This window comes from Halomonas cibimaris, from assembly GCF_039537045.1.
GTDB lineage: Bacteria > Pseudomonadota > Gammaproteobacteria > Pseudomonadales > Halomonadaceae > Vreelandella > Vreelandella cibimaris.
This window is the reverse complement of the sequence record NZ_BAAAZT010000072.1, coordinates 1-56,166: the sequence shown is the minus strand read 5'-3', so window position 1 is coordinate 56,166 and position 56,166 is coordinate 1. Positions and strand designations below refer to the sequence as shown.

The window sequence follows — 56,166 nt, the reverse complement described above, 5'->3', positions numbered from 1 at the left end:
AACCCGCTATCCAGGCGCAGCACGCGATCCTGGTGCGCTGCCAGCGCGGTATCGTGAGTGACGATAACGAAGGCACAGGCGCTTTCCCGGGCCAGCTCGTCCATCAGAGCCAAAATGGTGGAGGCGGTGGTCTGATCCAGATTGCCGGTGGGCTCATCCATCAGCACAAGGCCGGGGTCGGTCACCAGCGCCCGGGCAATCGCCACGCGCTGGCGCTCGCCGCCGGAAAGCTCGCCGGGCTTATGGTCGGCACGTTCAGCCATGCCCACCCGTTCCAGCAGGGCTCTTGCCCGCTTTTCGGCGTCGCGCTTGCGCTGGCCGCGAATGATCAGCGGAAGCGCTGCGTTTTCCAGCGCGGTAAACTCGGCCAGCAGGTGGTGAAACTGGTAGACAAAGCCGATGTAGCAGTTGCGAAAACGCCCTAGCGCCGCCTCGCCCAGCCCGGAAAGCGGCTCGCCGGCTATGATGATCTGCCCTCGGCTGGGGCGGTCAAGACCGCCCAGCAGGTTTAACAGCGTGGTCTTGCCCGAGCCGGAGCTGCCGACAATCGCTACGCGCTCGCCGGCATGCACGCTAAGCGAGAGCCCGTCGAGCACCGTGAGATCTTCCGGGCCTTCGCTGTAGATCCGGGTCACGTCGCAACACTCCAGCATGACCCGGTTTGCGGCGTTCGGCGCGGCCGCCTGTGCGGTTTTGGTCGTCGTCATGGCGGTATCCTCACTCATAGCGCAGCACGTCGGCGGGCTGCACCCGGGCCGCCCGCCAGGCGGGGTACAGCGTGGACAAAAACGTCAGGCCAAACGCCGCTCCCACGATGTTGAGCACGTCGCCGCCGCGCAGCTGCGAGGGCAGCTCGCTGATAAAGTAAACGCCGGCATCCAGAAAGTGGATGCCAAACACGCTCTCCACCCAGCCGATCAGATCCGACACCGTCAGCGCCAGCAGCACCCCGGCGGCGACTCCGATGGCAATGCCGATCACGCCGATGGTCAAACCCTGCACGATGAAAATGCCCATGATCGAGCGCGGCGTGGCGCCGATGGTGCGCAAAATGGCGATATCGGCACGCTTGTCGGTGACCACCATGACCAGCGTGGACACGATATTGAACGCCGCCACAGCGACGATCACCGTCAGCAGCAGGCCGATCATGCGCTTTTCCATCTGAATGGCCTGAAACAGGTTGCCCTGGGTCAAGGTCCAGTCGCGGCCGCGATATCCCGGCCCCAGCTCGTTGATAATGGTCTGGGTTTCGCGGCTGGCGGCAAAAAGGTCATCGAGCTCCAGGCGCAGCCCGCCTACCGTATCGCCCGTACGGGCCAGGGTTTGCATGTCGGCAAGATTGGCATACGCCAGCCGCGCGTCCAGCTCGGCGCCGACGCTGAAAATGCCGCTGACGGTAAAGCGCTTCAGGCGCGGAAACACCCCGGCCGGGGTAATCGAGGCTTCAGGGACCAAAAGCGTTACCCGGTCGCCCACGCCGACGCCCAGGTTGCGCGCCAGCGCCGAGCCCAGCACCACGTTCCAGGTGCCGGGCTTAAGGTCATCGAGGCTGCCGCGTTCCATGTGCTCGTCGATAATCGAGACCTTGCCCTCCCAGCCGGGCTTGATGCCGGTCACCATGCCGCCCTGGTTGCGCCCGCCGACGGAAAACATGCCCTGCTGCTCAACGTAGGGCGCCGCACCGATAACCCGCTCGCGCTGGGTAAGCCGCTCGGCCAGCCCCTCCCAGTCCTTGAGACCGTCGGTGGCTTCGATCTTGGTATGCGGCACCATCCCCAGAATGCGCGTGCGCAGCTCATGGTCAAAGCCGTTCATCACCGACAGCACTAAAATCAGCACGGCCACGCCAAGCATCAGGCCCAGCATGGAGGTCAGTGAGATAAACGAAATGAAATGGTTGCGACGTTTGGCGCGCACGTAGCGCAATCCCACCAGAAAAGGCAAACGGTCAAGCATCACGTGCTCCTTGTCAGCAAGCGCTCGGGCAAAGCCGGCCCGACGACAGCGGTGCGCGCCGCCAGCGTAGCGGCCTAGCGCCAGAAATCACGGATTGAGGCGATGCCCTGCGCGCCGACAGCCCGGGCACGGTTGGCATGAAAGCGCGTCATGCCCCCCAGCGCAAAGACGGGCATACCGGCGTGCTCCACGCACTGCTGGAAGTCGTGCCAGCCCATCAGTACCGCGTCCGGGTGCGAGGGCGTAGGCGCCAGCGGCGAAAGCGTGACCAGATCACAGCCAAGCGCGCCGGCCTTTACCAGCTGCTCGGCGCTGTGCGTCGAAGCACCCAGCCATTTGTTGGCCGGTATGGGCCGCGTGTCCAGCTGCAGCAGCCGTTCGCTGGTCAAGTGAATGCCGTCGGCGTCGATGTCTTCAAGCAGCGCTGGGTCACCGTTGAGCAGCAGCCGGGCGCCGTACTCCCGGCATAGCGCCAGCGCCTGGCGAGCGCGTGCCAGGTACTGCGGGTGATCCAGCGTCTTGGCACGCAGCTGCACCAGGCGCACGCCGTCTTCGTGCAGCGCACGGGTCAAACGCTCGGCAAAGACGTCGTCGTCGGCTTCCTCGGCGGTAATCAGGTATTCGCTGGGCAGCATCACCGCGCGCAGAATCGGCAGGTTGGCCGCGGGGAAGGGATAGCCGGAAAGCTCTTCCATGGGCACCCAGCGTACGGCCTGGCCTTCGCGGCCAAACGGCTCGCCGGCAAAGTCGTGCACCTGCCAGACGTCCAGCAGGATACGCTTATCGGGGTATTCATGATGCACGCGAATCAGCGGCTGAGCCCGGGTAATTTCAACGCCCAGCTCTTCGTGCAGCTCGCGCTTGAGCCCTTCCAGGCCGGTTTCGTACGGGGCCAGCTTGCCCCCGGGAAACTCCCACAGACCGCCCTGGTCAAAGCCGGAGGGCCGGCGCGCTATCAAGACTTTCCGCTTGTCGGCGCTGATAATGGCCGCGGCAGCCACGTGAACCCGTCGTTTTACCATTGCTTTCATTGCGTCTTTTTCCACTGTTTTGCTGATCGGCCGGAAGCCGGCGCCCTCTTGCTGCGCTGATCACGGCCACGCTGGCCGTGATCAGCTACGATAGTCAGCGTTGATCGATACGTATTCGTGAGACAGATCAGAGGTCCACACCGTTGCCTGCGCATCCCCGCGTCCCAGATCAATGCGAATCGTGATGTCCTCACGCGCCATGACGGCACTGCCGGCGGCCTCGGTGTAGTCCGACGCGCGGCCGCCGCCTTCCACCAGGCGCACTTCGTCAAGGTCAATGGTGACGCGCTCGACGTCAAAATCGGCGACCGGCGCACGCCCTACCGCGGCGAGAATCCGCCCCCAGTTGGCGTCCGAGGCGTAAAGCGCGGTCTTGACCAGCGGCGAGTGCGCCACGGTAAAGGCCACGTCCAGCGCTTCCTGACGCGCGGTGGCGCCGACGACGTCAAGCGTGACGAACTTGGTCGCACCCTCGCCGTCGCGGATGATCGCCTGGGCAAGCGATACCAGCACCTGCTGAAGACCGGCGGCAAACGCTTGCACGTCGGCGTCGCGGGTGATCGAGGCCCCGCACCCGGTGGCCGCCAGCAGGCAGGCATCGTTGGTGGAGGTATCGCTGTCTACGGTGATGCAGTTGAACGAATGCTCCACCGCCTCGCACAGCAGCCGGTCCAGCAGCGCCGGCGCGATCTCGGCGTCGGTGACCACAAAGCCGAGCATGGTCGCCATGTCCGGCCGAATCATGCCCGACCCTTTGGCAATCCCGTTGAGCGTCACGCGCTGAGCGCCAACCGGCACATCAACGCTTGCGCCTTTGATGCGCGTATCCGTCGTCACAATGCCCCGGGCCGCCTGCTCCCAGGCCGCCGCGTGGCAGGCGCGGGCGTCAAGCGCCGGGGCAATACCGGCAAGCAGCGCCTCCATGGGCAGCGGCTCGCCGATCACGCCGGTGGAAAACGGCAGCACCTCGTGGGGCTGAGCGCCGACGTGTTCGGCCAGTACCCGACAGCTTTCCCGGGCGTCGTGCATGCCTTGCTCGCCGGTGCCGGCATTGGCATTGCCGGTGTTGATCAGCCAGTAACGCGGCGCTTTTCCCTGCTCACGGCAGGCGGCCAGGTGCGCTTTGGCGACGTGTACCGGCGCGGCACAAAACGCGTTGCGGGTAAATACGCCGGCAACGCTTGCCGTTTCGGGCAGCTCGATGACGACCAGATCACGCTGGCCGGGCTTTTTGATACCGGCCGCGGCCGTACCCAGGCGCACGCCGTCAAGCGCCGGCATGGTCGGAAACGGTATATCTCCTACCGCCATAGAAGGAAGCCTCCTTTCTGCTGCCCGGGCGCATCCGCCAGGGCTCGTTGATCCAGAGCGCCTGCCGACAGGGCGGCAGCAACGCTTACACTCAGCTCAGCTTGCCGCAGCACTGCTTGTATTTTTTGCCTGAACCGCACGGACAGGCATCGTTGCGCCCTACCTTGGGGCCTTCCCGACGCACCGGGCGGCCGTCGGCGCCGGGGGCCTGCTCCCCCTGGGCGGCAGCCTCATCGGCGCCGTCGTCCGGCTCATCGTGGCGGCTGGCGGCGGTGGCCTGCTCGCGCTCCAGGGCCTCGCGGCGCTCTTGCTCCAGGGCGTCCACTTCTTCGGGCTGGCGCACCTGCACGTGGCTGAGAATCCGCGTGACGTCGGCCTTGATGTGGGTCAGCAGCTGCTGGAACAGCTCGAAGGCCTCGCGCTTGTATTCCTGCTTGGGGTTTTTCTGCGCATAGCCGCGCAGGTGGATGCCGCGACGCAGATGATCCATGGACTGCAGGTGCTCTTTCCAGCGGGTATCCAGCACCTGCAGCATGACCTGCTTTTCAAACCGCCGGATCAAGGTTTCGCCGGCGGCCTCCACCTTGGCCTCGTAGGCTTCACGGTGCATGGCCTGCAGCCGCTCGCGCAGCTTTTCCTCGCTTAGCCGCTGGTCTTGCTCGGCCCACTGCACGACGGGCGCTTCCAGGTTGAGCTCGGCTTTGAGATGGGCTTCCAGGCCGGGCAGGTCCCACTGCTCGGCCAGGGTCTGGGGCGGAACGAAGCTGCTGATCGCCTCTTCCATGACCTCTTCACGAATGCCCGCCACGGCATCGGCCACGTCTTCGGATTGGAGGATGTCGTTGCGCTGTTCGTAGATCACTCGACGCTGATCGTTGGCCACGTCGTCGTATTCCAGCAGCTGCTTGCGGATATCGAAGTTGCGCCCTTCTACCTTTTTCTGCGCGCGCTCCACGGCGTTGGAGACCATCTTGTGCTCGATGGCTTCGCCTTCTTCCAGACCCAGCGCCTTCATCATCCGCTTGACGCGCTCGGAGCCGAAAAGGCGCATCAGGCTGTCTTCCAAGGACAGGAAAAACCGCGTGGAGCCCGGGTCTCCCTGGCGCCCGGAGCGCCCGCGCAGCTGGTTGTCGATGCGCCGGGATTCGTGGCGTTCAGAGCCGATCACGTGCAGCCCGCCGGCCTCCAGCACCTGATCGTGGCGCTTGCGCCATTCCTCCTTGAGCGCGTCGATATCAGCCTGGGCGGGGTTTTCAAGCTTGGCAGCTTCGGCCTCCCAGTTGCCGCCCAGCACGATATCCGTGCCGCGGCCGGCCATGTTGGTGGCAATGGTAATCGCGCCGGGACGCCCCGCCTGGGCGATGATTTCCGCCTCGCTCTGGTGCTGCTTGGCGTTGAGCACGTTAAAGCGCATCCCCGCCTCGCGCATCAGCCGTGCGAGGTACTCAGAGGTATCGATGGAGGCCGTTCCCACCAGCACCGGGCGGCCGGCTTCGGTTTGCGCCTGTACGTCCTTGATGATCGCCCGGTATTTTTCCTCGGCGCTTTGGTAGACCAGGTCGTTGTAATCGGTACGCGCCTGGGGACGGTTGGTGGGGATCACGATGACGTCCAGGCCGTAAATCTGGCGAAACTCGAAGGCCTCGGTATCCGCCGTGCCGGTCATGCCGGCGAGTTTCTCGTAGAGGCGGAAATAGTTTTGAAAAGTCGTAGAGGCAAGCGTTTGGCTTTCGCGCTGAACGGTGACGCCTTCTTTTGCTTCCACGGCCTGGTGCAGCCCTTCCGACCAGCGCCGCCCGGGCATCGAGCGGCCGGTGTGCTCGTCGACGATGACGACCTGGTCTTCGGCGATGATGTAGTCCACATCGCGCTGATAAAGATGGCGGGCGCGCAGCGCTGAATGCATGTGCTGTAAAAGGCCCAGATTTTGCGCGGCATAGAGCGATTCGTCTTCGCCCAGCAGCTGCTCTGCGCGCATCAGCTGCTCTACCCGGTTGTGGCCCTGCTCGGTGAGCTCTACCTGCTTTTGCTTTTCGTCGAGCAGGAAATCCCCGGTTACCGTGGCGTCTTCGTCCTCCAGCTCTTCTCCCTGCTCAAGGTGGGTGGCCAGACGATCGACGATGCCGTAAAGCTCGGTGTTTTCGTCAACGGCGCCGGAGATGATCAGCGGGGTACGGGCCTCGTCAATGAGAATCGAGTCCACTTCGTCGACAATGGCGTAATGCAGTGGGCGCTGCACCTTCTCTTCCAGCGAGAACGCCATGTTGTCGCGCAGGTAGTCAAAGCCGAACTCGTTGTTGGTGCCGTAGGTGATATCGCAGGCATAGGCGTGGCGCTTTTCCTCGTTGGCCTGGCCGGAAAAAATGACCCCGACGGTCAGGCCCAGAAATTCATACAGCGGGCGCATCCAGTCGGCGTCGCGGCGGGCCAGGTAGTCGTTGACCGTGACTACGTGCACTCCCTTGGCCGGCAGGGCGTTGAGATAGACGGCCAGCGTGGCCACCAGCGTTTTGCCCTCGCCGGTTTTCATCTCGGCGATACGCCCGTCGTTGAGCGTCATGCCGCCGACCATCTGCACGTCGAAGTGGCGCATGCCCATAACGCGCTTGCTCGCCTCGCGTACCGCGGCAAACGCCTGGGGCAGCAGGCTATCCAGCGGCTCGCCGGCCTCCAGGCGCGCGCGCAGCTCGCCGGTTTTACCCTGCAGCTCGGCATCGCCAAGCGCTTCAAACTCGCTTTCCAGCGCGTTGATATGCTGCACGCTTTTACGCATGCGTTTGACTTCACGCTCGTTTTTGGAGCCGACAACTTTGCGCAGTACGTTACTGATCATGAACTTTCCATTATAGCGGCCGGAAACGCCGTCGAGCGCACCCGGTAAAACAGGAAAAATGCGCGGCTACCTGCCGCCAGGCGACGGCCACCGGGCTAGCCACGGCACAACAAAACGTTGAGCCGGCACACAGGCGGCCCGCGGCGCGACACCACGTCAAGCGCGGCCACCATTCCCGTTAAACGCAAAGGGCGCCAAGACAGGCCGTTACGCGCGGTAAACAAACGCCGCTGCCGGCGCCCCGGCGCTAAACGATAGCGCAGCTGACGACGCGAACAAACGCGCTGCAGGGTGGGCACCAGCGTATACGCATAGCGAACGGGGAGGCGCGCCGCCTGGCAGGCGGCGCTGAGGCCGACCGGAAGCAGGCAGCTGACCAGCAGCCCCGCCAGCCACCAGCGCGCGGCAGCCCCGCGGCGGCAGGGCCGCGGGGCAATCGCGGGAAGCATCGGCTGGGCAGGCATGCTGGGGTCGCGCTCCTTGGCGTGCTAGGCTTTGATGAATTGGCGCATCCACGCGAGGCAAGTGCATGAGTATAAAGGTTAAGCGTTCCCGCGCACAGCCCATCGGACAACTGCTGACGCCCCGCGGCAGTATCGGCCAGCTGATGCAGGCCTCGCGCCTGATCGAGCAGGCGCAGTCACGGCTGCGTGCGGCCCTGCCCGAGCCAATGCGCGAGCACGTTTTTGTCGGCGGTTTGCGCCAGGGCCGGCTGACGCTGATTTGCAATCGCGCGGCTCTGCTGACCTGGCTGCGTTTCGAGCAGCCGCGCCTGCTGACGTTGCTCCACGGCATCCCCGGCTTTGAGGGCGTCACCGGCCTGCATTTCAAGGTGCGCCCGGTGCGCCCGGTAAAGACGCCCCGCCGCTATCAGCGCAGCCTGCCCGCTTCCGCCGGCCGAGTGCTTAACGAGTGCGCCGAAGATACCCCTGACCCCAAGCTGAAAAACGCGCTGGAACGCCTGGCTGCCCATGCGCCTCGCGAGTGAAGCACCCGAGGCAACAGGCCGCCGACAAAAGCCGGCACCCGAACGGCAAAAAGCACTGCTGTGCACAGGAATCGTCCTGAACAACAGCAGTGCCTTGCCGAGCGCAGCACCCTACCAGCCGTCGCTACGCCATGGCCGGCGCCACGTAAGAAATGGGCGCCACGGCGCGTTCCTCTTCAAAAGTGACGATTTCGTACGCCTCCGGCCGGGCCAGAAGCTCACAGCAAAGCCGGTTGTTCAGCGCATGCCCTGACTTCACTCCGCGAAACTCGCCGATCAGGCTGTGGCCCAGCTGGTACAGATCGCCAATGGCGTCCAATACCTTGTGCTTGACAAACTCATCGTCGTAGCGCAGCCCGCCTTCGTTGACGATGCGATAGTCATCTACAACCACGGCGTTTTCCAGACTCCCCCCAAGCGCCAGATTATTGGCGCGCAGGCGTTCGATATCCCGCATAAAACCGAAGGTGCGCGCCCGGGACACGTCCTTGACAAAGGACGTGGTGGAGAAATCAATCATTGCCGTCTGTTTTTGCCGGTCAAATACCGGGTGATCAAAGTCGATGGAAAACGACACTTTAAAGCCTTCGTGGGGCAAAAATACGGCTTCCTTGTCGTCGTCGCCCACGCACACTCGCTGCTTGATACGGATAAATTTTTTCGCTGCGTTCTGTTCACAGATACCGGCGGATTGAATCAAAAACACAAAGGGGCTGGCGCTGCCGTCCATGATCGGCACTTCGGCGGTGCTCAAGTCAACATAGGCATTATCGATACCCAGCCCGGCAAACGCAGCCATCAAGTGTTCAACCGTTGCCACCTTGACACCTTCATAGCAAAGTGCGGTGCACAGCACGGTGTCTTCGACCAGGCCGGCCTTCGCCGGCACTTCCACCGCCGGCTGCAGATCGGTTCGCACAAAGACGATGCCGGTATCGGCCGGGGCCGGGCGCAGGGCCATATGGACTTTCTCACCAGAGTGCAGCCCCACTCCGGTAGCACGGATAACGTTTTGCAAGGTGCGCTGTTTGATCATGGGGTGCCGTCAATACTCGGGTAATTATAGTGGGTAGGGATATGCGCAACGTTCAGGCCTAGCGGGGCTTGCCGTCGCGGCGACTCGCTTATAAGTCGCCGAAAGATGTTGCGGCAGGTAAACCTACCTGCCGCCGGTCATCGTCGCGCAAGGAAAAAATCAGTCGGCCTGGCGGCGCAGAAACGCCGGGATATCCAGGTAGTCATCGGTTTCGGCGGCGCGGCGCTTCTCCGCCCGGGAGCGGCTTTCCGCCTCAGGCGCCTCGGCACGCGCGGCGGCCTGCTGCTGGCGCATCACCGTGGGCTGCTGAAGCTTGCGATAGTCCGCGCCGGCGTCGGCCTGCGCCACACGACGCGCCGGCTCGCGAGCGGCGGCCTTGGCCTGATTGCCGTCAAGGCCGGCTGCCACAACCGTGACGCGAAGCTCGTCAGACATTTCCATGTCAATGGAAGTTCCCACCACGATGGTGGCTTCCTGGGAGGCAAACTCCTGAACCGTGGCGCCGACGTCGTTGAACTCGCCGATGGAAAGGTCCGGGCCGGCGGTAATGTTGACCAGAATCCCCCGCGCGCCGTGCAGATCGATATCTTCCAGCAGCGGGCTGCGGATAGCTTTCTCGGCCGCCTCGCGCGCGCGATTTTCGCCGGTGGCCCCGCCGGTGCCCATCATCGCCATGCCCATTTCCGACATCACGGTGCGCACGTCGGCAAAGTCGACGTTGATAATGCCGGGGCTGGTGATCAGCTCGGCAATGCCCTGTACGGCCCCCAGCAGCACATCGTTGGCCGCGCTGAAGGCGGTCAGCAGCGTCGCACTCTTGCCCAGCACCGAAAGCAGTTTTTCGTTGGGTATGGTAATCAGCGAGTCAACGTGCTCGGAGAGCTCTTTCATGCCTTCTTCGGCGGCGCGCGAGCGCTTGGGGCCTTCAAAGGGGAACGGCCGCGTCACCACCGCGACGGTGAGAATGCCCAGCTCCTTGGCCACCTGGGCCACTACCGGCGCGCCGCCGGTGCCGGTGCCGCCGCCCATGCCGGCGGTGATGAACACCATATCGGCCCCGTCGAGCAGCTCAGCGATGCGCTCGCGGTCTTCCATGGCGGCCTGGCGGCCGACCTCGGGGTTGGCGCCGGCGCCAAGGCCTTTGGTGATTTCGCTGCCCAGCTGCAAAATAGTCTTGGCGGAGACGCGTTTCAGCGCCTGAGCGTCGGTATTGGCGCAGATAAACTCGACGCCTTCGATGTTGCTTTCCACCATGTGATTGACGGCGTTGCCCCCGCCGCCGCCAACGCCTACTACCTTGATGACCGCACTGCTAGAGGGTGCGCTATCTACCAGTTCGAACATAAGCCCCGTCTCCTGAGCCGCGTTTGCGACCCTGTCAGAAATTTTTCTTGAACCAGCCCTTGATTCGCGTCAGCGTTTTTCCGGTGGAGCCGCCCTTGCCTTGTTCACCGCGTCCTGACGGCGCAGTCACAACGCCGCTATGCGCCTGCAGGCCGTGGCCGTAGTGCGCTTCCTGCAAAGCGTAGTGCAATAACCCCACCCCTGTGGCGTAAATCGGGTTGCGCACAACGTCCGCCAGGCCTTTCACGTTTTGCGGACAGGCAATGCGCACCGGCATGTGGAAGATTTCTTCGGCAAGCTCACTTGCGCCTTCCATTCGCGACGTGCCGCCGGTAAGCACGACGCCGGCGGCCACCATGTCTTCATAGCCGCTGCGTCGCAGCTCTTCCTTGACCAGCGTAAAAAGCTCCTCATAGCGCGGCTCCACCACCTCGGCAAGCGCCTGGCGAGACAGATCCCGCGAGGGCCGGTCGCCTACGCTTGGCACCTTGATCATCTCGTCGCTGGCGGCAAGCTCGGTCAGCGCGCAGGCGTATTTGACCTTGATTTCTTCGGCGTGCTGAGTCGGCGTACGCAGCGCCATGGCGATATCGTTGGTGACCTGATCGCCGGCGATGGGAATGACCGCAGTGTGGCGAATGGCGCCTTCGGTGAAAATCGCCATGTCGGTAGTGCCGCCGCCGACATCCACCATGCACACCCCGAGCTCACGCTCGTCGGCGGTAAGCACGGCCATGCTGGAGGCCAGCTGTTCAAGTATGGTGGCGTCCACGTCAAGACTGCAGCGGCGCACGCACTTTTCGATGTTTTGCACGGCGTTGGCCGCTGCGGTGACCAGGTGCACCTGGGCTTCCAGGCGGACACCCGACATGCCCAGCGGCTCGCGGATACCGCCCTGAGCGTCGATGGAAAACTCCTGGGGAAGCACGTGGAGAACGCGCTGGCCTTCAGAGACGGCGCGCGCCCGGGCCGAGTCGATCACGCGTTCGATATCCAAAGCGCTGACTTCACGCTCCTTGATGGCCACGACCCCGTCGGAGTTCATCGAGCTGATGTGGCTGCCGGCGATACCCACATAGACCGAGTGTATATCGCAGCCGGCCATCAGCTCGGCTTCTTCAACGGCGCGCTGGATGGATTGCACCGTTGATTCAATATTGATGACGACGCCGCGCTTCATGCCGTGCGAGGGGTGGGAGCCGATCCCGGCAATCTCGATGCCACCGTCATCGGTAGGCTGGCCGACGATCGCAACGACTTTGGACGTTCCGATGTCCAACCCGACCACCATGCTGGATACGCTGGATGAGCCTGCCATGAGCCGGGAATTCTCCTTGTCACCTTAATCTACATATTGAGCCGCTATGGCCAGCGGCCAAGCGGCGTTAGCCCGCTGGATGATAGCTGACCGGATTTGTCACCGATTACCGTCATGATAACGGCGGTGCCTAGTAGTATGATATCGAAATAACAACGGTCTAACGACTACTGCACGCCACAATACTGAGAACAGGTCACAAATTAAACCCCGGCCCACGTATTTGCACCGTTAACGATCGGTTTGTTGCACCTATTCTTGCATGCGCTGCTCAAGGCGTCGTATCCGCCCGCGGAGAGTCACCGTGCCAGGCCACGGCCACGCCGTTGGGGTAGCGCAGGTCAACGTAGCGAATCGCCTTGGCATACGGGCCAAGCTCGTGTCGCCAGGCCGCCGTAAGGCGGGCCAGGCGCGCATCGTGCTGGCGGCGGCCAAGCATCACCCAAGCACCGTCGTCAAGCTGCAGACGCCAAGCGCCTCGCGGTTCCAGACGCAGCTGATCAAGCGCCAGATCAAGAGAAGACAGCCGCTTTTCCAGCGTTTGGTAATAGCGCAGCACTTCCTTGCTGCTGCCGGGCGGGCCGGCGAGATCGGGCAGCCTGGCAGGCGGGGCAAGCGGGGCAAAGACAAAGGGCGTGCCCGCAGCGTTGAGCAGCCGGTCGTCGTTCCAGCGCGCCACCGGCGTTTGTTCGACAAGCTCAAACACCAGCGCATCCGGCCACTGACGCGAAATACGCACCTCCTTGACCCAGCCGATGCCCAGCGCCGAGCGGCGCAGCTCAGCGAGGTCCACCGAGAGCCAGCGAGTATCGCGCACCAGCGGCGCCAGCTGCTGGCGCAGGTAGCCTACGCTGGCGTACTCCCAGTCGCCGCGCACCGCTACCCGCTCGACCGGCGTATCCAGCCACAGCCATAGCGCCCGGCCGCCGGCGCCAAGCATCAGCGCCAGCAGCACAAGGCCAAGCCAGGCGCTACGTTTGTGCATCCCGCCTCGCAGACCCTGCGGTTGCCAGAATCTCGCCAACCAGCCGGTCAAAGCGGATGCCCACGTGGGCCGCCGCCTGGGGCACCAGGCTGTGGTCGGTCATGCCCGGCACGGTGTTGACTTCAATCAGCCAGAAGCGCCCCTGAGCATCGCGCATCACGTCCACCCGCCCCCAGCCTTCGCCGCCTATTGCGGCAAACGCCTTTTGGCAGAGCGCGGCAAGCTCGGCTTGTGCTGTCTCGTCAAGCCCGCAGGGCAGATGATAGCGAGTCGTATCGGACAGATACTTGGCGTTGTAGTCGTAAAAGCCGCCCGGCACCTCGACCCGAATGGCCGGCAGCGCGCGATCGCCAAGGATCGATACGGTATATTCCTCGCCCTGAACGAAGCGCTCTGCCATGACCCGGGCGTCAAAGCGCGCGGCCTCGTGATAGGCCGCTTCAAGCTCGGCCACACTATTGACGATGCTGATGCCCAGCGTAGAGCCTTCGTGCACGGGTTTGACGATCAGCGGCAGGCCCAGCCGCGCGGCTACCGCCGGCCACTCGGCGGCGCTGTCCAGCATGATGCTTTCCGGCGTCGGCAGGCCGAGCGCTTGCCACACCTGCTTGGTGCGTGCCTTGTCCATACCCAGCGCCGAGGCCAGCACGCCGCTGCCGGTATAGGGAATGCCCAAAAGCTCAAGCGCCCCCTGCAGCGAGCCGTCTTCGCCGCCGCGCCCGTGCAGCGCAATAAACACCGTGGACGGGGCCAGCCGTTCAAGGCCGGCCAGGCCGTGATCGCAAGGATCATAGCCCACCGCGTCCACGCCGCTGCGCTTGAGCGCGGCCAGCACCGCTGCCCCGCTTTGCAGCGACACCTCACGCTCGGCGGAGGTGCCGCCATACACCACGACAACCGGCGACGCGCCGGCTGCGGCGTGCGGTACCGAAAAATGAGACGTCAGCGGTTGGCTCACAGCGTCACCTCGTCAAGCAGTAGCCTGGCCTGGGCCAGGGTCAGTGAAATACCGCCGATATCCCCGGCGCCCTGGGTGATTAAAATATCGCCGGGACGCAGCACGTTGGTCAAAAGGCCCGCCAGCTCGCTTTTATGTTCGACAAACAGCGGATCGACCTCGCCGCGCTGGCGCAGCGAACCGGCAAGCGTGCGGCCGTCGGCGCCGGGAATCGGCGCTTCGCCGGCGCTGTAGACATCCAGCAGCAGCAGCGTATCCACCCCGGACAGCACGCGCACAAAATCCTCGTAGAGATCCCGCGTGCGGGTATAGCGATGCGGCTGGTAGAGCATCACCAGGCGCCGCTCGGGCCAGCCGGAGCGCACTGCCTCGATGACCATTTCCACCTCGCGCGGATGATGACCGTAGTCGTCAACCAGCATCACCGGTGCGCCACCGCCGGGCAGCGGATAGTCGCCGTGCACCTGAAAACGACGCCCCACGCCGGCAAAACCGGCAAGCCCGCGCTGAATCGCGGCGTCGCTGACGCCGGCATCGGTGGCCACCACAACGGCGGCCATGGCGTTTTGCGCGTTGTGGCGTCCGGGCATGGCCAAGCGCACCTTGAGAGGCTCACCTTCAGGGCGCAGCGCCGTGAAGCGGGTCTCGCCGGCCTGCTGAACAAAGTCCACGATGCGATAGTCCGCATCCCGGGCAAAGCCGTAGGTCACGAAGTGGCGCTGGATACGCGGGCACAGCGCACGCACCTGGGGATCGTCCAGGCACAGCACCGCCAGGCCGTAAAACGGCAAATTGTGCAAAAATTCGAGGAAAGTGCCCTTGAGCCGCTCAAAATCGTTGCCGTAGGTGGCCATGTGGTCGGCATCGATATTGGTCACGATCGACACCAGCGGCTGCAGGTGCAAAAAGGAGGCGTCGGATTCGTCCGCTTCGGCCACCAGATAGTCGCCCTCGCCCAGGCGCGCATTGGCGCCGGCGCTGGTGAGCTTGCCGCCGATAACAAAGGTCGGGTCCAGCCCGCCTTCGCCCAGCAGCGTTGCCGTCAGGCTGGTGGTCGTGGTTTTGCCGTGCGTGCCCGCCACCGCAATGCCGTGGCGAAAGCGCATCAGTTCGGCGAGCATTTCCGCTCGGCGCACCACCGGCACGCGGTTCTCCCGGGCCCAGGCGATTTCCGGATTGGTATCGTCAACCGCGCTGGACACCACAACGACGTCGGCGCCCTTGACGTTGTCGCGGGCATGCCCCAGCGCCACGCTGACCCCGCAGGCGCGCAGACGCTCCACCACCGGTGATACCTTGACGTCGCTGCCGCTGACGCAGTAGCCCTGATTTGCCAGCACTTCAGCAATGCCGCACATCCCGGCACCGCCGATGCCGATAAAGTGCAGCCGTCGAATACGCCGCATACCCGGGCCCCGCGGGCGCTTGCGGGGATTCACAGCAACGTTGTCTGTCCCATCAGTCACGCACATTCTCCTTCCGGGCAAGGGCAAAACAGCCTTGCAATAACAGCTCAGTCGCCTCCAGGTGCGCCGCCCGCCGCGCGCGGGCGGCCATGTCGGCCAGCACCTCGGGGGACAAAAGCGCGTTCAGCGCCTGGGCCAGGTTTTCTCGGGTCAGGCTTTGCTGGATCATGCAGCGCGCGGCACCGGCATCGACCAGCACCTGGGCGTTGCGCCGCTGGTGATCGTCCACGGCATGGGGAAACGGCACGAACAGCGCGGGCTTGGCCGCCGCGGCGAGCTCGGCGACGGTGAGCGCCCCGGCCCGGCAGACCAGCACATCGGCCCAGTCGTAGGCCGCCGCCATGTCATCGATAAACGCGCTGACCCGGGCATCAACCCCGAAGGTGCGATAGCGCTCGCGCGTCGCCTCGTCACGGTCGCGGCCGGCCTGATGCCAGACCTCCGGGCGCGCCGCGTCGTCCAGCTCCGCCAGCGCCTCGGGCAGGCGCTCGTTGAGCGCCACGGCACCCAGCGAGCCGCCCACTACCAGCAGCCGCAGCCGTCTTTGCTGCATGGCATCCACGCGGCGCGGCGCCTCCCCCAGCGCGGCGATGTCGTCGCGCACCGGGTTACCCACCACCGTGGCCCGCCTGCCAAACGCCTGGGGAAACGCTGCATAGGTGTGCGTGGCAAGCCGCGACAGCACGCGGTTGGTCAGCCCGGCCACGGCGTTTTGTTCATGAACCATCAGCGGCACGCGACACAGCGTTGCCGCCAGCCCGCCGGGGCCGCTGGCAAAGCCGCCCAGCCCGACAACCACCTGAGGCCGAAAGCGGCGCACCACACGGCGCGCCTGGCACACCGCGCGGGCCAGATTGAACGGCGCTTTCAGCCAGCCGGCAAGCCCGTTACCCCGCAATCCGCCGATGCGCAGCTGATGCAGCGGAAAGCCGGCAGCGGGCACCAGGCGGTTTTCGATGCCGCGCGGGCTGCCCAGCCACTCGACCGCCACTCCCCGGGCCTTGAGCGCCCGGGCCAACGACAGCGCAGGGATAACGTGGCCGCCGGTACCGCCGGCCATGATCAGAACACGTTGAGGCATGGATTGTGACACGCACAGCTCCCTGGATAAAAAACTCAGCGCCGCGCCCGGCGGCGCTGCTCGGCCGGCGCCGGCGCACGTCGCGGATAGCGGCGCGTTTCGCGGTCGGCACGCAGCAGCAGCCCGACCATGACCCCGGTCACCAGCAGACTTGAACCGCCGTAGCTGATCAGCGGCAGCGTAAGCCCCTTGGTCGGCAAAAGCCCTGAGCTGACCGCCATGTTGATAAACGCTTGGGCGGCGATAATAAAACCGATACCGTAGCTCATGTAGGCGGCGAACAGCTGGCCGGCAAGCTCCGCCCGCCGGCCGATCACCATGGCGCGAACGATCAGCAGCGTAAACAGCACCACCACCATGACCGCTCCCAGCATGCCCAGCTCTTCGGCAATCACAGCAAAGATAAAGTCGGTATGCGCCTCGGGCAGAAAGTGCAGCTTTTGTATGCTGTTGCCAAGGCCGGTGCCGGTCACATGGCCGCGGCCAAAGGCGATCAGCGCCTGGGTCAGCTGGTAGCCGGTGGCGAACTGATCGGCCCAGGGGTCGAGAAAACTGGTCCAGCGGGCCAGCCGGTACGGCTCCATCGCCACCATCAGCGCCGCACCCAGGCCCAGCACTATGCCGGTGCCCGTCAACAGCACGATGGACGCGCCGGCCATCATCAGCATGCCCACGACGCACACCGTATAGACCACCATGCCGCCGAAGTCCGGCGCGGCAAACAGCAGCACCGCCGGCAGCGCCAGCACCATCAGCGGGCGCACCAGGGTCAACATCCGCGTGCGCAAAGACTCGGCAAACCGCGCCATGAACGCCGCCATGTAAAATACCAGCCCGATCTTGCCCACTTCAGACACCTGCAGGCTGGGCAGCGGCCCGGGCAGTGCAATCCAGCGCTTGCTGCCGTTGATGTCCTGGCCTACCAGCAGCACCAGCGCCAGCAGCACAAGGCTCAAGGCGAGAATGATACCGGCGTTTTGCCGCCACAGCGCAAGCGGCAGGCTCACCATCAGCGTTGCTGCCAGTATCGCCATCAGCAAAAACACGCCGTGGCGAATCGCGTAGTGGTAGCTGTCGTCCAGAAGCGCCACCGACGCTGAGCTGACCATCACCCAGCCAATACCGGCCAGCACCAGCGCCACCAGCAAAAGCCAGATATCACAGGGCATCTGTGCGGTGTCAAACGCCGCGCGCAGGCGCTGTACGCGATGCTTCATGGCGCACACCCGCCGTAATCGGCGCCCCGCTCAAGCGCGTTGACCTGCCGGCAAAAGGCCTCGCCGCGCGCCTGATAGTCATCAAACTGATCCAGGCTGGCGCAAGCCGGCGACAGCAGCACGCAGTCGCCGGGGCGCGCCACCGCCGCCGCCTGGCGAACGGCATCGGCCAGGTCATCACAGCGGTGAACGGCCACCTGCTTTCCCAGCGCCCGGGCCATCGCGTCGGCGTCGCGGCCAAACAGCAGCACGCTGCGCGCATATTGGGCCAGCGGTGCTGCCAGCGGGGTAAAATCCGCGCCCTTGCCCACGCCGCCGGCCAGCAGCACCAGCCGGCCGTCGATGCTCTGCCCCAGGCCGTTGATCGCCGCCAGCGTCGCGCCCACGTTGGTGCCCTTGGAGTCGTTGACCCAGCGCACGCCGTTGATACAAGCCACGGTTTCGCTGCGGTGGGCAAGGCCGGTGAAGCGGCGCAGCACCCGGCACATGGCCGCTGCCTCCAGCCCCAAAGCGTGCCCCACGGCCAGCGCCGCCAGGGCATTTTGCCGATTATGCCGGCCGGCCATGCCAAGCTCGGCGGCCGCCATCCAGGGCGTATCGCCGTGCATCAGACAGACCTCACCCCGGTGCTGCGCCAACCCCCATTCACCGCAAGCCGGCGCCCGGGTGGTAAAGCGCACAGCCTGCGATGCCGGCTGCGTGGCAGGCCAGGTAGCCGCGTCGTCGCCGTTGACCACAGCGCAGCGAGCGCCGCGAAAAATACGCTGTTTAGCAGCGCGATAGGCCGCCATGTCGCCGTGGCGGTCGAGATGATCTTCGCTCAGGTTGAGAAAAGCGGCGCACGCGGCGTTGAGCTGCGGGGTCGTTTCCAGCTGAAAGCTGGAAAGCTCCAGCACGTAAAGCTCAGCCTCGGGGGCTGCGGCCAGCAAATCCAGCGCCGGCGTGCCCAGGTTGCCGCCGACGGCGACGCGCACCCCCGACTCCGCGGCCATCTCGCCCAGCAGCGTTACCACCGTCGACTTGGCGTTGGAGCCGGTAACCGCGGCGATGGGTGCCCGGGCGGCGCGACAGAACAGCGCCATTTCACCGATCACCCGCGGCTCGCCGGTGGCCGGATGATAAGCTTCAGCCAGGCCGGCAAACGCCGGGGCGTGCGGGTCGACGCCGGGGCTCAGCACTATCTCCTGCGCCGGGCGCATGTCCAGCGCATCAAGCGGGCCGCAGTGAATTTCCACGCCGGGATGCGCCCGGCGAAACGCCTCCAATCCGGGCGGTGCCCGGCGGGTATCGGCCACCATGAACGGCACGCCCAGCCGCTCAAGGTGGCGACAGACGGCAAGGCCCGAAAGCCCCAGCCCTACCACCAGCGTTGTGCCGCGCGGAATACGCATCGTGCCACTCCTGTCAGCGTACCTTGAGCGTCGCCAGCCCCAGCAGCACCAGCACCACGGTAATGATCCAGAAGCGCACGATGACCCGCGGCTCCGGCCAGCCCTTGAGCTCAAAATGGTGGTGCAGCGGCGCCATGCGGAAAATGCGCCGGCCGGTCAGCTTGTAAGAGCCGACCTGCAGCATCACCGAGAGCGTCTCGGCAACGAAAATACCGCCCATGATGAACAGCACAAACTCCTGGCGCACGATGACCGCCACCACACCCAGCGCCGCGCCCAGCGCCAGCGCGCCGACGTCACCCATGAACACCTGGGCCGGGTAGGTGTTAAACCACAGAAAACCCAGCCCGGCCCCGGCAATGGTGGCGCAAAACACCGCAATTTCGCCGGTGCCGGCAATGAACGGCATGTGCAAATACTCGGCAAACACCGCGTTGCCGCTAACATAGGCAAAGATCGCAAGCCCCATGGCCACCAGTACGGTGGGCATAATGGCCAGCCCGTCCAGCCCGTCGGTCAGGTTGACGGCGTTGGAGCTGCCCACGATGACAAAGTAGCTCAGCACAATAAAAAAGGCGCCCAGCGGCAGCATCACGCCTTTGACCGTGGGAAACAGCAGGCTGGTTTCCACCGTGCTTGCCGCCGTAGCATAGAGGATGCAGGCAGCGCCCAGCCCGATCACGGACTGCCAGAAATACTTCCATCTGGCCGGCAGGCCCCGGGGATTTTTCTCCACCACCTTGCGATAGTCGTCCACCCAGCCGATGACCCCAAATCCCAGGGTGACGCCAAGCACCACCCACACGTAGTGGTTGGTCAGATCCCCCCAGGCAAGCGTGCTGATGGCAATCGCGATCAGCATCATCGCCCCGCCCATGGTCGGCGTTCCCGCCTTGGAAAGATGCGACTGCGGGCCGTCGTCGCGCACCGCCTGGCCGATCTGGCCTTCCACCAGCCGGCGGATCACCCAGGGGCCCAGCCACAAACACAGCAGCAACGCAGTGAGGGCCCCCAGAATCACACGCAGGGTTAAATAGTTGATGACCTGAAAGGCGCTTTGGTACTGCGCCAGAAAATTCGCCAGATAAAGTAACATGTGCGGCGCTTACCTTATGGTTGGTTCATGCGCAGGGCAGCCACCAGCCGCTCCATTCCTGCGCTCCGAGAGCCCTTGAGCAAAAGGCTTGCCCCTTCGGGCAGCGTGCGCTGCAGCTCATTTTCCAGCGCGGCGTAGTCGTCAAAATGCCGGCCTTTTCCCGGAGCACCGCGCTCAAACGCCGCGTGCGCCGGCCGGGCCGACTCGCCCAGGGTGTAAAAGGCATCCACCCCCCGCTTGGCAGCGTAGCGGCCAACCCGGGCGTGCAGCGCTTCGCTGGCCTCGCCCAGCTCGCCCATGGCGCCCAGTGCACACCAGCGCGGCCCGGGGAAACACGCCAGCGTATCCAGCGCGGCCTCTACCGCGCCGGGGTTGGCGTTATACGAATCGTCAAGCAGTAAACTGTCCCGCGGGCCGGCAACCACGCTGAGTCGCCCGCTCAGCGCCTCGGCCCGGCACAGGCCGTCCACCACGCAGGCCGCGCTGATGCCCAGCGCCAGCGCAGCGGCCGCTGCCGCCAGGGCATTGCTGACGTTGTGCTGGCCGCAAAGCCTGAGCCCAACCCGGCCGATCGCACGGCCGTCAAAAACAAGCGTGAAAGCATAACGCCCCTGGCTGTCCCAGGAAAGCGCCCGGGCTTGCACATCGGCCCGGGCATCCAGGCCAAAGCTCAACACCGTCGCCGGCTCCGCGCAGCTGGCCCAGAACGCATAGTACGGATCGTCGCGGTTAAGCACCGCCACGCCGTCTTGCCCCAGCCCTTGGAGCATTTCGCTTTTGGCCTGGGCAATCTGGCCCATGCCGCCAAATTCGCCCACGTGGGCGCCGGTTACGTTGGTAACCACGGCCACCGCCGGCATGGCCAGCCGCGCAGTCCAGGCAATTTCCCCCAGGTGGTTGGCGCCAAGCTCAACCACCGCGGCGCGGTGGCTCGCCTTTAGGCCCAACAGCGTCAGCGGCGCGCCGATATCATTGTTCAAGTTGCCCTGTGTGGCGTGCACCGGCCCCAGCGGCGACAGCAGTTCGGCCAGCAGTTCCTTGACCGTGGTTTTACCGCTATTGCCGGTCACCCCGACCAGCGGTTGTTCAAAGCCGCGCCGCCACGCACGGGCCAAAAGCCCCAGAGCCAGCCGGGTATCGCAGCATACGATCTGGGGCAGCGGCGTCTCGCCGGGGCGCTCGACCAGCGCCGCCGCCGCGCCTCGGCGTTGGGCCTCGGCAAGAAAATCGTGGCCGTCAAAACGCGGCCCGGCCAGGGCCACAAACAAACACCCGGGCACCACGGCACGGGTATCGGTGACCACCGTATCCAAGGGCAATGCTTGCCCTGCGCCGACAAGCCGGCCTCCTACTGCCCGGGCCACACGGCCCGCTGTCAGCGGCGTCACGCCGCACCCCAGGCGGCAAGCGCACGCTCGACTTCGTCGCCGTCGCGGTAGGCATGGCGCACGCCGTTGATTTCCTGATAGGCCTCATGGCCCTTGCCCGCCACCAGCACAACATCGGCGGCATCGGCGCGGGCGATGACCTCCGCAATGGCCCGGCGCCGCTCGCCGATGTCCAGCACCGCTTGCGGATGCTCAAAGCCTGCCAGCACGTCCTGGCGGATCGCCTCGGGCGCTTCGCTGCGCGGGTTGTCATCGGTGACCACGCAGCAGTCGGCCCCGGCTTCGGCGGCACGGGCCATGGCGGCGCGCTTGCCACGGTCGCGGTCGCCGCCGCAGCCGAAAATGCACCACAGCCGGCCGGCACTGCCCAGGTGCTCGCGCAGGGCGATCAGCGCGCTTTCCAGCGCGCCGGGGGTATGTGCGTAGTCCACCACGATGCTGGGCGTGCCGGGCCGGCGATAAAGCGCCATGCGCCCGGGCACCGGCTGCAAGCGCGAGGCGGCCTCGAAAAGCGCCTCCAGCGGCTCGCCCAGCCCGTACAGTGCGGCCATGGCAAGGAGTACGTTATCCAGATTGAAGCGGCCCATCAGGCTTAAGGACAGCGCTTTTTCCGCCTCGGGCGTGGCAATCAGCGCCTGTTGGCCGGTGGCATGCGGGTGCCATTCGAGCACGCGCAGCGTCACCGCCTCGTCCTGGCCGGTAGCCAGCACCCGCACCTGCCCGTGGCAGCCGGCCAGCATCAGCCGCGCCAGGGGGTCGTCGGCGTTGACCGCGGCAAGCTCAAGCTCGCTGCGCCGAAAAAGCTTGGTCTTGGTCGCCGCGTAGGCCGCCATGCTGCCGTGATAGTCCAGATGGTCACGGCTCAGGTTGGTGAACACGCCGGCCTTGACGTTGACCGCCTCAAGGCGCTGCTGATCCAGCGCGTGGGAAGACGCCTCCAGCGCCACGCGCGCAACGCCTTGCCGGGCCATGTCGCCAAGCGCTGCCTGAAGCGCCAACGCCCCCGGCGTGGTCAGCCCAATATCGGCAAGCGCGCCGGTGCGCCCAACCCCCAGGGTGCCGACCACGCCGGCCGGCGTGCCCAGCCTGTCACTGAGCTCGGCGATGTAGTGCGTCACCGAGCTTTTGCCGTTGGTGCCGGTTACCGCGATCACTTCAAGCTCCTGCGGCACGGCAAACAGCGCCCGGCCCAGCTCGCCCAGGCGCAGCGCCAGATGGGGCAGGGTCAGCACGCGGTTGTCCAGCACGGCCTCACCGTCCCGGGCATGCTCAAGCACCAGCGAGGCCCCGGCATCGAGCGCCGAGGCAATAAAGTCGCGCCCGTCTGCCTGGCTGCCGGGCACGGCAATGAACACATCCCCCGGCGTTACATGCCGCGAGTCGGTCACCAGCCTGAGCGGCTCGGGCAGCCGTTCGAGCTCGGCGGGAAAGTCAGTAGTGGGCCAGACCTTCTGCAATGCCTGGGTTAGATCGGTTGCGCTAAGCGTCATGCTGTCTCCTTAACCTGTAGCGGCTCATTCGCGCGGCGACGCTTCAGCATCGGGCGGTACATCCAGCAGCCGCAGCGCATTGCCGGCCACCGCGGAAAACACCGGCGCGGCCACGGCGCCGCCGTAAAACTCGCCGGCCTGTGGATGGTCGATCATCACAGCGGTAACGATACGCGGCCTTGAGGCCGGCGCAATGCCGACAAACACGCTGCGATAGGCGTTTTTGTCGTACCCGTTCTGTCCGGTCTTGCGCACGGTTCCTGTCTTGCCGGCCACCCGATAGCCCTCTACCCGGGCGCGGCGGCCGCCGGTGTTCGGCCCGACCACCGCTTCCAGCATGCCCATCAGGTCATCGGCCACCTGCGGCTCGATAACCGGCTCGCCGCTCGGCGCCTCGTCCAGCTTGAGCAGGGATGGCGGCATGCGCCTGCCGTGATTGGCGATGGCAGTGTAGGCGCTGGCCAGCTGCACGGCGGATACCGAAAGCCCGTAGCCGTAGGCCAGCGAGGCGCGCTCGCTGCGGGAAAAATCCACGGTATCCGGCAGACTGCCGCCGGCTTCGCCGGGAAACCCGGTACCGGGGCTTTGGGCAAAGCCCAGCCGGTTATAGCGCTGCCAGATGGCGGTGTCGTCCATCTTTAGCGCCAGACGCGACATGCCGATATTCGACGATTTGACCAGCACATTGGTCAGGCTGAGTTCGCCGTAGTTACGAAAATCACGAATGGTGTAGCCGTCGATGCGCATCCATCCGGGCGTGGTGTCGATGACCGTTTCCGGCGTGAACCCCTGGCGCTCGAGCACCGCCGACATCGCCAGCGGCTTGACCACCGAGCCCGGCTCGAAAACGTCGACCAGCGCCTGGTTGCGCAGCCCGCTGGGGTCCAGCCCGGCGCGGTTGTTGGGGTTGTAGGAAGGCAGGTTGGCCATGGCCAGCACCTCGCCGGTGCGCGCATCGAGCATCACCAGCACGCCGCCGGCGGCGTCGTTTTTCTCTACCGCGTCGCGCAGCTCACGGCAGGCCATGTACTGCAGGCGCTGATCAATGGCCAGCGTCAAGTCACCGCCGGGCTGGGCATCGCGCACCACATCCAGTTCGCGCACCAGCCGCCCGCGGCGGTCCTGCAGAATGCGGCGTTTGCCGGGCTGGCCCGCCAGATAAGGCTGGTAGGCAAGCTCCATCCCTTCCTGGCCGACATCGTCGACGTTGGTCACCCCGACCAGCTGGGCGGCCACTTCTCCCGCCGGGTAGTAACGCTTGTACTCCTGCTGGGAATACACCCCGGCCATGTGCATATCCAGAACTTTTTGTGCGGCCTGCGGCGTCATCTGGCGACGCAAATACATGAACTCGTGATCGCTGTAGCGGGCTACCCGCGCATCGAACTCGATCAGATTCATGCCCAGCGCCTGGGCCAGCACCACGCGCTTGACAGGGTCATGGGGCAGCTTCTGGGGGTTGGCCCAGAGGGTGATCACCGGCGTCGAAATGGCGAGCGGCTCACCGTGACGGTCCGTCACCATGCCCCGGTGGGCAGGGATCGCTTCGTGGCGCAGGGTGCGGGCATCGCCCTGACTCTGCAAAAACGGCCGGTCAATCACCTGCAGCAGGGTGATCCGCCCGATCAGCACGACCGCTACCGCGACGACCCCCAGCAGCACCAGGCCAAAGCGCCAGCCGGCAAGCGGGGGCACTACCGGAGCCGGCTTACCCGTTGACGGCTTGCCGCTCACGGGGCAATCACCTCAACGTCGTGGACATCGGGAATACGCATGGACAAACGTTCCGTGGCAATTTGTTCGATACGGGCAGGGGTCGACCAGGCGCCGTCTTCCAGCAGCAGCCGGCCCCATTCGGTGTTGAGCTGGTTTTGTTCCTGCTCAAGGACCTGCAGCCTGGCGTACTCAGTGCGGGTTTGGTGGGTAACGGCAACCACGGCCAGCCCGGAGAACAAGCCGGCAAGCAGCAGCACGCCTACCGCCAGCGGCCAGGGTTGCAGGCAGGCACGCAGCGAAAACGGCCGCTCCGCGCTTGCCAGCCACTGGCGCGGCCCTTTGGGGCGCCGTGGCGTGCTACGCGCTGCGCGTGTTGCCTGACCGACCATCTACGCCCCCAGCTTGCGCGCAGCCCGCATGACCGCGCTGCGCGAGCGCGGGTTGTCGGCCACTTCAGCGTCGCTTGCCTTTTGCGCCTTGCCCAGCCCTTCCAGGCGCCGGTTCAGCTGATCGTCGCGCAGCGGCATGCCGCGGGGTACATGGGTATCGCCACGCACATGGTGGCGGATAAAACGCTTGACCCGGCGATCTTCCAGCGAGTGAAAGCTGATCACGACCAGGTGCCCGCCGGGAGCCAGCGCCTCAAGGGCGGCGTCCAGCGCAGCGTCGAGCTGGTCCAGCTCGCCGTTGAGGTAGATGCGCAGCCCCTGAAAGGCTTTGGTCGCCGGGTGCCGGCCTTTTTCCCAGGCGGGATGCGCCGTTTTCAGCACCTCGGCCAGCTCCACCGTACGGGTGAACGGCGCCTGCTTGCGCCGCGTGACCACCGCGCGGGCCAGGCGCTTGGCGAAACGTTCTTCGCCGTAGGCCTTGAACACGTGGGCAATATCCGCCTCGCTTGCCCGGGCGAGGAAATCCGCCGCGCTTTCGCCCCGCGTCGGGTCCATCCGCATATCCAGCGGGCCGTCACGCATAAAGCTAAAGCCGCGCTCGGGGTCGTCCAGCTGCGGCGACGAGACGCCGATATCCAGCAAAACGCCGGCCAGCCGGCCGTGAACGCCCTGCTCTCTGGCAAATTCGCCGAGTTCAGCAAAGGCCCGGCGCGTGATGGTAAAGCGCGCATCTTCAAGCTCGGCGGCGGCGTCCAGAGCCTGGGGGTCACGATCCATGGCCAGCAGGCGCCCGCCGGGGCCAAGGCGCTGAAGAACGGCGCGCGAATGGCCGCCACGGCCGAAGGTGCCGTCCAGATAAACGCCGTCCGGCGCATGCACCAGCGCGTCCACGGCGCCGTCCAGCAGTACGCTTGCATGGCGAAAGGGCTCGGCTACCGGGGCCGCAGCGGATAAAGGGGTATGATGTTCGCGCATAGGACTGCCAACCGGATGAACGGACAAGGACGGTGACGGGCAGCCGGATCCTTGCGCAGGTCGCGCGTGCGCCCTGCGTTTGATGGGGGGAGTCGGCCGATAAGCCGGGTTCTGTCGTGAACAGCCATTCCTCTAGGCGCTACGTCACCGCAGCGCTCAAGCAACCTACCCGAACCCGGCGCGGGCCACGCCGTCAGGTTCCTATTTGGTCTTGCTCCGAGTGGGGTTTACCATGCCACGCACTGTTACCAGCCGCGCGGTGCGCTCTTACCGCACCCTTTCACCCTTACCGGCCTCTTCAAAGAGACGTAGGCGGTCTACTCTCTGCTGCACTTTCCGTCGGCTCGCGCCGCCCAGGGGTTACCTGGCACTCTGCCCTATGGAGCCCGGACTTTCCTCCCCCGCGCAGGCGCGGCGGCGGCTGTCTGGCCAACTCCGCGGGCAAGCATACCAGCGCGCCCGGCCGGCCTCAATCGCCCTGCACGCTTATTGCACAAGCGCCTGACCGAAGAGTCAGCCCTTCAGCGCCTGCAGCCGGGCATACCATGCCTTCTTGCGCCCGCCGAGCACCCGGGCGGCCACGGCCGCGCCCTGCTTGACGCCCACGCCTTCTGCCAGCAGCGCGTCGAGCAGCGCCTCGGCCGAGACGTCGCGGCGTTCGTGATCCACCGCCGGCGCGCCGCCCTCTACCATGACCACGAACTCGCCCCGGGCCTGGTTAGGATCAGCCGCCAGCGTTGCACCCAGCTCGGCCGGGGTGCCGGATAAAAACGTCTCAAACGTCTTGGTCAGCTCCCGGGCCAGCACCGTATGGCGGCCCGGCATGACCTCATCGAGGGCCGTCAGCGTATGGCAAATGCGGTGCGGCGACTCGTAGAACACCAGCGTTTCCCGATTCTCCGCCAGCGCCGCCAGCGCCTTGCGGCGCGCCCCCGGCTTGGCCGGCAAAAAGCCGTGAAAAGCAAAGCGATCGGTGGGCAGGCCGGCGGCGCTCAGCGCGGTAATCAGGGCCGACGGGCCGGGCACCGGCACCACCGGGTAGGCAAGTGTGCGCAGCTCGCGCACCAGAATAAAGCCCGGGTCGCTGATCAGTGGCGTGCCGGCGTCGCTGATCAGGGCAATATCCTCGCCGACGGCCAGGCATTGGGTAAGCTGCGCTACGCGGGCGGCTTCATTGTGTTCATGCAAGGACAGCAGCGGCACGCTGATTCCCAGGTGGGTAAGCAGCCGCTGGCTGTGGCGCGTGTCTTCGGCGGCGACCCGCGCCACCTGGCCAAGCACTTTTACAGCACGTTCGCTAAGGTCAGCCAAATTCCCAATGGGCGTGGCAACCACGTACAATGTGCCTATATGCCTGTGTGTCATCGTGACTCCCGATTGATTATGCCCGGCATCTCGCAGGCCGGCTCTGGCACCCAGCAGCGCGCCATTGTAGCGTTGAGCCGATGGATTGGGCAGCGCACTGCACGGGGCTTTCGGTGCGGCAAACCAAGCGCAGGCGTCAACGCAATAAAAGGAAAGGTACATGAAATCAGTTTATCGTGGCCTTGGCGCCACCGCGCTTACGGCACTGCTGCTGGCCGGCTGTGCCGTGCAGCAGCCCTCCCCCGACGTGGTCGATCGCGCGCCCCGGCGCAGCGCCGGCCAGCTGCTCAGCGAGGCCGAAGGGCAGCCGCCGGCGGCCGCCGCTCGCAGCCGCTTGCAGGCAGCCCGCATGCTCGCGCGTCAGGGGCGGCGTGACCGCGCCTATGCTATCACCGAAGGCGTGGATGAAAGCGCGCTTTCCGGTGATGATCGCGTGCGCTGGGCCATGCTTTACTCAGCGCTTGGCCGCGCGCTGGATCATCCCGGCGCCGTCCTCCGGGCCACCCAGGTACTCGATGATGAGCCGGCCATGTCGTCCGATCAGCAAAGCACGCTGCTGGAGCGCCGCCGCTGGGCCCGTCAGGCCCAGGATCAGCCGGACTTCAACGCCCTGACCATTCCTGCCCTTGCCGGCCGCAAGGTCGAGCGCATCGCCGTTTTTCTGCCTGAATCCGGCCCGTTAAGCGGCGTGGCCGACACGCTGAAAGAGGCCCTGCGCACTCAGCAGAAGGCCCATGACGGCATCCGCCTGCACTTTTTCAACACCTCGCAGGCATCGCTTAACGAGCTTTACCAGCGCGCTGACGCCATGAATGCACAGATCGTTATCGGGCCGCTGTCCAAAGAGCGGGTCAGCCGGCTTGAGCAGCGCACCGACGTGCCGCTGCCGACGCTTGCGCTTAACTACGGCGAAAACGCGCACAGCCAAGCCAAGCGATTGTTTCAATACGGCCTGTCCGCCGAAGACGAAGCCCGCCAGGTCGCCAAGCGGGCCCGGGAAGACGGCCACCAGCAGGTGGCGCTGATGGTGCCGGACAACGACTGGGGCCAGCGCGTGGGCAGCGCGTTCATCGATACGTTTCGGCGCCATAACGGCCGCATCAGCCAGGCCGTGCGCTACGCTCCCGACGGCAACCCGGCGTACGCCGTCAAGCAGGCCCTTGGCGTCCGCGGCGAGCGCGCAAACCTGGACAACGTCGATGCGCTGTTTTTACTCGCCGTCCCCAAGTATGCACGCCAGGTACCGCCGCTGCTGGACTACTACTACGCATCAGACCTGCCGATATACGCCACCTCACACCTGCACGAAGGGCTTAACCAGTCGCGGCTGAACAAGGATCTCGACGGCATTCGCTTTGTCGACATCCCCTGGCAAATCCCCAACGCGGCAACCGGGGGCGAAGAAGCGCTGCCCTTCTATGCCAGCTACCGGGCGCTGCGCGACGAGGCCGATGCCTCCATGTTCCGGCTGCTGGCCATGGGCGTGGATGCCTTCGAGGCGGGAATTCGGCTGGCAGATATCGAGTCGCTGCAGCAGTTTCAAGGCGCCACCGGGCAGCTTTACCTGACCGCCGACGGACGCATTTATCGCCGGCTGCCCTGGGCGCAGTTTCAAAACGGTCTGCCCGGCGCTATTTTGTCCTCCGGCAGCGCCAATGGCGAATAACCATCCAAGCACGGCACGAGCGCGCGGCAGTGCCATTGAGCAGCTGGCCGCCGAGTGGCTTGCACAGCGCGGGCTGACGCTTTTGGGGCGCAATCAGCATGCCAAGGGCGGCGAGCTGGATCTGGTCATGCAAGATCAGGACACGCTGGTTTTTGTAGAGGTCAAGCACCGAACAACCACGCGCTACGGCCACCCGCTGGAAAGCGTGACGCCGCAAAAGCAGCGCCGCCTGATCAAGGCAGCGCGCAGCTATCTGGCCCGAGCGCAGCACACATGCCCTTGCCGCTTTGATATCCTCGCCGTCACCGGCACGCCACCGGCGCTGACATTTGACTGGGTTCAGGCCGCCTTTGATGCCTTTTGATTCCCACCGTTTTGGCAAAACGGTTATGCCAACAGGACGCTCCATGGATTTTCAAGCGCGCATACTCGACCATTTCAACGCCAGTATCGACACCAAAACCTATGCCAGCGAAGTGCTTCCGCCTTTTATCGAAGTGGCCAGCCAGATGATGGTGCAGGCCCTGGTCAACGAGGGCAAAATACTGGCCTGCGGCAACGGCGGCAGCGCCGGCGACAGCCAGCATTTTTCTTCCGAGCTGTTGAATCGCTTCGAGCGTGAACGCCCAAGCCTGCCGGCCATGGCGCTCACCACGGATTCGTCGACGCTTACATCGATTGCCAACGACTACAGCTACAACGAAGTATTTTCCAAGCAGGTACGTGCGCTGGGTCAGCCCGGCGATGTTCTGCTGGCCATATCCACCAGCGGCAACTCGGCCAATATCGTTCAGGCGATTCAGGCCGCGCACGATCGTGAAATGACGGTAGTGGCCCTGACCGGACGCGACGGCGGCGACATGGCCTCGCTGCTGGAGCAAAACGACTGCGAAATCCGCGTGCCGGCCACCTCCACCGCGCGCGTCCAGGAGGTTCACCTGCTGGTCATTCACTGCCTTTGTGACCTGATCGACGAGCAGCTGTTTGGCGGCGCCTGAGGCACCGCTGGCGGCGCTACCGCTAGGCGCGGTATGCTCGCTGCCGGCTGCACTGCACACCCGCTGCACCGCCCCATTTGCCGCCAGGAGTTCCGCCCATGTTAAACGCCTTTGCTGCCACACTACGCTCGCCTGCCGTTTTCCGCCTCTGCGCGGCCGGGCTTTTTATGACCGGCCTGCTGCTTGGCGGGTGCGCTTCGCACTCGGCCACCGATCCGTCCCATTACGGCCAGCGAACGGACGATGTGGAAGCCATTGACGCCACCGTAGAAGACCAGGTGGATAAAGCCCTGGTGAAGGCAGACGCACGGCTGGGCGATGCGCGCATTCGCGCTCACAGCTATAACGGCCGGGTGCTGCTGGTCGGCCAGGTGCCCAGTGAGGAGCTTCAGCAAAAAGCCGGCCGCGTCACCGGCCGGCTGCGCGGCGTGGAAACCGTGCACAACGAACTACGCATCGCCGCGCGCCTGCCCGCCAGCCAGCGCCTGACCGATACCTGGATCACCACAAACGTGATCAGCCAGCTTGCCACCAATGACCGCATTGACTCGTCCAAGCTAAAGGTCACCACGGAAAATGCCAGCGTCTACCTGATGGGCATTGTTTCACGCACGGAAGCCCGCCACATCGTGGATGCGGCCTCCAACGTCCGAGGCGTACAGCGTATCGTCAAGGTCTTTGAGTATCTGGATGACGCGCCTGAGTAAGGCGAGGCACGCTTTGTTTGCAGCGCAGTGCGTTTCTGTTGCACTTTAGGGGTAGAAGATCCATACCTCTTGCGCTGGATCAATAATCGGCCCGCCGTGGATTCCTACACTGGGCGCATTGATAACGGGCAAGCCGCTGCTTGCCGACAACATATATTTCGGAGTGATAACACCATGCGCAACACCGCCCTGACAGCCCTGCTCTCCGCCAGCGTCGCCGCCGCTGCGTTTACCGCCAGCACCCAGGCATTTGCCTACGGCGCCGGCGATATCTACACCCGCGTTGGCGTGGCCAAGGTAGCGCCGAAAAGCGACAACGGCGATATTCTGAGCGGAGCAGACGTTCACGTCGACGACGACTCAGGCTTTGCCTTCACCCTGGGCTATCGTTTTCACGACAAGCTGGGCCTGGAGCTGCTGGCCGCGCAGCCGTTTGAGCACGACCTTCAGGTTGACGGCGTAGCCGATGGCTCAACCGAGCACCTGCCGCCCACGCTGACGCTGCAGTACTATCCGCTGGGCGGCACCGACGCACGCGTTCAGCCTTACATCGGTGCGGGGGTCAACTACACACATTTCTCCGATGAAGAAATCGATGTCGCCAACACGTCGCTTGAGCTGGACGACTCCTGGGGTGCGGCCGGCCAGCTGGGCGTTGACGTGCTGATCGACGAGCACTGGGCAATGAACGCCGCCGCCTGGTATATCGACATCGACGCCGATGCCAAAGTGGGAGGCGCAGACGCCGGCACCGTAGAAATTGATCCGGTAGTCGTCATGGGCGGCATCAGCTACCGCTTCTAAACGCCGACTTTAGCGCAGCCCGGTACCGGGCTGCGCTTTTTTATGCCTGGTTGATCAGCGCATCAATGCGCTCAACGCGCTGCACAACCAGCAGCTGGTCGCTGGCTCTTATCCCATGCTGCTGCAGGTAGGCCGCCACCGCGGGCGCTACTTCGCACTTTTCCGGCAGCGGCGCTTGCGCCTTTACCAGCTCATAAAGCCGCGCAATGAACACGTAGCGCAGCCATTGCGGCAGCGACATGGTATCCACACAGAACGGCTGGCGGCTGGCAAAGGCCGCAGAAGACGGCATCGCCTCACGCCACAGGTTCGCAGCCTTGAGCGCTGCTTCGAGTTCATCCACCGCTTTTTCCAGTTCCTGGTATATCGTCATGGGCCACCGCTGTCAGTAAAACGCGCATTATTTCAGCGCAAGGCGGCGTATGCCAAGCGCTAACCGTGCCGGTACAAAAACAGAGCTGTTCGCATCCTCCGTTGCCACCGCACATTTTGCCGTCAGCGGCTGACACCCGCCGAGCAGCAAGGTAGAGTGCAGGCTTGCAATGCGGAAGGATGCCATGCAGCCAATTAACACTCTCGACGACTTTTTCACCCGCAGCGGCGCCGACGTGACGCTGTATCATATGGGCCGGCGAGTAACGCCGTGCCCGCGAGACACCCTCGTTGACTTTGAAAACGGCCGTGCGCCCTGGCCTGAACCCTGGCAGGGACAGGCCCGCCTGGCGGCCGTGTTTCGCCTGGGCGACATGCCCGACCCGGCCATCTGGTTTTTAAGCCTGCCGCTGGACGAGCAGGGCTTTCTTTCGCCGGCGCAGCGCGACGCCTTCGTTCAGCGGCTGCTGGAAACGCTGGGCCAAAGCGCGCAGCAAACCGGAGATGCCGATGCCCGGGCCGTCGAGCACCTGATGCATGACAACCCGCTGGCGTTCACGCCCGAGACCACGTTTCAAGCCGTGCTCAACGCCCGCGCCACGCAAGACACCGGGCGGCCGCCAAGCCAGTACATGGCCGGCGTAAACGCCTTCATCGCCGGCCGCCATCAGGACTGGGAGTCGCTGGGGCTGCAAGGGCTTGCCGACTATGCCATGCGCGCAGACGCCTCACATCAGCAAGCCCTGGCCAAGGCCCTTGATACGCTGCCTATCCAGGTGCTGCGCATGCTCTGCCACTGCCTGGAGCACCGGCCGCTAGTGCCTGAGCTGGTCGGGGCGCTTTGTCAGCGCGGCGAAACAGCCGCCGGCCAGGGCGACGTGGAAACGTTCTGCGCCTGTATACGGGCCGTAGGCAGCAGCCGCGATGACCAGGCTCGCGTCTGGTACGCCACCCTGCTGGCCGATCCGGCCGCTTGCGGTCCGGATACGCTTGCCGCCATGGCCGGCCGCGGCTGGCCGCTGCTCGAAGACGGCGAACGCCTGCCGCTTTTCCTGTCTCGGCTGGCCGAGGAGCCGCGCAGCGGCTTTGGCGCCGCGGTGCGCGACCTGGCACTGATTCCGCGCCTGCGATTGCCGATCATTGCCCTGCTGCGCGATGCCCCGCAAGGCTCTCCTCTGCAGGCACGGCTGCGCGAACTGACCGGCAAGGCGTAGCGCCCCGCAGAGCACGACAACGAGACGCACGGTAAAGGAGACAGCGCTGTGAAAGAACTGCCCTATCAGGCCAAAGCCATCATCGGCCGCCGTGAAATGGTGACGCTTCCTGAACTCGATCTATACTTGTGCTGCAAGGCCGACACCGGCGCACGCACCTCGGCCTTGCACGCCGAAGACGTAGAAGTGTTTCATGGCGATGACGAAACGCCCTGGGTACGCTTTGTGACTTACAGCGCTGCGCCGGATACCCCGGCGCAGCGCCTGACGCTGCCGCTGCACGACCGGCGTCGAATCACCAGCTCCAACGGCCACGCTGAGTATCGCTACGTGATCCGCACCCCGCTGCGTCTGGGCGAGCTTACGTTTCCGGTGGAGCTGACACTCACCGATCGGCGGAGCATGCGCCACCCCATGCTGCTGGGGCGCCGGGCCATGCGCCGCCTGCTGGTCGCTCCCGGCGCGTCTTTTTTACACGGCGAGCCCTAGCACCGTCGTTACCGCTCGCTCAACCGGTCTGGAGCTCTGCATGCATATCGCCCTGCTGTCGCGCAATCGCAATCTGTATTCTACCCGGCGTCTGATTGAGGCCGCCGAAGCACGGGGCCACAGCGCCCGGGTGGTGGACACCCTGCGCTGCTACATGAGCATTGCCTCGCACCGCCCCTCTATCCACTACAAAGGGCATAACATCGAGCCGTTTGACGCCGTCATTCCCCGCATTGGCTCATCCATTACCTTTTACGGCTGCGCGGTGCTGCGTCAGTTCGAAATGATGGGCACATACGTGCTCAACGACTCCGTCGCCATTACCCGCTCCCGTGACAAGCTGCGTTCGCTTCAGCTGCTTTCGCGTAAAGGGCTTGGGCTTCCGGTCACCGGCTTTGCCCACTCGCCGGACGACATTCCCGATCTGATCACCATGGTCAAAGGTGCCCCGCTGGTGATCAAGCTGCTGGAAGGCACCCAGGGCATCGGGGTCGTCCTCGCTGAAACCAACCAGGCAGCAGAGTCGGTCATACAGGCCTTCATGGGCATGAAAGCCGATATTATGGTGCAAGAATACATCCGCGAGGCCAAGGGTGCGGACATACGCTGCCTGGTGGTGGGTGACAAGGTGGTCGCGGCGATGAAACGCCAGGCCGCCGACGGCGAATTTCGCTCCAACCTTCACCGTGGCGGCAGCGCCAGCGTTATTCGCATCACCCCTGAAGAGCGCTCTACCGCCATTCGCGCGGCCAAGGCCATGGGGCTGCGCGTGGCCGGCGTGGATCTTTTGCGCGCCCATCACGGCCCTGTCATCATGGAAGTCAATTCGTCCCCCGGGCTGCGCGGCATTGAAGGCGCAACCGGACGCGATATTGCCGGGCTGATCATTGAACACATCGAAAAAAACGCCGCGCAGCGGCGCAAGGCGCCGACTCGGCCAAAAGGCTGACAGGCCCGGTGAAAAATAAATCGTCAGAGGGGTGGCAAAACCGTAATGCCCCCGCCACAATCTGCGTCACCGAAGGAGGTAGACGCTCATGTTTCTCGATAATCGCCAGGTGGCGATGGACAGCGCACTGGAAGCACTGGCCGACAGCATCGACTATTTTCAGGATAATATCGAACGCCTGCGCCCTTCGCTGCGCGAAAGCCTGAAACCGCTTTACGAAGAGCGGCTACAGCAAATGCACAAGCTGCAGCGCCTGGCGCGCCAGTACCTGAAAATGCTGCCGCGAGATGCCGACGTGGAGCGTGACGACTTTCTCTGGCTGTGGAGCCGTCTGAAAAGTTTCGTGGGCAACGACAGTCAAGTATTGATCAACGAACTGCTGGAGCAGGAAAGAGTGCTGATGCAGGCGCTTTCCACGCTTTTCACTCACCCGCTGCCCGATCCGGTCGAGCCGATCGTGGAAGAGTGCATGAAAGGCTGTCGCCGCTTGATTCGCGAGCTTTACGGGATGCAAAAACGCAAGGCGCGGCGCTGAGCGCCTTTATTGCGTCACCGGTCGGCAGGCGCCGCAGGCTCAGGCGGCGCTTCAGGCGCATCCGAGCCGTTTACTTTTGTCGGTATATACGCATTGTCGCCGGGTAAAGGCGCGGCGTCAGGCAAAAGGGTAGCGTCAAGCTTGCGTGCAATCGGCTCGGCAGGCCCCAGAAAGTAGGCCTCGCGCGCCCAGAGATATAGATCCCCCAGCGCCGCCACTCGGGCCAACCCTTCACGCAGCTTTAGCCGCCACTCCCCGGCCACCGCGCCATCGTCGGCCACGCAGCCGGTGACCTTCAGCCCCCGGGCGCGGGCAATGTAGATCGCTCTTGGCAGATGCCAGCGCTGGGTAATCAAGGTGGCCTTGTTCAGCTGAAACACGCGCTGCGCGCGGGCCAGGGTGTCAAAGGTGCTAAAGCCGGCAAAGTCCATGGTCAGCCTTTCGGCGGCCACGCCTCTGGCGCTCAGTGCGCGCCACATGGCGCGAGGCTCATTGTACGCCTGGGTGCGGTTATCCCCTGACAGCAGAAGATGCTGAACCCGGCCGTTTTTTATCAGCCGGGCGGCCGTATGCATGCGGGCAATAAAATGCGGGTTGCGCACGCCGGTGCGTGTCCAGCTGGCCGTACCGAACACCACGCCCACCGGGGCGGGCCGGCAGCGCTTTACGTCTGTGTCAATGTAGGGTGCGCTGCGCGCCAGCACCCAGATATTGCCCGCCACGATCAGCAGTACGGCGATCAGCAACAGCGCGCCCAGCAGCATCAATAGCTGCTTGATACCGCCAAGCAGCCGCTGCATCATCTAGCACATTGCCAACAGCAATTAAAACATGCCCAGCTCAAGCTTGGCCTCGTCACTCATCATTTCCCGGCTCCAGGGCGGACTGAAGACGATTTCGGTATGCACCTTGTCAATTTGCGGCGCACCCAGGATTTTGTTGCGCGCATCGGCGGCAATCACCTCCCCCATACCGCAGCCCGGCGCGGTTAGCGTCATGCGAATGGTCACCATCAGCTCGCCGGTAATCAGCCGCTCGAAGCGGCAGCCGTACACCAGCCCGAGCTCGACGATATTGACCGGTATTTCCGGGTCAAAACAGGTGCGCAGCTGCTCCCAGACGAAGGCTTCCACGGCCTGGTCATCGGCATCTTCGGCAAGCGTCGGGCGCGGCAGCGCCTCCAGGCCCAGCGCATCAAGATGGCGGCCTTCAATCAGGTACATTCGGCCTTCAAACCCCACGCTGACCGAGCTGCCCTTGGCCTGCATCACGCTGACCACGCTGTCTTCTTCCAGGCGCACGGTATTGCCGAAGGGAATGGCAATGGCGTCTACGTCGCGCTGCAGAGGCAGCATCTGGCCGTTTTCCAGCCCGGCAATCTGCTCGATATCCATAGCCTTCCTTAACGTAACATGCCGATAACGCGCTCAAGCGCGGCAACAAAGGTATCCACTTCCTCCAGGGTATTGTACGCCGCAAAGGAAGCCCGGCAGGTGGCGTCCACACCGAAATGATGCAGCAGCGGCTGAGCGCAGTGGTGCCCGGTGCGAATCGCCACGCCCAGCTGGTCGATCAGAAGGCCGATATCCTGGGAATGGGCGCCGTCCACCACAAACGACAGCACGCCGGCTTTGCCCGGCGCGGTCCCCAGAATACGCAGCCCGTCGATCCGACGGACACCTTGGGTGGCATGCGCAAGCAGCGCCTGTTCCCACTGGCCGATGGCGGCCAGACCCACGCCTTGCACCCACTCAAGGGCGCGGCCCAGCGCAATCACTTCGGCAATCGCCGGGGTGCCGGCCTCGAACTTGTGCGGAATGTCGGCAAACGTCGAGCCGGAAAACGAGACCGTGGCGATCATCTCGCCGCCGCCCTGCCAGGGCGGCATGGCTTCCAGAAGCTCGCGCTTGCCGTACAGCACGCCCACCCCTGTCGGGCCATAGACCTTGTGCCCGGAAAAAGCGTAGAAATCGGCGTCAATGGCCTGCACGTCTACCGGCTGATGGGGAACGGCCTGGGCACCGTCGACCAGAATCCGCGCGCCGACCCGGTGCGCTGTGGCCGCCATTTCGGCCACGGGATTTACCGTGCCGAACGCGTTGGAAACATGGTTGACCGCCACCAGCCGGGTGCGCTCGCTGACAAGCGCAGCGTAGGCGGCCAGGTCCAGTGCGCCGTCATCGTCTACCGGGATGACCTTGAGCGTAAAGCCGATTTCCCGGGCCAGCAGCTGCCAGGGCACAATGTTGGAATGGTGCTCAAGCATCGACACCAGCACTTCATCACCGGGGGCCAGGTTGGCGCGCCCCCAGCTCTGGGCCACCAGATTGATGGCCTCGGTGGTGCCGCGGGTGAAAACGATCTGCCGGGCATCTGCGGCGTTCAAAAAGCCGCGCACGGTTTCCCGGGTGCCCTCAAACGCTGCCGTGGCTTCATCGGCCAGGGTATGCAGCCCGCGGTGAATATTGGCGTTATAACGACGATAATAGTCGTCGAATACGTCAATCACCGGCTGCGGGGTCTGGCTGGTGGCCGCATTGTCCAGATACACCAGCGTTTTGCCGTGCACCTGACGCTTGAGTATGGGAAACGCGTCGCGCAGCCGGGCGACATCCAGCGAAGGGGCGGATGCCGGCGCGGCATCAGCGATACTCTGGGACATGCGGCGCTCCTTTGTCTGCGGCCGCGGCGTTGGCGCCGCGGCCTTGTATCCTGGCACCGGCCGGCAAAGCCCGCGCCATCATCGTTATATCCGACGTTGGGCGGCTTGTCAGTCGCCTAGCGCCGAAGAGGCCTCCACCAGCCCCACCAGATTAAAGCGCTCGGGCAGTTTACCGGCCACGGCCAGCTCAACCCGCTCGGCAATGGCGTCCAGGGCAACCTCTTCAAGAACTTCGCCGGCAAAAGCCAGGGTCAAAAGCCCCCGGGCCGTTTGCTCATCCAATCCCCGGGAGCGCAGCGCGAAAACGGCATCTTCATCCAGCTGGCCGGTTGTTGTGCCGTGAGAGCACTTGACGTCGTCGGCATAGATCTCCAGTTCCGGCTTGGCATCAATGTGTGCCCGGTCGGAGAGCAGCAGGTTCTGGTTGCTCTGAAAGCCCTCGATCTGCTGGCTGTCGCGCTTGACGTACACCCGGCCGTTGAACACGCCATGGGCACGGTCGTCAAGAATCCCCTTGTAGTTTTCGTTGGAAAACGTCAGCGGCGCATTGTGATTGACCTTGGTGTGATTATCCACGTGCTGGCGGCCCTGGCCGAAAAACAGGCCGTTAAAGGTCGCCTCGGCGCCTTTGCCGTTAAGATCGCTGATCAGGTCGTTGCGCACCAGCGCACCGCCCAAATCCAGGTTATGCGACACATAGCGGCTGTCGCGCTGCTGCTCCACGTGAATACTGGCAACGTGGTAATCCCCCAGCGGGGCTTCCTGCAGCTTGTAGTGGGTCAGTATCGCCCCGCGGCCTAAAAACAGCTCGCTTGCGATATTGGTGAAGTTTTTCGCCTCGGCGTCGCCGGCGTGATGCTCGACGAGCGTCGCCTCGCTGCGTCCTGCCGCCTCAACCAGCACGCGCGGGTGGCACATGGTCGGCTCGGCGTTTTCCCGGGATAAAAACTGCAGCACGATGGGCTTTTCCACTACGCAGCCGGCGGCCAGGCGAACGACCGCCCCTTCTTCCATAAAGGCGGTGTTCAGCGCGGAAAAGGCGGAAAACTCCACGCCGGTCAGCCGGCCAAGCGGGCCGCCCACGGCTTCGTGATTGTCTTCAAGCGCCTGGGAAAGCGGCAGCACTTCCACCCCTTGCGGCAGATCTTGAACGTCGGACAGCGCCGCGGCAAACACGCCGTCAACAAAGGTCAGCCGATAGGCGTCAACGGGCAGCGTAAGCGCTGCTGCAGCGGCCGGAGAAAAATGGCCGTTATCGGCCAGCGCAAAGTGGCCCTGGGCAATGCCGCGCACGTTGGTATATTTCCACTCTTCGTCCCGGCGGGTAGGAAAGCCCATGGCCTCAAAGCGCGCCGCGCCGGCCTGGCGGCGGGCCGCCACCCAGCTAGGCTCTGGACTGCGCTTGGCATCTCGCGTCTTGAACGTCTCCAGAAAAGTTAGCGTATCGCTCATGCCGCTGACTCCTCGATTCCTTCATAGCCGTTGGCTTCGAGCTCGCGGGCAAGCTCGGCGTTGCCGCTTTTGACGATGCGCCCGTCCACCAGCACGTGCACGCAGTCAGGCACTACATAGTCGAGCAGGCGCTGGTAGTGGGTGACCAGCAGAATCGCGCGGTTGTCATCGCGCAGGCTGTTGACCCCTTCGGCCACCACGCGCATCGCGTCGATATCCAGCCCCGAGTCGATCTCGTCGAGCATCGCCAGGCGCGGCTGCAGCACCAGCATCTGTAGAATTTCGTTGCGCTTTTTCTCGCCGCCGGAGAACCCTTCGTTGACCGCGCGCTGCAGAAAGCTCGCATCCATTTGCATGTAGGCGATCTTTTCTTTGATCAGCTTCATGAACTCGGGTGCGGGGATTTCACCCTGGCCCTGGGCCGCCCGCTGAGCGTTGAGCGCGGCCTTGAGCAGGTAGATGTTTTTCACCCCCGGAATTTCCACCGGGTACTGAAAGCCCAGCAGCAGCCCGGCCCGGGCGCGGTCTTCGATCTCCATTTCCAGCACGTTCCGGCCGTCATAGTGGATCGTGCCTTGAGTGACCTCGTAGCCGTCCTTACCCGCAATCACCGCGGAAAGCGTGGACTTGCCCGCGCCGTTGGGGCCCATGATGGCGTGAACTTCACCGGCGTTGATGGTGAGCGTCAGGCCCTTGAGAATTTCGTTGCCCTCAACCGTGACGTGCAGATCGTTGACTTCAAGCATGCGGATACCTTTTAAAAACAGATGACCTTGAAACCGGACGTTTCGCCGTCCGGCTGCGCGTTGCGTTGAGGCGTTAGCCCACCGCGCCTTCCAGGGTGACGTTGAGCAGCGCCTCGGCTTCCACGGCAAATTCCATGGGCAGCTCCTGAAAGACGTCCTTGCAAAAGCCGTTGACGATCATGCTGACCGCGTCCTCTTCGGAAATGCCCCGGCTCTGGCAGTAAAACAGCTGGTCTTCGCCGATTTTCGAGGTGGTCGCCTCATGTTCGACGGTGGCTGTGCTGTTGTTGATTTCCTGATAGGGGAAGGTGTGGGCGCCGCAGGTATCGCCGATCAACAGCGAATCGCACTGGGTAAAGTTGCGCGCGCCCTTCGCCCGGGGGCCGATCTTGACCAGACCGCGATAGGACTGATCGCTTCGGCCCGCGGAAATCCCCTTGGCCACAATGTAGGAGCGCGTGCCCTCGCCGATGTGCACCATCTTGGTGCCGGTGTCGGCCTGCTGGCGGCCGCCGGTGACGGCCACGGAGTAGAACTCGCCGATGCTGTCTTTACCGCGCAGCATGCACGACGGATATTTCCAGGTAATCGCCGAGCCGGTTTCCACCTGGGTCCAGCTGATGCGCGAGCGCTCGCCGCGGCAGTCGCCGCGCTTGGTGACGAAGTTGTAGATACCGCCCACGCCGTTTTCATCACCCGGGTACCAGTTCTGCACCGTGGAGTATTTGATGTAGGCGTCGTCCAGCGCCACCAGCTCGACCACCGCTGCGTGCAGCTGGTTTTCATCGCGCTGGGGGGCGGTGCAGCCTTCCAGATAGGACACCTCGGCACGGTCTTCACAGATAATCAGCGTGCGTTCGAACTGCCCGGTATTTTCCTGGTTGATGCGAAAATAGGTGGAAAGCTCCATGGGGCACTTCACGCCCTTGGGCACAAACACAAAAGAGCCGTCGGTAAATACCGCCGAGTTGAGCGCAGCGAAGTAGTTGTCGTTTTTGGGCACCACCGTGCCGAGGTAGGCTTTGACCAGCTCGGGATATTCCTGCACTGCCTCGGAAATGGAGCAGAAAATCACCCCGGCCTCGCCCAGCTCTTTTTTGAACGTGGTGATCACGGACTCGGAGTCAAACACCGCATCGACCGCCACGCCGGCAAGAGCGGCACGCTCGTGCAGCGGAATACCCAGCTTCTCGTAGGTTTCCAAAAGCTTGGGGTCGACTTCGTCAAGGCTCTGCGGGCGATCTTCCGGCCGCTTGGGCGCGCTGAAGTAGGAAATGGCCTGATAGTCGATGGGCGGGTAGTTCAAGTGCGCCCAGGACGGCTCTTTCATTTTCAGCCACTGGCGATAGGCGTCCAGGCGCCACTCAAGCATCCACTCGGGCTCGCCTTTTTTTTGCGAGATAAAGGCGATGGTGTTCTCGTCCAGCCCCGGCGCAAGCGTGTCGCTTTCAATGTCGGTGACGAAACCGTCCTTGTATTCGCGACGAACCAACTGTTCCATTTCTTCAGTTGCCATGGGGGTACCCTCCGGGCAGTTGGGCGGCGAGGCCTGCTCGCCTGGTAAATGAAGGCGGCACTAGGCCGTGGCCGCCGATAAGCTGATACTTTGAATAGGCAGGCGTACCGGAAGCTTGAGCGGTGCAGTATCCGCCAGGTGCGCAAGCGTGACGCTTTCCAGCAGCGTGCGGATGGCAAGCGATACCCGCTGCCAGTTATCCGCCACGCCGCAGGTGTCGAGAAGCTCGCAGTCCCCTTCTGCCTGGCTGCATTCGGTCATGGCCACCGGGCCTTCAATGGCGGCAATAATGTCAGCGGCGGTGATCTGCGAGGCCGGCCGCGCCAGCTGATAGCCGCCCTGGGCGCCGCGTATTGACGTTAAAAGCCCGGCGCGCACCAGCATCTTGAGCGTTTTGCGTACCGTAGGTACCGGCAGCGTCACAGCCTCGGCCAGATCTATGGCCGGATGCGCTCGGTTCGGGTAGCGGGCAATCTGTGCCATGACCACGGCGGCGTAATCGGTCAATCGCGAAAGCTTGAGCATGGCGCCTCCCTGTCGCCGGCGGTAGCGCTGCCCCGCTGGCGTCGAATTGGGGACCATTTTAGTCCTGTATGCGGGCATTGTGAAGCCCGAGCAACAAATATACGACCGACCCGCTCACTTACCGGCACGTTTGATGAAGTTAGCAACAATAACGACAATCGTTTTTATTTATTGGCCAGCCCCGCGGTCAGCTGATATCGCCTGCACAAAAAAACCCGCCGGCACGCGTGCCGGCGGGTAGCCCTGACAAAGGCCGCAGTCTGGTATCAGTCGCCGCGTTTATAGGTGCCGATCAGCCGGCTCATGCCCAGCAGATGCGGTTCCAGCTCCTTGAGCAGCTCGATCTGGGTCAGGCCTTCGGGCAGCGAGGCCTGGCAGTCCAGCGCCAGCACCCAAAAGTAGTAGTGGTGCTTGCCGTGGCCTTCCGGGGGCATAGGGCCGTTATACCCGACGTTGCCGGCGTCGTTTTTGCCCGCAGTGCCCGCCCGGGTATTTTCATCAAGGCTTAGCGTATCCGCCGGCAGGTTATACAAAAGCCAGTGCACAAAGCCGTAGGTGCCGTGCTGTATCAGCGGCGCGTCCGGATCGTGGCAGATCACGGCAAAGCCCTGGGTGCCTTCAGGCGGTTTCTCCCAGGCAAGTGCCGGAGAGAGGTCTTCGCCTTCGCCGGAATGCTTTTGCGGGATCGCGCCATGGTAACCAAACGCAGGGCTGGTGACCTTCAGCGCAGACGGAACAAATGCCATATATCCTCCTGTTTTACTTCACGTTTCACTTCACTCTGGCTTTTTACTTCGCTTTGCTTTTTTACTTCATTCTGGTTTTTTACTTCGCGCAACGGCCCCTGACGGCGCGCTTATTTCAGGCGCTCAAACACCGTGGCCACGCCCTGCCCCATGCCGATACACATGGTAGCAAGACCGTGGGTAGCGTCGCGGCTTTGCATCACGTTCAAAAGCGTGGTGGCAATGCGCGCCCCGGAGCAGCCCAGCGGATGGCCCAGGGCAATCGCCCCGCCGTGGAGATTGACCTTGTCGTCCATGGCGTCGAGAAAGCCCAGATCCTTCAGCACCGGAATGCTCTGGGCGGCAAAGGCCTCGTTGAGCTCTACGGCTTGAATATCCTGCGCCGTGAGCCCCGCCGCTTTCAACGCTTTTTGGCTTGCCGGCACCGGGCCGTAGCCCATGATCGAGGCGTCGCAGCCGGCCACTCCGGTGGAAACCACCCGGGCCATGGGTTCAAGCCCCAGCGCCCGGGCGCGCTCGTAGCTCATTACCATCATGGCCGAGGCACCTACGGAAAGCGCCGATGAAGTGCCGGCGGTCACCGTGCCGCCCCTGGGATCAAAGGCGGGCTTGAGCTTGGCCATGTCGTCGAGGTTGGCATCGGCGCGGATGACTTCGTCGGTCTTGATCAGCGCCTTGACGCCGTCGGCGTCGTGGCCTTCGATGCCGATAATTTCGTTATCAAAAAGCCCCTGCTCCATGGCCGCCTGAGCCCGCTGATGAGAGCGCACGCCGAATTTGTCCTGCTCCTCGCGGCTGACGCCGTGCATCTTGCCCAGAAGCTCCGCGGTCAGGCCCATCATCATCGCGGCCTTGGCGGCGTACTTGCTCGCCGCCGGGTTGACGTCGACGCCGTGGGTCATGGGCACGTGCTCCATGTGCTCCACCCCGCCGATCAGGTACATGTCACCCATGCCCGCGCGGATGTTGGCGCTAGCGATGTGCAGCGCGCTCATGGACGAGCCGCACAGCCGGTTGACGGTTTGCGCCGGTACGCTGCGCGGCATGCCGGTCATGATGGCGGCGTTGCGGGCAATGTTCATCGCCTGTTCCTGGGTCTGGTTGACGCAGCCCCAGATCACGTCGTCCACCTCGGCAGGATTGAGGCCGGCGTTGCGCGCAAACAGCGCCTGCATGGCCGCGGCCGACAGGTTTTCGGCGCGGACGTGGCGAAACGCGCCGTTTTTGGCCCGGGCCATGGGGGTGCGCACGGCGTCGACCACCACGATGTCTCTCGGATTGACACTCATCTTTGCTCTCCTCTGCGCGGCGGCTTATTCGGCGGCGTCGTAAAAGCGGGCGTTGCTGTCGGCCATCCGACGCAGCCTGTCGGTGGGCGCGTAGAGCGGCCCCAGCTCATCGGCGAGGCTGTCCGCCAGCTTGACGAACTCGGCCACGCCCAGCGCGTCGATGTAGCGCAGCGCGCCGCCGCGAAACGGCGGAAAACCGATGCCGTAAATCAGCGCCATGTCGGCCTCGGCCGGCGAATCAACGATGCCGTCTTCCAGGCAGCGCACGGTTTCCATGCACAGCGGCACCATCATCCGGGCGATAATCTCTTCATCGGAGCGCTCTGCCTGCCCCTTCACTGCCGGCTCCAGCAGTCCCGGCACGGCATCGTCGCTGACCTTTTGCGGCTTGCCCTTCCTGTCTTCTTCGTAGGCATAGAAGCCCTTGGCGTTTTTCTGCCCCAGCCGGTCGTGGTCATACATGACCTCAATGGCGGTTTTGCTGTCCCGCGCCATGCGCTCGGGGAAGCCTTCGGCCATGACGTGCAGGGCGTGCACGGCGGTATCCATGCCCACCACGTCCAGCAGGTAAGCCGGGCCCATGGGCCAGCCGAATTTTTCCATGACCTTGTCGATACGGGCGAAGTCCACGCCCTGCTCTACCAGCAGGCTAAAGCCGCCGAAGTACGGAAACAGCACGCGGTTGACCAAAAAGCCCGGGCAGTCGTTGACCACAATCGGCGTTTTGCCCATGGCCTGGGCGTAGGCCACGGTGGCGGCCACGGCGGCGTCGGAGGTTTTCTCCCCGCGGATGACCTCCACCAGCGGCATCCGGTGCACCGGATTGAAAAAGTGCATGCCGCAGAGCTGCTCGGGCCGCTTGAGATTTTCCGCCAGCCGGGTAATGGAAATCGTCGAGGTGTTGGAGGCCAGCATCGTGTCGTCGCTGACCTCGGCTTCTACCTCGGCCAGCACCGCGCCTTTCACTTTGGGATTTTCCACCACGGCTTCGACGACCAGATCCACATCGCCGAAGTCGCCGTAGGAAAGCGTCGGGCGGATATAGCTCAGCCGCTCGGCCATTTGCGCAGCGGTGAGCTTTTTGCGCTCGACCTGCTTGTTGAACAGCTTGCGCGCCTCTTTCAGCCCCAGCTCCACGGCGTCGGCCTGGATGTCCTTCATCACAATCGGCGTGCCCTTGGAAGCACTCTGGTAGGCGATGCCGCCGCCCATGATGCCCGCGCCCAGCACCGCCGCCTGTTCGATTTTATCGGCCTGCTTGGCGTAGCCGCCGGCCTTTTTCTTGACCGCCTGATCGTTCATGAACAGGCCCACCAGGTTGAACGCCACGTCGGTCAGCGCCAGCCTGGCAAACGCCTCGGCCTCGATGCGCTGGGCGCGCTCCCGGGTTTCGCCGGCGCCTTTCTGGATGACGCGAACGGCCTCCATCGGCGCGGGATAGTGCGGCCCGGCCTTGCCGGCCACATAGCCCTTGGCGGTTTCAAAGGCCAGCATCTGCTCGCTGGCGTTGAGCTTGAGCGGGCCGGCCTTCTCCGCCCGCCGGGCCTGGGTATCAAGCTCGCCGGCAGCGGCGCGCTTGATCAGGGTGCGAGCCGCATCAGCCAGCTCACTGCCGGGCACCACGGCGTCTACCGCGCCCATCTTCAGCGCGTCTTCGGCGCTGTTTTGCGTGCCGCCGGCAATCCATTCAATGGCATTGTCCGCGCCGATAATGCGCGGCAGACGCACGCAGCCGCCCCAGCCGGGCACAATGCCCAGCCTGGTTTCGGGCAGGCCGATTTTGGCGGTGTCTGCCATCACGCGAAAATCCGCCGCCAGCGTCACTTCAAGGCCGCCGCCCAGCGCCAGCCCGTTGATCGCCGCCACGGTAGGAAAGGGAAAATCTTCGATGGCGTTGAAAATCTCGTGGATGTTCAGGTTCATCTCAACCAGATAGTCTTCGCCTTTCTCGAACAGGGCGGGAAACTCGGTGATGTCCGCACCGACGATGAACACGCCCTTGGCGCTTGCCAGCACCAGGCCCTCCAGCCCGTTCTGCTTTTGCAGCGCAGCCACCGCTTCACCCAGCTCTTTAACAGTCGCGCTGGAAAGTGCGTTGACCGATTTTTCCCGGGCGTCAAAGGTAAGGGTCGCGATATCGTCGCTATCGCGTGCCACTGTGACGGCATTGCCTTGATAGATCATCCGCGCTGCTCCACAAAGTTAGATTCATACGGCCGTTTTATCGCTCAAGCCTGGGGCAGACCCGAGGCCTCGTCAAGCCTCGTCTATTCGCTGCACGCCCACAAGCCAGACGCTTCGATATCTTGCATTCCGCCATTGCCGGGTTGACAATTCCTGACAATAGATTTTTTCTTCCCGAAGGGCCGTTTCTTTTTCACCTGCCCCTGTTCATTCAAGCTTTTTCATTCAGGCTTATTCATTCAGGCTGTTGCATCCACGCTCTTCGCATCCATGCGCTTTTTACGGAACGTCTTTTCACTAACAGTATGGCATTCATGGCTACGTCACTTGGTTTTCGCATCGCTCGTCTTCCGCATCTTTGGCGCTCGATTCTCGATCGCCGCCTGGCACCGCTGGGGCTCACTCAGACACGCTGGGTTACTCTCTACCATCTATGGCGCATGGGCGACGGCCAGCCCCAGTGCGAGCTGGCCCGCGCCATCGGCGTTGAAGCACCGTCGCTTGTGCGCACCCTGGGTCAGCTGGAACAGCAAGGGCTCATTGAGCGCCGCGCCTGCGAAAGCGACCGGCGCACCAAGCGTATCTACCTGACCGCAGACGCCATGCCGCTGATCGACAAGATCGGCCGCGTGGCCGATGAGGCGCGCCAGGAAATGCTGTGCGGGCTCAGCGATGACGATATCGCGCAGCTGGACCGCTGGCTGGCCATTATTGAAACCAACGGCCTGACGCTTCAAGAACGCGAGCAATCCACCGCGCACTAGCCTGACTTTTCCGGCATGGCCGGCGCGCGCAAGGGGCTGACGCCGGGATGATCGGCATGGCCGCACAGCGTATCCCGCAGCGCTGCCGCCGCCTTCAGCGCCGGGGAAAGCGCCTCTGCCGTGGATGATTCCCACCACCAAAGCGTCAGCGCCGCTTGATTGGATTCCACCACCCAGACGTCGTCGGGCAAAGCGCTGACCATCTCGGCGAGCTGTTGCTGCGCATCCCTGGGCAAAGGGCGCAACGGTGCGATGCGAAAGCGCCAGCCGTCGGTGTAACGTGCCAGGTCCTGGCTTGCCACGGCATCGCGCACCAGCGTGAAATCCGGGCCTGGCCGGTCACCGGGGTAGCGCAGCCGATACGCGGGCATGTCGTCTTTTACCAGAAGCAGCGGCGCCTCGCGGCGTTCGACCTTGACGTCGTACTGGCGCGCCAGTTCACGCAGCCGGTCGCGTTGACGCTGTCGCGGGCTGGGCTTTAGCCACATGACCGGCGAGATCGCCATCATCACAGCGGCCACAATAATCAACCATTTCATGCTCAAGCTCCTGTTTTCCTGCGCTATCCGTTGTTAAATCGCGCATGCCGGCCTAGAGTGAAGGCGGGGTTTGTTAGCTGCGCTATTTCACTATGTTGGAGGGATAATATGAGCTATCACCATATTCTGGTGGCGGTCGATTTAACCAAAGATTCGCACAAGGTGCTGGAACGCGCCATGGCCGTTGCCGAGCGCAACGACCATGCCAAAATTTCCATCATGCATACCCTGGAGCCGCTGGGCTTTGCCTACGGCGGCGATATTCCCATGGATCTGACCAGCATTCAGGATCAGCTTGACGACCACGCCAAAAAGCGGCTAGGCGAAATTGCCGCCCCGCACGTGGACGAAGTGAATCAGCACGTAGTGGTCGGCATGCCCGATACCGAAATCCACCGTTTTGCCGACGACCACAACGTCGACCTGATCGTCGTGGGTTCCCACGGGCGCCACGGCTTTGCCCTGCTGCTGGGCTCTACGTCGACCGGCGTACTGCACGGCGCTCAGTGCGATGTGCTCGCCGTACGCGTAGGGCAAAAAGGCGAAAAAAGCGAAGAGTAAAGGCCCGCCGGGCAATCTCGCAAAGCAAAAGGCGCCTTGTTGGCGCCTTTTGTGTTCTGCCTTCCTTGTTTGGCTCTATCTTGTGTGGCCCTATCCTTTTGGCTCTATCCTGTTTGGCTTTATCTCGTCCGGCTCTGCCTCACGCGCTCATGCCCGGCTGAGCTTGCCTGCTACTCAGCGTTTTCTGTCATCGCCTCAAGCTCCATCCACCGCTCCATAACCGCTTCCAGCGCTTCTTGCGCGTCGCCAAGTTCTTTAAGCTTTTGCTCTACTTCGCCTGCAGGCCGCTGATAAAACGCCGGGTCGCCTACGCTTTGCTCCAGGGCTTCAACCTGCCCTTCCAGCCGTTCAATCTCGGCGGGCAAGCCGTCCAGCTCTCGCTGGATTTTATACGATAGCTTCACCGCCTTTTTCGCCGGCGCTGCGGGCTTTTTTGCCGGGGCGGGCTCGGCCTTGCGCGTGGGTTCGGCCTGCTGGCGGGCCGCGCCATCCCAGGGCGCCGGCGGTAACGTGCCGCCCTGGCGCACCCAGTCGGTGTAGCCGCCGACGTATTCACGCACCTGGCCTTCGCCTTCAAACGCCAGCACGCTGGTAACTACATTGTCCATGAAGGTCCGATCGTGGGACACCAGCAATAGCGTGCCGTCAAAGTCCAGCAGCAGCTCTTCAAGAAGCTCCAGGGTTTCCATATCCAGATCGTTGGTGGGCTCGTCGAGCACCAGCACGTTGGCCGGCTGAGTAAACAGCTTGGCCAATAAAAGGCGATTGGATTCGCCGCCGGACAGCGCCTTGACCGGCTGGCGGGCGCGCGCCGGACTGAACAGGAAATCCTGCAGATAGCTCATCACGTGGCGATCCTTGCCGCCGACCGACACCCGATCGCTGCCCTGAGCGACGTTGTTGTAGACAGTTTCTTCCAGCTCAAGCCCGGCACGCAGCTGGTCAAAGTAGGCCACGTTCAGATTGGTACCCAGCCGGACGGTTCCGGCATCAGGGGCCAGCTCGCCAAGCATGATTTTTAACAAGGTGGTCTTGCCCGCACCGTTGCGCCCCAGAAAGCCGATACGGTCGCCCCGCTGCACTTCCAGGCTGAAATCATCGATCAAAGGATCGGCGCCGTAGCCGTGGGTAACGTGGGCCAGCTCCATGACGCGTTTGCCGGTGCGCTCACCGCGGTCCACGGTGAGATTGGCCGTGCCCTGACGTTCACGGCGCTGGCCGCGTTCGGCGCGCATTTGCTCAAGCGCCCGCACGCGGCCTTCGTTGCGGGTGCGCCGCGCCTTGATGCCCTGGCGTATCCAGGTTTCTTCCTGGGCAAGCTTTTTGTCGAACTCGGCGTTTTCCCGCGCCTCGACCTCCAGCTCGTGCTGCTTGCGCTCCTGATAGGCCGTATAGCTGCCCGGATAGCGCCCCAGCTTGCCGCGATCCAGCTCCAGCACGTGGGTCGCCAGCCGCGAAAGAAACGCCCTGTCGTGGGTAATCAGCAGCACCGCGCCGTTGAACGCCAAAAGCTGCTCTTCCAGCCAGGCGATGGTGTCCAGATCCAGATGGTTGGTGGGCTCGTCGAGAAGCAAAAGATCCGGCTCGGCCACCAGGGCACGCGCCAACGCCACGCGCCGGCGCCAGCCGCCGGACAGCGCGTTCATCTCGGCTTCGGGCGGCAGGCCCAGCCGCGTTAAAATCACATCGATACGCTGATGAAACGACCAGCCGTCAATGGCCTCGATGCGGGTTTGCAGCGTGGCCATGCGGTCCATGTCCGGCTCGGCGGCGTGAATCAGGTGATGATATTCAGACAGAAGTTCCCCGGCCTCGGGCAGGCCTTGCGCCACTACGTCAAAAATCGTCATGCCCGATGAGTCCGGCAACTCCTGGGCCAGCACGCCGATCTTAAGCCCCGGGGCCCGCCAGATCGTACCGCCGTCAGGCTGAAGCTCGCCGGCAACAAGCTTTAACAGCGTCGACTTCCCCGTGCCGTTACGCCCGACCAGCGCCAGGCGCTCGCCTTTCTCAATGGTCAAGTCGGCGCTGTCCAACAAAACCTGGGTGCCATAAGCCAGCTGTAGCTGTTCGAGTCGTAACAAGGTCACGCTTTTCTCCTCATGTTGCAAAGCAATAGTGTAACGTATGCAGCCGCGCAGGTGGCGGTATCGTCGCCTTCACCGCCAAGCGTTATACTAAGGCGATGTATCATGTCTATTTGCTGTGACTCAGGAGCTCCACGTGGCCGACGCATCTTTTGACAACGTGCCAGCATCCGACGGCGCGCTGCCCGAGGCGCTGCAGTTTCGCTCGCCGGCACCGCTGGTGGATATCGGGGCGAACCTGACCCATCAAAGCTTTGCCGATGATCTTGACGCCGTGCTGGCCCGGGCTCGGGCAGCCAACGTAAACACGCTGATTTTAACCGGCACGGATCTTGAGCACGCCCGCCAGGCCGCTGCGCTGTCTGAACGTCATGCGGGGCTATACGCCACCGCCGGCGTGCACCCCCACGATGCCAGCGGCTGGAACGCCTCGCTTGCCGGGCACATGGCCGCCCTGTACTCGCATCCGGGCGTTGTTGCAGTAGGCGAATGCGGGCTGGATTTCAACCGCAACTTTTCAACCCCGGCAGAGCAGGAGCACGCCTTCGAAGCCCAGCTTGCCCTTGCCGCCGAGCACGGCCTGCCGCTATTTATCCACGAACGTGACGCCGGAACCCGCATGCGCGAGATGCTCACAAGCTGGCGCGACGATATCGGCCATGCCGTGGTGCACTGCTTTACCGCAGATAAAGACACCCTCTACGGCTATCTGGATCTGGACCTGCACATCGGCTTGACCGGCTGGCTGTGCGATGAGCGCCGCGGGCATCACCTGCGCGAGCTGGTAGGCGACATTGCGCTTGAGCGGCTGATGGTGGAAACCGACTGCCCGTATCTGCTGCCGCGCAACCTGCCGGCGAAGCTCAAGGGGCGGCGTCACGAACCGGCCTTGCTGCCGTGGATCGTGCGTGAAATTGCCTACTGGCGCGATATGGACGAAGCCGCGCTCGCCGAGGCAACGACTCGAACGGCCACCGCGTTTTTTCGCCTGCCGGCGTGAACCGACCGATCAAAGAAACGACCGATCAAAGAGACGACCACATGAACGATATTCCGGGATTTATCGCGCTGGAAACGGCAAGCGATGACGGCTTGCCGCTGGCCATTGCCTGGTCACTCCCTGACGGGCGCGTCAAGCACACCTTGATTCAGCCCGACGACAGCTGGCTAAACGAGGAATCCAGCATTACCGGAGACTACAGCATGGAAGAGCTGGAAAGTCTGGGCGTAAGCCCGCTGGACGTGATCCGTGAGCTGGAAAATGATCACTTCAACGCCACGCTATACACCAACGGCAGCGGCGAGGAAGACCAGGCGCTGGCACGCCTTTTCGATACCTACGGGCTTGATCCCTTTGTCGAGCTGGCACCGGCCGAGGTGCTCTACGATGCCGTCGGGCCCGGGGTGTGGCAGCACCGGCGCGGGGAGACCTTCAATGAGCTGGGCCTTGAACCCATGCGCCCCGAGCACGAGATTCAGGCCATGCTGCATCTGCACCAGCGCCTTGTGGAGCACTAAGCGAGCACGCCCCGCCCGGTAGCGCAGGCCTGCTCCAGGCTTGCAGCGGTTTGGTAGTAGCAGTGCAGGGCTTCGCGAAACGCCCTGGCCCGAAGGGGCAGCCCGTCAGCGAGATAGCGATCGGCTCTTTGCTGCACCTTTTGCGCAAAGGCATGGCGATCAACCTCGGCGTCGCCGTCCAGGTTATCGACGCTAACGTTAAACGCGCGGCCGCAGGCCGCGGCAAACAGCGATTCCAGCGCCTGCGGGGCCACTTCTGCCTGCTCGAACGCTCGCTGCTGTTTGGCGTCGCGGCCGTCGGGCAGGTACCAATAGCCGTAGTCTTCACGCTGTCGGCGTGACGCACCGGCAATGCACCAGTGGCTGATTTCGTGCAGGGCGCTGGCGTAAAAGCCCCGGGCAAAGATCACGCGATGATACGCAGTATCGCCATCGGCCGGCAGATAGATCGGCTCATCGCCGCCGCGAATCAGACGAGTTTGGTAGGTCGCGGCAAATACGCCGTCAAACAAAGCGGTTATATCATCCAGCGTCCAGCGCGCGTCATCTGCCTTTTTCGCTGCTGCTTCCACGTTGACTCCTTGCAGAGAATACCAATGCGGGCAGTATAACGTCGTTCAGACTGTCACTCACGCCTTGAAGGAGGCCGCTTTGGGCCATCTTACCTTTCGCTGGAAAACACGCTATTGGCCTGAAACCCGCCTGCTGGCAAGCCTGGCCCTGCCCATCTGCGGCGCCCAGCTCGCCCAGGGCAGCATGAGCGTGGTCGATATCATGATGACCGGGCGCCTAAACGCCACGGCGCTGGCAGCGGTATCGGTGGGCTCCAGCCTGTGGATGCCGCTGATGCTGTTCATGACCGGTACGCTGATGGGACTCACGCCGATCGTCGCTCAGCTGCTCGGCGGGCAGCGACACGCCGATATACGCCCGGCGGTCCACCAGGCGCTATGGGTGGCGCTAGTGCTCGGCGCAGCCTCTGCCGGGCTTTTGTGGCTGACCGTTACGCCGGTTTTCGCGCTGATGGAGGTACCCCGGGAAGTTGCCAGCGCCTCGTCGGCCTATCTGTCGGCGCTTGCTTTCGGCATGCCCGGGGTGGCCTTGTTCCAGGCTCTGCGAGCGTTCTCCGACGGCATGAATCACACCCGCCCGGCGCTTTGGATCAGCCTGATCGGGCTGGGCGTGAATATTCCCAGCAACTACCTGCTCATCTACGGCGGTGATGGCCTGACAGCCCTGCTGGGCAATAACGTGCCCGATGTCTTGCAGCAGCTGCCCAGCCTTGGCGCTTTTGGCTGCGGCATTGCCACTGCCGTTTCCATGTGGACGATGGCGCTGGCCATGGCGTTTTATACCTCCCGCGGCCGCGCCTATGCACCGGTCAACCTGTGGCAGCGCATGACCCGGCCCCAGGCGAGCGGGCTACGCGAACTGACTGTGGTCGGTTTGCCGATCGGCATCGCCATTTTCGTTGAAGTCACGCTGTTTACGCTGATTGCGCTGTTTATCGCCAGCCTGGGCGAAATCACGGTGGCCGCGCACCAGGTAGCGTTCAGCTTTACCGGCATTTTGTTCATGCTGCCGCTGTCGTTGAGCATGGCGCTGACGATTCGCGTAGGCAACACGCTAGGGCAGAATCGCCCGGATCTGGCGCGGCTCGTCGCCGGTAACGGTATCGCCATTAGCCTGGTGGTCGCCGCGATTAACAGCACCCTGCTGTGGACAGCGGGTACGTGGGTCATTTCATTGTATACCGCCAATCCGGAGGTGCAGCGGCTGGCCGCGTCACTGCTGACGCTGGCGGTGTTTTACCAGGTATCGGATTCGCTACAGGCGAATCTGGCCGGCGCGCTGCGCGGCTACAAAGATACCCGCATCGTGATGCTGATTACCGTACTGTCGTACTGGTGCGTCGGCCTTGGCGGCGGGCACTGGCTGGGTACCCAAGGGGCAGGCTCCCTTACCGGCCCGCTGGGGGTGCACGGCTACTGGCTAGGGCTGATCGCCGGGCTTAGTACGGCCGCTATATTGCTGGGCTGGCGGCTGCAAGCCGTTAGCCGCCGCCTCCGGGCCCGGCAGGAGCCCGTCACATGATAAGCCCGCGCCTGAAAGCTTACCGCATAGCCCTCCCGGCGGCGGCGCTGCTGCTCGCCGGCTGCAGCGACGGCGAGGCGGAAAGACGCTGGGTCGAGTATCACCGCACGCTTGAGCAAACGCTCGATGTTGCGCCTATTACCCGCTCGGCGCCGGCCAATATCGGCAAGCTGCCCAAGCGCGATGATCGCCTTTTCGATATTGAAGAAACCCGCGAGGGGCTGCTGGATATCTATGCGCTGCGGGCATGCCGCATTGTTTCACTGGTCGCCGGCCGCAATAATCAGCTCGGGCGCGTTGCACCGCCCAGCCAGCAGTGGCTTTATGAGCGTACGCTATGGCAGCGCCTCAGCGGCTGCTGGAACACGTCGGTGCCTGACGAGCTTGCCGACGATGATCGCCAGCGGCTACGCCGACTCACGCTGACCAAAACCCGCCAACTCCCCTTCGTCAGCTGGAACGCACTGTTTGACTCCTCGGAATGGGAAAAAAGCTTTTCCCGCGCCAGTACGCCGATAGCGTTCACCGACGTGGACATCCAGCCCGACCTGCAGGCGCTTGGTTACCTGACGCGCATGGTGCGTCATCAGTTCAGCCGAAGCTGGGTGCAAAATTCCAGCGATCTGGAACAGCGGCTCAAGACCCTGCGCGCCCGCCCGCTCACCGCTCAGGTATTGCGCACATTAATGCTGGCTACCCAGCGCTTGCATGAAGCCACTGCTGCTTTGCATAGCGCGCCGATCGGCCGCTGCCTGCCGGCCTGGCGGCCGGCACCCGTCGAGGCCGCACAGCGAAAAACCGCACAGTGGCTATCGGCCGTCAATGCGCTGTTCGACAGTCTGCCCCTTACAGCCCCGCCGGCCATGGCGGCCTACCGCTACCGCTGGCTATCCCAGGACAATCCCCGCGCACCCTGGATGTCTTTTCAGGCAGCGCTGATGGAGCATCGCGCCGTACGCTTCATCGCCGGCACCTGCCGTGATCAGTAGGCAAGCCATGGCGCCACTCGGCACTTAACCTTGCGTGCAAGCTGTGCTATTGATGGGGCAAACGGCAACACTGTGGCATCTTGCCGTATCGAGGCCATGCAGCATCAGGAGGGACACCATGGGCGCATCCTTGTCATCTCGCTCTGCCCAGGTCATCGATCTGGAAACGGTACGCCGGCGCTATCAGGCACAAAAGCAGCTGGTACGTCTGGCGCCAGAACTCGACGGGCTGGAAATGCTCTACCAGCTCGACGCCGATGCGCACACCTGCTATAGCATTCCCGTGCTGGCATGGGGGCTTCACCAGGACGGCAGCGTCGACGGCCTGGTTCCGTGGATGGCAGCGCTCACGCCCTGCCCCCAGATCAACAGTGAAGAAAACGGCCGCTTTGTCGGCTATCGCGATTCGGAAACCGAAGAAATCTTTACCAAACCGCCGGAGCACAAATACGACGAGCTGCTGGCCGCGGCCACCTACTTTGAGTATGAAACCTCGCGCGAGGTCACCCTCATTCAGCAGCTTCCCGATACTCAAGGAACGTACGCTCTGTGTATGGACACGCCCAGAGCGCCCTGGCAGATGCGACTGGTACATGGCTGGTCGCTTTACAGCGACGGCAGCATTGATGCGCTGCTTGCCGACGAGGAAAAAGCCACGCTGACGCCGGTACGCATCGGTGACGCCTGCCTGTACAACGCGCGCTCACGCCATCCGCGGCTGTACTTTTTTCAGCGCCATATTGCCCAGCGCATCATGGAAGAAGACCCGGCAACGCTTGAAGCGCTGGCGCTGATGATGGTGCCGTCTGAAAACGGCTGAAAAATCAGCGGCGCGCCGCAGCCAACCAGCCAGCCAGCCGCAAGGCTCATTCAGCCGGCAAGGCATATAAAGTAGCGATAGACGTCTCCGGCCGTGTGCTGAGCCAGCAGCTCATGGCCGAGAAACTGACAGAATTTGGGCACATCCCGCGTCGTTGCCGGATCGGTAGCGACGACCTCCAGTATCTCTCCCGGGGCCATATCACGAACTTGATTATGCATCAGCATGATCGGTTCAGGGCAATATAGCCCGCTGGTATCCAGCAGAGCATCGCGGCTTGGCAGGCTATCGGCATCGTAGGTCATGGCTACCTCATTTATCACTTATCTTGACTGCAGCAAAAGGCTCAATCCAGCAGCCGCACGTGCACCGTCACTTCTTCACGGTCGTGATACAGCTGGCGGCATGCGACCGTGGCCCTGACGCCTGCCTGGCTCAGCGCTTGCTTCAGCGCTTCCATGCTGTGCTGCACTTGCTCCCAGCGTTTTTTCATCGGCAATTGTAACTATTTAGCTCATGCTGCCTGATCCAGCTCGTCCTCTCGCATGAAGGCAGGCACCTCACCGGCAAACAGTTGCTCCAGCGCCGTGTGCGCCGCCAGGC

55 protein-coding genes and 1 other RNA gene (1 of these 56 only partly in view) are annotated in these 56,166 nt (G+C 63.7%); 17 read left to right on the top strand and 39 right to left on the bottom strand.

Going from position 1 to position 56,166, the window contains the following annotated elements:
• The 6 genes from ABD654_RS08635 to ABD654_RS08610 form a co-directional block, all read right to left on the bottom strand.
• Positions 1–707, bottom strand: the 5' portion of a protein-coding gene (locus tag ABD654_RS08635) for an ABC transporter ATP-binding protein (RefSeq protein WP_344704273.1). Its footprint begins 25 nt before the window's first position; the window shows 707 of its 732 coding nt (coding positions 1–707); the start codon lies at positions 705–707; its stop codon lies beyond the left edge, outside the window.
• A 10-nt stretch (positions 708–717) separates the two neighbouring features.
• Positions 718–1,959 (bottom strand): lipoprotein-releasing ABC transporter permease subunit, encoded by a 1,242-nt coding sequence (locus ABD654_RS08630; protein WP_344704271.1) that lies wholly within the window; start codon positions 1,957–1,959, stop codon positions 718–720.
• 74 nt (positions 1,960–2,033) lie between these two features.
• Entirely contained in the window at positions 2,034–2,990 is a 957-nt protein-coding gene (locus ABD654_RS08625) for a Nudix family hydrolase (protein ID WP_344704269.1), read from the bottom strand.
• A gap of 81 nt (positions 2,991–3,071) precedes the next feature.
• The gene (argJ, locus tag ABD654_RS08620; protein ID WP_344704267.1) at positions 3,072–4,301 is read right to left on the bottom strand and encodes a bifunctional glutamate N-acetyltransferase/amino-acid acetyltransferase ArgJ; all 1,230 of its coding nucleotides are present in this window, start codon (positions 4,299–4,301) and stop codon (positions 3,072–3,074) included.
• A 91-nt stretch (positions 4,302–4,392) separates the two neighbouring features.
• Positions 4,393–7,134 carry a preprotein translocase subunit SecA gene (secA, locus tag ABD654_RS08615; RefSeq protein WP_344704265.1) on the bottom strand — a complete coding sequence of 914 codons (2,742 nt, stop codon included), beginning with the start codon at positions 7,132–7,134 and terminating at the stop codon, positions 4,393–4,395.
• 95 nt (positions 7,135–7,229) lie between these two features.
• Positions 7,230–7,598, bottom strand: a complete 369-nt coding sequence (locus tag ABD654_RS08610) for a hypothetical protein (protein ID WP_344704263.1) — start codon at positions 7,596–7,598, stop codon at positions 7,230–7,232.
• Positions 7,599–7,663: 65 nt separating this feature from the next.
• Here ABD654_RS08610 and ABD654_RS08605 point away from each other — a divergent pair, with 65 nt between their 5' ends.
• The gene (locus ABD654_RS08605; protein ID WP_344704261.1) at positions 7,664–8,122 is read left to right on the top strand and encodes a DUF721 domain-containing protein; all 459 of its coding nucleotides are present in this window, start codon (positions 7,664–7,666) and stop codon (positions 8,120–8,122) included.
• 124 nt (positions 8,123–8,246) lie between these two features.
• Here the strand turns inward: ABD654_RS08605 and lpxC are convergent, their stop codons facing one another.
• From lpxC to rsmI, 17 genes are all read right to left on the bottom strand, one after another.
• The gene (lpxC, locus tag ABD654_RS08600; protein WP_344704259.1) at positions 8,247–9,158 is read right to left on the bottom strand and encodes a UDP-3-O-acyl-N-acetylglucosamine deacetylase; all 912 of its coding nucleotides are present in this window, start codon (positions 9,156–9,158) and stop codon (positions 8,247–8,249) included.
• Positions 9,159–9,317: 159 nt separating this feature from the next.
• Positions 9,318–10,502 carry a cell division protein FtsZ gene (gene ftsZ / locus ABD654_RS08595; RefSeq protein WP_344704257.1) on the bottom strand — a complete coding sequence of 395 codons (1,185 nt, stop codon included), beginning with the start codon at positions 10,500–10,502 and terminating at the stop codon, positions 9,318–9,320.
• A 34-nt stretch (positions 10,503–10,536) separates the two neighbouring features.
• The gene (gene ftsA, locus ABD654_RS08590) at positions 10,537–11,820 is read right to left on the bottom strand and encodes a cell division protein FtsA (protein ID WP_344704255.1); all 1,284 of its coding nucleotides are present in this window, start codon (positions 11,818–11,820) and stop codon (positions 10,537–10,539) included.
• A 271-nt stretch (positions 11,821–12,091) separates the two neighbouring features.
• Positions 12,092–12,805: a cell division protein FtsQ/DivIB gene (locus ABD654_RS08585; protein ID WP_344704253.1), complete on the bottom strand. Its 714-nt coding sequence runs from the start codon at positions 12,803–12,805 to the stop codon at positions 12,092–12,094.
• Positions 12,792–13,763, bottom strand: coding sequence for a D-alanine--D-alanine ligase (locus ABD654_RS08580; RefSeq protein WP_344704251.1), 972 nt, complete (start codon positions 13,761–13,763; stop codon positions 12,792–12,794). Before ABD654_RS08580 ends, ABD654_RS08585 begins: the two co-directional genes overlap by 14 nt.
• Positions 13,760–15,235, bottom strand: a complete 1,476-nt coding sequence (murC, locus tag ABD654_RS08575; RefSeq protein ID WP_344704249.1) for a UDP-N-acetylmuramate--L-alanine ligase — start codon at positions 15,233–15,235, stop codon at positions 13,760–13,762. Before murC ends, ABD654_RS08580 begins: the two co-directional genes overlap by 4 nt.
• Positions 15,222–16,322, bottom strand: coding sequence for an undecaprenyldiphospho-muramoylpentapeptide beta-N-acetylglucosaminyltransferase (gene murG, locus ABD654_RS08570; protein WP_344704247.1), 1,101 nt, complete (start codon positions 16,320–16,322; stop codon positions 15,222–15,224). The genes murC and murG overlap by 14 nt, the downstream gene beginning before the upstream one ends.
• Before the next feature lie 23 nt (positions 16,323–16,345).
• Positions 16,346–17,527 carry a putative lipid II flippase FtsW gene (ftsW, locus tag ABD654_RS08565; protein ID WP_344704245.1) on the bottom strand — a complete coding sequence of 394 codons (1,182 nt, stop codon included), beginning with the start codon at positions 17,525–17,527 and terminating at the stop codon, positions 16,346–16,348.
• Positions 17,524–18,918 carry a UDP-N-acetylmuramoyl-L-alanine--D-glutamate ligase gene (murD, locus tag ABD654_RS08560; protein ID WP_344704243.1) on the bottom strand — a complete coding sequence of 465 codons (1,395 nt, stop codon included), beginning with the start codon at positions 18,916–18,918 and terminating at the stop codon, positions 17,524–17,526. The genes ftsW and murD overlap by 4 nt, the downstream gene beginning before the upstream one ends.
• 13 nt (positions 18,919–18,931) lie before the next feature.
• Positions 18,932–20,014 (bottom strand): phospho-N-acetylmuramoyl-pentapeptide-transferase, encoded by a 1,083-nt coding sequence (mraY, locus tag ABD654_RS08555; RefSeq protein WP_344704241.1) that lies wholly within the window; start codon positions 20,012–20,014, stop codon positions 18,932–18,934.
• Positions 20,015–20,028: 14 nt separating this feature from the next.
• On the bottom strand, positions 20,029–21,402 hold the full coding sequence (locus ABD654_RS08550) for a UDP-N-acetylmuramoyl-tripeptide--D-alanyl-D-alanine ligase (protein ID WP_425552748.1): 1,374 nt from the start codon (positions 21,400–21,402) through the stop codon (positions 20,029–20,031).
• Positions 21,399–22,892, bottom strand: a complete 1,494-nt coding sequence (locus tag ABD654_RS08545; protein WP_344704239.1) for a UDP-N-acetylmuramoyl-L-alanyl-D-glutamate--2,6-diaminopimelate ligase — start codon at positions 22,890–22,892, stop codon at positions 21,399–21,401. Before ABD654_RS08545 ends, ABD654_RS08550 begins: the two co-directional genes overlap by 4 nt.
• A 24-nt stretch (positions 22,893–22,916) precedes the next feature.
• Entirely contained in the window at positions 22,917–24,626 is a 1,710-nt protein-coding gene (locus ABD654_RS08540) for a peptidoglycan D,D-transpeptidase FtsI family protein (RefSeq protein WP_344704237.1), read from the bottom strand.
• Positions 24,623–24,997 (bottom strand): cell division protein FtsL, encoded by a 375-nt coding sequence (ftsL, locus tag ABD654_RS08535; protein WP_344704235.1) that lies wholly within the window; start codon positions 24,995–24,997, stop codon positions 24,623–24,625. The genes ABD654_RS08540 and ftsL overlap by 4 nt, the downstream gene beginning before the upstream one ends.
• The gene (gene rsmH / locus ABD654_RS08530) at positions 24,998–25,972 is read right to left on the bottom strand and encodes a 16S rRNA (cytosine(1402)-N(4))-methyltransferase RsmH (protein ID WP_344704233.1); all 975 of its coding nucleotides are present in this window, start codon (positions 25,970–25,972) and stop codon (positions 24,998–25,000) included.
• Between the two features lie 84 nt (positions 25,973–26,056).
• An RNA gene (rnpB, locus tag ABD654_RS08525) (RNase P RNA component class A) lies at positions 26,057–26,409 on the bottom strand.
• Between the two features lie 76 nt (positions 26,410–26,485).
• A complete protein-coding gene (gene rsmI, locus ABD654_RS08520; RefSeq protein ID WP_344704231.1) occupies positions 26,486–27,337 on the bottom strand; it encodes a 16S rRNA (cytidine(1402)-2'-O)-methyltransferase in 852 nt (283 codons plus the stop codon).
• A 160-nt stretch (positions 27,338–27,497) separates the two neighbouring features.
• Between rsmI and ABD654_RS08515 the strand changes: the two genes are divergently transcribed.
• The 5 genes from ABD654_RS08515 (at position 27,498) to ABD654_RS08495 (ending at position 31,512) form a co-directional block, all read left to right on the top strand.
• A complete protein-coding gene (locus tag ABD654_RS08515) occupies positions 27,498–29,003 on the top strand; it encodes a penicillin-binding protein activator (RefSeq protein ID WP_344704229.1) in 1,506 nt (501 codons plus the stop codon).
• Entirely contained in the window at positions 28,993–29,367 is a 375-nt protein-coding gene (locus tag ABD654_RS08510) for a YraN family protein (RefSeq protein ID WP_344704227.1), read from the top strand. The genes ABD654_RS08515 and ABD654_RS08510 overlap by 11 nt, the downstream gene beginning before the upstream one ends.
• 43 nt (positions 29,368–29,410) lie before the next feature.
• Positions 29,411–30,001, top strand: coding sequence for a phosphoheptose isomerase (locus ABD654_RS08505; protein WP_344704225.1), 591 nt, complete (start codon positions 29,411–29,413; stop codon positions 29,999–30,001).
• Between the two features lie 167 nt (positions 30,002–30,168).
• A complete protein-coding gene (locus ABD654_RS08500) occupies positions 30,169–30,708 on the top strand; it encodes a BON domain-containing protein (RefSeq protein WP_344704306.1) in 540 nt (179 codons plus the stop codon).
• 174 nt (positions 30,709–30,882) lie between these two features.
• Positions 30,883–31,512, top strand: coding sequence for an OmpW/AlkL family protein (locus ABD654_RS08495; RefSeq protein ID WP_344704223.1), 630 nt, complete (start codon positions 30,883–30,885; stop codon positions 31,510–31,512).
• A 40-nt stretch (positions 31,513–31,552) separates the two neighbouring features.
• On the opposite strand, the gene ABD654_RS08490 is transcribed toward ABD654_RS08495, so the two are convergent.
• Positions 31,553–31,885, bottom strand: a complete 333-nt coding sequence (locus tag ABD654_RS08490; RefSeq protein WP_344704221.1) for a YqcC family protein — start codon at positions 31,883–31,885, stop codon at positions 31,553–31,555.
• Positions 31,886–32,069: 184 nt separating this feature from the next.
• Here ABD654_RS08490 and ABD654_RS08485 point away from each other — a divergent pair, with 184 nt between their 5' ends.
• The 4 genes from ABD654_RS08485 (at position 32,070) to ABD654_RS08470 (ending at position 35,071) form a co-directional block, all read left to right on the top strand.
• Entirely contained in the window at positions 32,070–33,098 is a 1,029-nt protein-coding gene (locus ABD654_RS08485; protein ID WP_344704219.1) for a DUF3549 family protein, read from the top strand.
• A 48-nt stretch (positions 33,099–33,146) separates the two neighbouring features.
• Positions 33,147–33,587, top strand: coding sequence for an ATP-dependent zinc protease family protein (locus ABD654_RS08480; RefSeq protein WP_344704217.1), 441 nt, complete (start codon positions 33,147–33,149; stop codon positions 33,585–33,587).
• A gap of 40 nt (positions 33,588–33,627) precedes the next feature.
• Positions 33,628–34,536 (top strand): 30S ribosomal protein S6--L-glutamate ligase, encoded by a 909-nt coding sequence (gene rimK, locus ABD654_RS08475; RefSeq protein WP_344704215.1) that lies wholly within the window; start codon positions 33,628–33,630, stop codon positions 34,534–34,536.
• A gap of 88 nt (positions 34,537–34,624) precedes the next feature.
• The gene (locus ABD654_RS08470; RefSeq protein ID WP_344704213.1) at positions 34,625–35,071 is read left to right on the top strand and encodes a hypothetical protein; all 447 of its coding nucleotides are present in this window, start codon (positions 34,625–34,627) and stop codon (positions 35,069–35,071) included.
• Positions 35,072–35,085: 14 nt separating this feature from the next.
• On the opposite strand, the gene ABD654_RS08465 is transcribed toward ABD654_RS08470, so the two are convergent.
• The 10 genes from ABD654_RS08465 to fadB all read right to left on the bottom strand — a co-directional run bounded on the left by ABD654_RS08465 (position 35,086) and on the right by fadB (position 46,191).
• Positions 35,086–35,874 (bottom strand): SanA/YdcF family protein, encoded by a 789-nt coding sequence (locus ABD654_RS08465; protein WP_344704211.1) that lies wholly within the window; start codon positions 35,872–35,874, stop codon positions 35,086–35,088.
• A 21-nt stretch (positions 35,875–35,895) separates the two neighbouring features.
• Positions 35,896–36,465, bottom strand: coding sequence for a putative Fe-S cluster assembly protein SufT (gene sufT / locus ABD654_RS08460; protein ID WP_344704209.1), 570 nt, complete (start codon positions 36,463–36,465; stop codon positions 35,896–35,898).
• 8 nt (positions 36,466–36,473) lie between these two features.
• Positions 36,474–37,733, bottom strand: coding sequence for a SufS family cysteine desulfurase (locus ABD654_RS08455; RefSeq protein WP_344704207.1), 1,260 nt, complete (start codon positions 37,731–37,733; stop codon positions 36,474–36,476).
• Positions 37,734–37,841: 108 nt separating this feature from the next.
• A complete protein-coding gene (gene sufD / locus ABD654_RS08450) occupies positions 37,842–39,185 on the bottom strand; it encodes a Fe-S cluster assembly protein SufD (RefSeq protein WP_344704205.1) in 1,344 nt (447 codons plus the stop codon).
• Complete coding sequence (gene sufC, locus ABD654_RS08445; protein WP_344704203.1) at positions 39,182–39,931, bottom strand: Fe-S cluster assembly ATPase SufC; 750 nt, start codon at positions 39,929–39,931, stop codon at positions 39,182–39,184. The genes sufD and sufC overlap by 4 nt, the downstream gene beginning before the upstream one ends.
• Positions 39,932–40,004: 73 nt before the next feature.
• The gene (sufB, locus tag ABD654_RS08440; RefSeq protein WP_344704201.1) at positions 40,005–41,447 is read right to left on the bottom strand and encodes a Fe-S cluster assembly protein SufB; all 1,443 of its coding nucleotides are present in this window, start codon (positions 41,445–41,447) and stop codon (positions 40,005–40,007) included.
• Positions 41,448–41,507: 60 nt separating this feature from the next.
• The gene (locus tag ABD654_RS08435) at positions 41,508–41,972 is read right to left on the bottom strand and encodes an SUF system Fe-S cluster assembly regulator (RefSeq protein WP_344704199.1); all 465 of its coding nucleotides are present in this window, start codon (positions 41,970–41,972) and stop codon (positions 41,508–41,510) included.
• 266 nt (positions 41,973–42,238) lie between these two features.
• The gene (locus ABD654_RS08430; protein WP_344704197.1) at positions 42,239–42,718 is read right to left on the bottom strand and encodes a YbhB/YbcL family Raf kinase inhibitor-like protein; all 480 of its coding nucleotides are present in this window, start codon (positions 42,716–42,718) and stop codon (positions 42,239–42,241) included.
• Positions 42,719–42,828: 110 nt separating this feature from the next.
• Entirely contained in the window at positions 42,829–44,007 is a 1,179-nt protein-coding gene (gene fadA / locus ABD654_RS08425; RefSeq protein ID WP_344704195.1) for an acetyl-CoA C-acyltransferase FadA, read from the bottom strand.
• A 24-nt stretch (positions 44,008–44,031) separates the two neighbouring features.
• Positions 44,032–46,191 (bottom strand): fatty acid oxidation complex subunit alpha FadB, encoded by a 2,160-nt coding sequence (gene fadB, locus ABD654_RS08420; RefSeq protein ID WP_344704193.1) that lies wholly within the window; start codon positions 46,189–46,191, stop codon positions 44,032–44,034.
• A gap of 314 nt (positions 46,192–46,505) precedes the next feature.
• Here fadB and slyA point away from each other — a divergent pair, with 314 nt between their 5' ends.
• The gene (gene slyA / locus ABD654_RS08415; RefSeq protein ID WP_344704191.1) at positions 46,506–46,955 is read left to right on the top strand and encodes a transcriptional regulator SlyA; all 450 of its coding nucleotides are present in this window, start codon (positions 46,506–46,508) and stop codon (positions 46,953–46,955) included.
• Here the strand turns inward: slyA and ABD654_RS08410 are convergent.
• A complete protein-coding gene (locus ABD654_RS08410) occupies positions 46,952–47,494 on the bottom strand; it encodes a preprotein translocase subunit YajC (protein ID WP_344704188.1) in 543 nt (180 codons plus the stop codon). The genes slyA and ABD654_RS08410 overlap by 4 nt on opposite strands.
• A 108-nt stretch (positions 47,495–47,602) precedes the next feature.
• Here ABD654_RS08410 and ABD654_RS08405 point away from each other — a divergent pair, with 108 nt between their 5' ends.
• Positions 47,603–48,055: a universal stress protein gene (locus ABD654_RS08405; RefSeq protein ID WP_344704186.1), complete on the top strand. Its 453-nt coding sequence runs from the start codon at positions 47,603–47,605 to the stop codon at positions 48,053–48,055.
• Between the two features lie 170 nt (positions 48,056–48,225).
• Here the strand turns inward: ABD654_RS08405 and ABD654_RS08400 are convergent, their stop codons facing one another.
• Positions 48,226–50,145 carry an ATP-binding cassette domain-containing protein gene (locus ABD654_RS08400; protein WP_344704184.1) on the bottom strand — a complete coding sequence of 640 codons (1,920 nt, stop codon included), beginning with the start codon at positions 50,143–50,145 and terminating at the stop codon, positions 48,226–48,228.
• Positions 50,146–50,278: 133 nt separating this feature from the next.
• Here ABD654_RS08400 and ABD654_RS08395 point away from each other — a divergent pair, with 133 nt between their 5' ends.
• Both ABD654_RS08395 and ABD654_RS08390 read left to right on the top strand, forming a co-directional pair.
• Positions 50,279–51,142: a TatD family hydrolase gene (locus ABD654_RS08395; protein WP_344704182.1), complete on the top strand. Its 864-nt coding sequence runs from the start codon at positions 50,279–50,281 to the stop codon at positions 51,140–51,142.
• Between the two features lie 41 nt (positions 51,143–51,183).
• A complete protein-coding gene (locus ABD654_RS08390; RefSeq protein WP_344704180.1) occupies positions 51,184–51,660 on the top strand; it encodes a hypothetical protein in 477 nt (158 codons plus the stop codon).
• On the opposite strand, the gene ABD654_RS08385 is transcribed toward ABD654_RS08390, so the two are convergent.
• Positions 51,657–52,232, bottom strand: a complete 576-nt coding sequence (locus ABD654_RS08385) for an elongation factor P hydroxylase (protein WP_344704178.1) — start codon at positions 52,230–52,232, stop codon at positions 51,657–51,659. The two genes, ABD654_RS08390 and ABD654_RS08385, sit on opposite strands and share 4 nt — an antisense overlap.
• Positions 52,233–52,311: 79 nt before the next feature.
• On the opposite strand from ABD654_RS08385, the gene ABD654_RS08380 reads away from it, so the two are divergent.
• The 3 genes from ABD654_RS08380 to ABD654_RS08370 all read left to right on the top strand — a co-directional run bounded on the left by ABD654_RS08380 (position 52,312) and on the right by ABD654_RS08370 (position 55,563).
• Positions 52,312–53,754, top strand: a complete 1,443-nt coding sequence (locus ABD654_RS08380; RefSeq protein ID WP_344704176.1) for an MATE family efflux transporter — start codon at positions 52,312–52,314, stop codon at positions 53,752–53,754.
• On the top strand, positions 53,751–54,743 hold the full coding sequence (locus tag ABD654_RS08375) for a DUF3080 family protein (RefSeq protein WP_344704174.1): 993 nt from the start codon (positions 53,751–53,753) through the stop codon (positions 54,741–54,743). Before ABD654_RS08380 ends, ABD654_RS08375 begins: the two co-directional genes overlap by 4 nt.
• A 118-nt stretch (positions 54,744–54,861) precedes the next feature.
• Positions 54,862–55,563, top strand: a complete 702-nt coding sequence (locus tag ABD654_RS08370; protein ID WP_344704172.1) for a hypothetical protein — start codon at positions 54,862–54,864, stop codon at positions 55,561–55,563.
• Positions 55,564–55,613: 50 nt separating this feature from the next.
• On the opposite strand, the gene tusA is transcribed toward ABD654_RS08370, so the two are convergent.
• Together tusA and ABD654_RS08360 are read right to left on the bottom strand one after the other, a co-directional pair.
• Entirely contained in the window at positions 55,614–55,868 is a 255-nt protein-coding gene (gene tusA, locus ABD654_RS08365; protein WP_344704170.1) for a sulfurtransferase TusA, read from the bottom strand.
• Positions 55,869–55,909: 41 nt separating this feature from the next.
• Positions 55,910–56,056, bottom strand: coding sequence for a hypothetical protein (locus ABD654_RS08360; RefSeq protein WP_425552747.1), 147 nt, complete (start codon positions 56,054–56,056; stop codon positions 55,910–55,912).
• Positions 56,057–56,166 lie beyond the last annotated feature (110 nt).

Coding starts and splice junctions, on each gene's coding strand:
- ABD654_RS08515 (WP_344704229.1), top strand. CDS start 27,498: ATGAAATCAGTTTATCGTGGCCTTGGCGCCACCGCGCTTACGGCACTG.
- ABD654_RS08495 (WP_344704223.1), top strand. CDS start 30,883: ATGCGCAACACCGCCCTGACAGCCCTGCTCTCCGCCAGCGTCGCCGCC.
- ftsZ (WP_344704257.1), bottom strand. CDS start 10,502: ATGTTCGAACTGGTAGATAGCGCACCCTCTAGCAGTGCGGTCATCAAG.
- tusA (WP_344704170.1), bottom strand. CDS start 55,868: ATGACCTACGATGCCGATAGCCTGCCAAGCCGCGATGCTCTGCTGGAT.
- ABD654_RS08485 (WP_344704219.1), top strand. CDS start 32,070: ATGCAGCCAATTAACACTCTCGACGACTTTTTCACCCGCAGCGGCGCC.
- sufC (WP_344704203.1), bottom strand. CDS start 39,931: ATGCTTGAAGTCAACGATCTGCACGTCACGGTTGAGGGCAACGAAATT.
- ABD654_RS08405 (WP_344704186.1), top strand. CDS start 47,603: ATGAGCTATCACCATATTCTGGTGGCGGTCGATTTAACCAAAGATTCG.
- ftsL (WP_344704235.1), bottom strand. CDS start 24,997: ATGGTCGGTCAGGCAACACGCGCAGCGCGTAGCACGCCACGGCGCCCC.
- ABD654_RS08465 (WP_344704211.1), bottom strand. CDS start 35,874: ATGATGCAGCGGCTGCTTGGCGGTATCAAGCAGCTATTGATGCTGCTG.
- rsmI (WP_344704231.1), bottom strand. CDS start 27,337: ATGACACACAGGCATATAGGCACATTGTACGTGGTTGCCACGCCCATT.
- ABD654_RS08630 (WP_344704271.1), bottom strand. CDS start 1,959: ATGCTTGACCGTTTGCCTTTTCTGGTGGGATTGCGCTACGTGCGCGCC.
- ABD654_RS08455 (WP_344704207.1), bottom strand. CDS start 37,733: ATGTCCCAGAGTATCGCTGATGCCGCGCCGGCATCCGCCCCTTCGCTG.
- ABD654_RS08470 (WP_344704213.1), top strand. CDS start 34,625: ATGTTTCTCGATAATCGCCAGGTGGCGATGGACAGCGCACTGGAAGCA.
- secA (WP_344704265.1), bottom strand. CDS start 7,134: ATGATCAGTAACGTACTGCGCAAAGTTGTCGGCTCCAAAAACGAGCGT.
- ABD654_RS08610 (WP_344704263.1), bottom strand. CDS start 7,598: ATGCCTGCCCAGCCGATGCTTCCCGCGATTGCCCCGCGGCCCTGCCGC.
- ABD654_RS08390 (WP_344704180.1), top strand. CDS start 51,184: ATGAACGATATTCCGGGATTTATCGCGCTGGAAACGGCAAGCGATGAC.
- rimK (WP_344704215.1), top strand. CDS start 33,628: ATGCATATCGCCCTGCTGTCGCGCAATCGCAATCTGTATTCTACCCGG.
- slyA (WP_344704191.1), top strand. CDS start 46,506: ATGGCTACGTCACTTGGTTTTCGCATCGCTCGTCTTCCGCATCTTTGG.
- ABD654_RS08545 (WP_344704239.1), bottom strand. CDS start 22,892: ATGACGCTTAGCGCAACCGATCTAACCCAGGCATTGCAGAAGGTCTGG.
- ABD654_RS08375 (WP_344704174.1), top strand. CDS start 53,751: ATGATAAGCCCGCGCCTGAAAGCTTACCGCATAGCCCTCCCGGCGGCG.
- murC (WP_344704249.1), bottom strand. CDS start 15,235: ATGTGCGTGACTGATGGGACAGACAACGTTGCTGTGAATCCCCGCAAG.
- ABD654_RS08435 (WP_344704199.1), bottom strand. CDS start 41,972: ATGCTCAAGCTTTCGCGATTGACCGATTACGCCGCCGTGGTCATGGCA.
- ABD654_RS08585 (WP_344704253.1), bottom strand. CDS start 12,805: ATGCACAAACGTAGCGCCTGGCTTGGCCTTGTGCTGCTGGCGCTGATG.
- ftsA (WP_344704255.1), bottom strand. CDS start 11,820: ATGGCAGGCTCATCCAGCGTATCCAGCATGGTGGTCGGGTTGGACATC.
- lpxC (WP_344704259.1), bottom strand. CDS start 9,158: ATGATCAAACAGCGCACCTTGCAAAACGTTATCCGTGCTACCGGAGTG.
- murD (WP_344704243.1), bottom strand. CDS start 18,918: ATGCGTATTCCGCGCGGCACAACGCTGGTGGTAGGGCTGGGGCTTTCG.
- sufB (WP_344704201.1), bottom strand. CDS start 41,447: ATGGCAACTGAAGAAATGGAACAGTTGGTTCGTCGCGAATACAAGGAC.
- mraY (WP_344704241.1), bottom strand. CDS start 20,014: ATGTTACTTTATCTGGCGAATTTTCTGGCGCAGTACCAAAGCGCCTTT.
- ABD654_RS08510 (WP_344704227.1), top strand. CDS start 28,993: ATGGCGAATAACCATCCAAGCACGGCACGAGCGCGCGGCAGTGCCATT.
- argJ (WP_344704267.1), bottom strand. CDS start 4,301: ATGGCGGTAGGAGATATACCGTTTCCGACCATGCCGGCGCTTGACGGC.
- ABD654_RS08370 (WP_344704172.1), top strand. CDS start 54,862: ATGGGCGCATCCTTGTCATCTCGCTCTGCCCAGGTCATCGATCTGGAA.
- fadA (WP_344704195.1), bottom strand. CDS start 44,007: ATGAGTGTCAATCCGAGAGACATCGTGGTGGTCGACGCCGTGCGCACC.
- ABD654_RS08410 (WP_344704188.1), bottom strand. CDS start 47,494: ATGAAATGGTTGATTATTGTGGCCGCTGTGATGATGGCGATCTCGCCG.
- ABD654_RS08430 (WP_344704197.1), bottom strand. CDS start 42,718: ATGGCATTTGTTCCGTCTGCGCTGAAGGTCACCAGCCCTGCGTTTGGT.
- ABD654_RS08605 (WP_344704261.1), top strand. CDS start 7,664: ATGAGTATAAAGGTTAAGCGTTCCCGCGCACAGCCCATCGGACAACTG.
- ABD654_RS08505 (WP_344704225.1), top strand. CDS start 29,411: ATGGATTTTCAAGCGCGCATACTCGACCATTTCAACGCCAGTATCGAC.
- rsmH (WP_344704233.1), bottom strand. CDS start 25,972: ATGCGCGAACATCATACCCCTTTATCCGCTGCGGCCCCGGTAGCCGAG.
- ABD654_RS08500 (WP_344704306.1), top strand. CDS start 30,169: ATGACCGGCCTGCTGCTTGGCGGGTGCGCTTCGCACTCGGCCACCGAT.
- sufD (WP_344704205.1), bottom strand. CDS start 39,185: ATGAGCGATACGCTAACTTTTCTGGAGACGTTCAAGACGCGAGATGCC.
- fadB (WP_344704193.1), bottom strand. CDS start 46,191: ATGATCTATCAAGGCAATGCCGTCACAGTGGCACGCGATAGCGACGAT.
- ABD654_RS08490 (WP_344704221.1), bottom strand. CDS start 31,885: ATGACGATATACCAGGAACTGGAAAAAGCGGTGGATGAACTCGAAGCA.
- ftsW (WP_344704245.1), bottom strand. CDS start 17,527: ATGAAGCATCGCGTACAGCGCCTGCGCGCGGCGTTTGACACCGCACAG.
- sufT (WP_344704209.1), bottom strand. CDS start 36,465: ATGGATATCGAGCAGATTGCCGGGCTGGAAAACGGCCAGATGCTGCCT.
- ABD654_RS08360 (WP_425552747.1), bottom strand. CDS start 56,056: ATGAAAAAACGCTGGGAGCAAGTGCAGCACAGCATGGAAGCGCTGAAG.
- ABD654_RS08625 (WP_344704269.1), bottom strand. CDS start 2,990: ATGAAAGCAATGGTAAAACGACGGGTTCACGTGGCTGCCGCGGCCATT.